At 56.2% G+C, this 57,671-nt stretch carries 51 protein-coding genes, 1 tRNA gene and 1 riboswitch (1 of these 53 running past the window's edge); of the genes, 25 read left to right on the top strand and 27 right to left on the bottom strand.

Translation table 11 applies throughout. The annotated features are described in order from the left end of the window. The first annotated feature begins 86 nt into the window (after window positions 1–86). Both EYR88_RS07135 and EYR88_RS07130 read left to right on the top strand, forming a co-directional pair. Window positions 87–2,000 carry an NHL domain-containing thioredoxin family protein gene (locus tag EYR88_RS07135; protein ID WP_207306471.1) on the top strand — a complete coding sequence of 638 codons (1,914 nt, stop codon included), beginning with the start codon at window positions 87–89 and terminating at the stop codon, window positions 1,998–2,000. A 134-nt stretch (window positions 2,001–2,134) separates the two neighbouring features. After that, window positions 2,135–3,385: an MFS transporter gene (locus tag EYR88_RS07130; protein WP_242632478.1), complete on the top strand. Its 1,251-nt coding sequence runs from the start codon at window positions 2,135–2,137 to the stop codon at window positions 3,383–3,385. Between the two features lie 7 nt (window positions 3,386–3,392). On the opposite strand, the gene EYR88_RS07125 is transcribed toward EYR88_RS07130, so the two are convergent. From EYR88_RS07125 to EYR88_RS07090, 8 genes are all read right to left on the bottom strand, one after another. Then, on the bottom strand, window positions 3,393–4,415 hold the full coding sequence (locus EYR88_RS07125; protein WP_131088965.1) for a hypothetical protein: 1,023 nt from the start codon (window positions 4,413–4,415) through the stop codon (window positions 3,393–3,395). A 63-nt stretch (window positions 4,416–4,478) separates the two neighbouring features. Then, window positions 4,479–6,023, bottom strand: coding sequence for a helicase HerA-like domain-containing protein (locus EYR88_RS07120; RefSeq protein ID WP_131088964.1), 1,545 nt, complete (start codon window positions 6,021–6,023; stop codon window positions 4,479–4,481). Window positions 6,024–6,041: 18 nt separating this feature from the next. Next, the gene (locus tag EYR88_RS07115; RefSeq protein WP_131088963.1) at window positions 6,042–6,809 is read right to left on the bottom strand and encodes an amino acid ABC transporter ATP-binding protein; all 768 of its coding nucleotides are present in this window, start codon (window positions 6,807–6,809) and stop codon (window positions 6,042–6,044) included. Further along, entirely contained in the window at window positions 6,796–7,461 is a 666-nt protein-coding gene (locus tag EYR88_RS07110) for an ABC transporter permease subunit (protein WP_131088962.1), read from the bottom strand. The genes EYR88_RS07115 and EYR88_RS07110 overlap by 14 nt, the downstream gene beginning before the upstream one ends. Before the next feature lie 82 nt (window positions 7,462–7,543). Then, entirely contained in the window at window positions 7,544–8,359 is an 816-nt protein-coding gene (locus EYR88_RS07105) for an amino acid ABC transporter substrate-binding protein (protein ID WP_131088961.1), read from the bottom strand. Window positions 8,360–8,447: 88 nt separating this feature from the next. Then, window positions 8,448–9,377: an AEC family transporter gene (locus tag EYR88_RS07100; protein WP_131089818.1), complete on the bottom strand. Its 930-nt coding sequence runs from the start codon at window positions 9,375–9,377 to the stop codon at window positions 8,448–8,450. A gap of 70 nt (window positions 9,378–9,447) precedes the next feature. After that, window positions 9,448–9,518, bottom strand: a tRNA-Gly gene (locus EYR88_RS07095). Window positions 9,519–9,614: 96 nt separating this feature from the next. Then, window positions 9,615–10,106 (bottom strand): SseB family protein, encoded by a 492-nt coding sequence (locus tag EYR88_RS07090; RefSeq protein ID WP_131088960.1) that lies wholly within the window; start codon window positions 10,104–10,106, stop codon window positions 9,615–9,617. 111 nt (window positions 10,107–10,217) lie between these two features. Here EYR88_RS07090 and EYR88_RS07085 point away from each other — a divergent pair, with 111 nt between their 5' ends. Both EYR88_RS07085 and EYR88_RS07080 read left to right on the top strand, forming a co-directional pair. Then, a complete protein-coding gene (locus EYR88_RS07085; protein WP_131088959.1) occupies window positions 10,218–11,924 on the top strand; it encodes a fumarate hydratase in 1,707 nt (568 codons plus the stop codon). A gap of 183 nt (window positions 11,925–12,107) precedes the next feature. After that, entirely contained in the window at window positions 12,108–12,449 is a 342-nt protein-coding gene (locus tag EYR88_RS07080) for a hypothetical protein (RefSeq protein ID WP_131088958.1), read from the top strand. Between the two features lie 23 nt (window positions 12,450–12,472). On the opposite strand, the gene EYR88_RS07075 is transcribed toward EYR88_RS07080, so the two are convergent. Then, a complete protein-coding gene (locus tag EYR88_RS07075) occupies window positions 12,473–13,342 on the bottom strand; it encodes a M15 family metallopeptidase (RefSeq protein ID WP_131088957.1) in 870 nt (289 codons plus the stop codon). Window positions 13,343–13,537: 195 nt separating this feature from the next. Between EYR88_RS07075 and dcd the strand changes: the two genes are divergently transcribed. Next, window positions 13,538–14,119, top strand: a complete 582-nt coding sequence (gene dcd, locus EYR88_RS07070) for a dCTP deaminase (RefSeq protein ID WP_131088956.1) — start codon at window positions 13,538–13,540, stop codon at window positions 14,117–14,119. A 62-nt stretch (window positions 14,120–14,181) separates the two neighbouring features. On the opposite strand, the gene EYR88_RS07065 is transcribed toward dcd, so the two are convergent. After that, window positions 14,182–15,504 (bottom strand): MFS transporter, encoded by a 1,323-nt coding sequence (locus EYR88_RS07065; RefSeq protein WP_131088955.1) that lies wholly within the window; start codon window positions 15,502–15,504, stop codon window positions 14,182–14,184. 225 nt (window positions 15,505–15,729) lie between these two features. On the opposite strand from EYR88_RS07065, the gene EYR88_RS07060 reads away from it, so the two are divergent. From EYR88_RS07060 to mnhG, 6 genes are read left to right on the top strand one after another with little or no spacing between them, the layout of a single operon-like run. Next, window positions 15,730–18,699, top strand: a complete 2,970-nt coding sequence (locus tag EYR88_RS07060) for a Na+/H+ antiporter subunit A (protein WP_131088954.1) — start codon at window positions 15,730–15,732, stop codon at window positions 18,697–18,699. Next, on the top strand, window positions 18,696–19,145 hold the full coding sequence (locus EYR88_RS07055) for a Na(+)/H(+) antiporter subunit C (protein WP_131088953.1): 450 nt from the start codon (window positions 18,696–18,698) through the stop codon (window positions 19,143–19,145). The genes EYR88_RS07060 and EYR88_RS07055 overlap by 4 nt, the downstream gene beginning before the upstream one ends. Then, complete coding sequence (locus EYR88_RS07050) at window positions 19,142–20,743, top strand: Na+/H+ antiporter subunit D (RefSeq protein WP_131088952.1); 1,602 nt, start codon at window positions 19,142–19,144, stop codon at window positions 20,741–20,743. Before EYR88_RS07055 ends, EYR88_RS07050 begins: the two co-directional genes overlap by 4 nt. Before the next feature lie 12 nt (window positions 20,744–20,755). Then, complete coding sequence (locus EYR88_RS07045; RefSeq protein ID WP_131088951.1) at window positions 20,756–21,388, top strand: Na+/H+ antiporter subunit E; 633 nt, start codon at window positions 20,756–20,758, stop codon at window positions 21,386–21,388. Then, complete coding sequence (locus tag EYR88_RS07040) at window positions 21,385–21,651, top strand: monovalent cation/H+ antiporter complex subunit F (RefSeq protein ID WP_131088950.1); 267 nt, start codon at window positions 21,385–21,387, stop codon at window positions 21,649–21,651. Before EYR88_RS07045 ends, EYR88_RS07040 begins: the two co-directional genes overlap by 4 nt. Beyond that, on the top strand, window positions 21,651–22,052 hold the full coding sequence (gene mnhG / locus EYR88_RS07035; RefSeq protein ID WP_131088949.1) for a monovalent cation/H(+) antiporter subunit G: 402 nt from the start codon (window positions 21,651–21,653) through the stop codon (window positions 22,050–22,052). The genes EYR88_RS07040 and mnhG overlap by 1 nt, the downstream gene beginning before the upstream one ends. 88 nt (window positions 22,053–22,140) lie before the next feature. On the opposite strand, the gene EYR88_RS07030 is transcribed toward mnhG, so the two are convergent. Beyond that, window positions 22,141–22,392 carry a DUF4235 domain-containing protein gene (locus EYR88_RS07030; RefSeq protein ID WP_131088948.1) on the bottom strand — a complete coding sequence of 84 codons (252 nt, stop codon included), beginning with the start codon at window positions 22,390–22,392 and terminating at the stop codon, window positions 22,141–22,143. A 74-nt stretch (window positions 22,393–22,466) separates the two neighbouring features. Continuing rightward, window positions 22,467–22,591: riboswitch (TPP riboswitch) on the top strand. A gap of 65 nt (window positions 22,592–22,656) precedes the next feature. On the opposite strand from EYR88_RS07030, the gene EYR88_RS07025 reads away from it, so the two are divergent. Then, window positions 22,657–23,277, top strand: coding sequence for an ECF transporter S component (locus EYR88_RS07025; RefSeq protein ID WP_131088947.1), 621 nt, complete (start codon window positions 22,657–22,659; stop codon window positions 23,275–23,277). Next, window positions 23,274–25,601 carry an ATP-binding cassette domain-containing protein gene (locus tag EYR88_RS07020; RefSeq protein ID WP_131088946.1) on the top strand — a complete coding sequence of 776 codons (2,328 nt, stop codon included), beginning with the start codon at window positions 23,274–23,276 and terminating at the stop codon, window positions 25,599–25,601. The genes EYR88_RS07025 and EYR88_RS07020 overlap by 4 nt, the downstream gene beginning before the upstream one ends. Here the strand turns inward: EYR88_RS07020 and EYR88_RS07015 are convergent. Next, complete coding sequence (locus EYR88_RS07015) at window positions 25,598–26,473, bottom strand: aminodeoxychorismate lyase (RefSeq protein ID WP_131088945.1); 876 nt, start codon at window positions 26,471–26,473, stop codon at window positions 25,598–25,600. The two genes, EYR88_RS07020 and EYR88_RS07015, sit on opposite strands and share 4 nt — an antisense overlap. Window positions 26,474–26,665: 192 nt before the next feature. Between EYR88_RS07015 and cls the strand changes: the two genes are divergently transcribed. Further along, window positions 26,666–28,138: a cardiolipin synthase gene (gene cls, locus EYR88_RS07010; RefSeq protein ID WP_207306470.1), complete on the top strand. Its 1,473-nt coding sequence runs from the start codon at window positions 26,666–26,668 to the stop codon at window positions 28,136–28,138. Here the strand turns inward: cls and EYR88_RS07005 are convergent. The 4 genes from EYR88_RS07005 to EYR88_RS06990 all read right to left on the bottom strand — a co-directional run bounded on the left by EYR88_RS07005 (window position 28,125) and on the right by EYR88_RS06990 (window position 31,859). Further along, window positions 28,125–30,140: a chorismate-binding protein gene (locus EYR88_RS07005; RefSeq protein ID WP_131088944.1), complete on the bottom strand. Its 2,016-nt coding sequence runs from the start codon at window positions 30,138–30,140 to the stop codon at window positions 28,125–28,127. The genes cls and EYR88_RS07005 overlap by 14 nt on opposite strands. Further along, entirely contained in the window at window positions 30,127–30,636 is a 510-nt protein-coding gene (locus EYR88_RS07000) for a low molecular weight protein-tyrosine-phosphatase (protein WP_060702393.1), read from the bottom strand. The genes EYR88_RS07005 and EYR88_RS07000 overlap by 14 nt, the downstream gene beginning before the upstream one ends. Window positions 30,637–30,726: 90 nt before the next feature. Then, window positions 30,727–31,350 (bottom strand): LysE family transporter, encoded by a 624-nt coding sequence (locus EYR88_RS06995; protein ID WP_022874312.1) that lies wholly within the window; start codon window positions 31,348–31,350, stop codon window positions 30,727–30,729. Further along, entirely contained in the window at window positions 31,347–31,859 is a 513-nt protein-coding gene (locus EYR88_RS06990) for a MarR family transcriptional regulator (RefSeq protein WP_022874311.1), read from the bottom strand. The genes EYR88_RS06995 and EYR88_RS06990 overlap by 4 nt, the downstream gene beginning before the upstream one ends. Before the next feature lie 217 nt (window positions 31,860–32,076). On the opposite strand from EYR88_RS06990, the gene EYR88_RS06985 reads away from it, so the two are divergent. The 7 genes from EYR88_RS06985 (at window position 32,077) to EYR88_RS06955 (ending at window position 43,986) form a co-directional block, all read left to right on the top strand. Next, a complete protein-coding gene (locus EYR88_RS06985; protein WP_242632477.1) occupies window positions 32,077–34,128 on the top strand; it encodes an MMPL family transporter in 2,052 nt (683 codons plus the stop codon). A gap of 288 nt (window positions 34,129–34,416) precedes the next feature. Continuing rightward, a complete protein-coding gene (locus EYR88_RS06980) occupies window positions 34,417–35,952 on the top strand; it encodes a DEAD/DEAH box helicase (RefSeq protein WP_131088942.1) in 1,536 nt (511 codons plus the stop codon). A 298-nt stretch (window positions 35,953–36,250) separates the two neighbouring features. Further along, window positions 36,251–39,370 carry a pullulanase-type alpha-1,6-glucosidase gene (gene pulA, locus EYR88_RS06975; RefSeq protein WP_242632476.1) on the top strand — a complete coding sequence of 1,040 codons (3,120 nt, stop codon included), beginning with the start codon at window positions 36,251–36,253 and terminating at the stop codon, window positions 39,368–39,370. A gap of 556 nt (window positions 39,371–39,926) precedes the next feature. Further along, complete coding sequence (dnaK, locus tag EYR88_RS06970; RefSeq protein ID WP_131088940.1) at window positions 39,927–41,780, top strand: molecular chaperone DnaK; 1,854 nt, start codon at window positions 39,927–39,929, stop codon at window positions 41,778–41,780. A 13-nt stretch (window positions 41,781–41,793) separates the two neighbouring features. After that, window positions 41,794–42,375: a nucleotide exchange factor GrpE gene (locus EYR88_RS06965; protein WP_131088939.1), complete on the top strand. Its 582-nt coding sequence runs from the start codon at window positions 41,794–41,796 to the stop codon at window positions 42,373–42,375. Between the two features lie 85 nt (window positions 42,376–42,460). Then, window positions 42,461–43,438, top strand: coding sequence for a DnaJ C-terminal domain-containing protein (locus EYR88_RS06960; RefSeq protein ID WP_131088938.1), 978 nt, complete (start codon window positions 42,461–42,463; stop codon window positions 43,436–43,438). A 119-nt stretch (window positions 43,439–43,557) separates the two neighbouring features. Then, entirely contained in the window at window positions 43,558–43,986 is a 429-nt protein-coding gene (locus EYR88_RS06955) for a MerR family transcriptional regulator (RefSeq protein WP_131088937.1), read from the top strand. Here EYR88_RS06955 and EYR88_RS06950 read toward each other — a convergent pair. Further along, window positions 43,983–44,609, bottom strand: a complete 627-nt coding sequence (locus EYR88_RS06950) for a GNAT family protein (protein ID WP_131088936.1) — start codon at window positions 44,607–44,609, stop codon at window positions 43,983–43,985. The genes EYR88_RS06955 and EYR88_RS06950 overlap by 4 nt on opposite strands. Before the next feature lie 51 nt (window positions 44,610–44,660). After that, entirely contained in the window at window positions 44,661–45,518 is an 858-nt protein-coding gene (gene trmB, locus EYR88_RS06945) for a tRNA (guanosine(46)-N7)-methyltransferase TrmB (RefSeq protein ID WP_131088935.1), read from the bottom strand. Between the two features lie 125 nt (window positions 45,519–45,643). On the opposite strand from trmB, the gene EYR88_RS06940 reads away from it, so the two are divergent. Further along, the gene (locus EYR88_RS06940; protein WP_131088934.1) at window positions 45,644–46,054 is read left to right on the top strand and encodes a YccF domain-containing protein; all 411 of its coding nucleotides are present in this window, start codon (window positions 45,644–45,646) and stop codon (window positions 46,052–46,054) included. A 71-nt stretch (window positions 46,055–46,125) separates the two neighbouring features. Here the strand turns inward: EYR88_RS06940 and EYR88_RS06935 are convergent, their stop codons facing one another. The 3 genes from EYR88_RS06935 to EYR88_RS06925 all read right to left on the bottom strand — a co-directional run bounded on the left by EYR88_RS06935 (window position 46,126) and on the right by EYR88_RS06925 (window position 48,565). Next, window positions 46,126–47,310, bottom strand: coding sequence for a TerC family protein (locus EYR88_RS06935; RefSeq protein WP_131088933.1), 1,185 nt, complete (start codon window positions 47,308–47,310; stop codon window positions 46,126–46,128). A gap of 262 nt (window positions 47,311–47,572) precedes the next feature. After that, window positions 47,573–48,040, bottom strand: coding sequence for a GNAT family N-acetyltransferase (locus EYR88_RS06930; protein ID WP_131088932.1), 468 nt, complete (start codon window positions 48,038–48,040; stop codon window positions 47,573–47,575). Between the two features lie 30 nt (window positions 48,041–48,070). Beyond that, complete coding sequence (locus EYR88_RS06925) at window positions 48,071–48,565, bottom strand: DinB family protein (RefSeq protein ID WP_131088931.1); 495 nt, start codon at window positions 48,563–48,565, stop codon at window positions 48,071–48,073. 114 nt (window positions 48,566–48,679) lie between these two features. On the opposite strand from EYR88_RS06925, the gene clpB reads away from it, so the two are divergent. Further along, window positions 48,680–51,268, top strand: a complete 2,589-nt coding sequence (gene clpB, locus EYR88_RS06920; RefSeq protein ID WP_131088930.1) for an ATP-dependent chaperone ClpB — start codon at window positions 48,680–48,682, stop codon at window positions 51,266–51,268. An 88-nt stretch (window positions 51,269–51,356) separates the two neighbouring features. Here the strand turns inward: clpB and EYR88_RS06915 are convergent, their stop codons facing one another. Beyond that, window positions 51,357–52,013 carry a septum formation family protein gene (locus EYR88_RS06915; RefSeq protein ID WP_131088929.1) on the bottom strand — a complete coding sequence of 219 codons (657 nt, stop codon included), beginning with the start codon at window positions 52,011–52,013 and terminating at the stop codon, window positions 51,357–51,359. Window positions 52,014–52,237: 224 nt separating this feature from the next. Here EYR88_RS06915 and EYR88_RS06910 point away from each other — a divergent pair, with 224 nt between their 5' ends. Next, a complete protein-coding gene (locus tag EYR88_RS06910; RefSeq protein ID WP_131088928.1) occupies window positions 52,238–52,456 on the top strand; it encodes a DUF3073 domain-containing protein in 219 nt (72 codons plus the stop codon). Between the two features lie 160 nt (window positions 52,457–52,616). Further along, complete coding sequence (locus EYR88_RS06905; RefSeq protein ID WP_315973787.1) at window positions 52,617–53,537, top strand: Sir2 family NAD-dependent protein deacetylase; 921 nt, start codon at window positions 52,617–52,619, stop codon at window positions 53,535–53,537. A gap of 81 nt (window positions 53,538–53,618) precedes the next feature. Here EYR88_RS06905 and purM read toward each other — a convergent pair whose 3' ends face one another. The 5 genes from purM to EYR88_RS06880 all read right to left on the bottom strand — a co-directional run. Next, the gene (gene purM / locus EYR88_RS06900) at window positions 53,619–54,758 is read right to left on the bottom strand and encodes a phosphoribosylformylglycinamidine cyclo-ligase (RefSeq protein ID WP_131088927.1); all 1,140 of its coding nucleotides are present in this window, start codon (window positions 54,756–54,758) and stop codon (window positions 53,619–53,621) included. A gap of 80 nt (window positions 54,759–54,838) precedes the next feature. Next, window positions 54,839–56,362: an amidophosphoribosyltransferase gene (gene purF, locus EYR88_RS06895; RefSeq protein ID WP_131088926.1), complete on the bottom strand. Its 1,524-nt coding sequence runs from the start codon at window positions 56,360–56,362 to the stop codon at window positions 54,839–54,841. A gap of 107 nt (window positions 56,363–56,469) precedes the next feature. Beyond that, entirely contained in the window at window positions 56,470–56,796 is a 327-nt protein-coding gene (locus EYR88_RS06890) for a hypothetical protein (RefSeq protein WP_131088925.1), read from the bottom strand. A 4-nt stretch (window positions 56,797–56,800) separates the two neighbouring features. Beyond that, complete coding sequence (locus EYR88_RS06885) at window positions 56,801–57,181, bottom strand: sterol carrier family protein (RefSeq protein ID WP_131088924.1); 381 nt, start codon at window positions 57,179–57,181, stop codon at window positions 56,801–56,803. 79 nt (window positions 57,182–57,260) lie between these two features. Beyond that, window positions 57,261–57,671: the 3' portion of an asparaginase gene (locus EYR88_RS06880; RefSeq protein ID WP_131088923.1), read on the bottom strand. 564 nt of this gene lie beyond the right edge of the window; only the last 411 of its 975 coding nucleotides appear in the window; its start codon lies off the right edge, out of view; it ends in the stop codon at window positions 57,261–57,263.

Here is a 57,671-nt window from a genome sequence, read left to right as displayed (position 1 = left end):
CAATGTTCCTTAACACCGTTTAGTACAGCACCGAGCCGTGGCTGATAATAAAGTTCTAACTGCCGAGCCGCGGCATTTGCGAAAGGATGACCATGAGCGCTACAGAATCCGTCCGCGCCAATTACAAGGTGCGCGCCAGTGAACTGGTAGGCCGCAACTGGCTGAATACCGGTGGTAAACAGCTGGACCTTGAAGCATTGCGCGGCAAGATCGTGCTCTTGGACTTCTGGAGCTTCTGCTGCATCAACTGCCTGCACGTACTTGACGAGCTTCGCCCGCTGGAGGAGAAGTACTCTGACGTGCTGGTGACCGTCGGTGTGCACTCGCCTAAGTTTGAGCACGAGGCTGACCCGGATGCCTTGGCTGCGGCCGTAGAGCGTTATGAAATCCATCACCCGATCCTTGATGATCCGGAGCTAACCACCTGGCAGGCCTACGGCGCACGCGCTTGGCCAACCTTGGTTGTACTGGATCCAGAGGGCTACATTGTGGCGCACTTGTCCGGTGAAGGTCACGCGCAGGGTCTGGGTTCGCTGGTTGAAGAACTGATCACCGAGCACGAGGCCAAGGGCACCTTGCACCGTGGCAACGGCCCCTACGTGGCACCAGAAGCTGTGGAAGGCGACCTGCGCTTCCCAGGCAAGGCCATCGCCTTGGCTAACGGAAACCTACTGATCGGCGATTCGGGCCACCACCGTTTGGTTGAGCTGGCCGATGATCTGTCCACCGTGGTGCGCACCATCGGCTCCGGTGTTCGAGGCTACGCCGATGGCGATGCGAACACCGCACAGTTCAACGAACTGCAGGGTCTGACCGCGCTGCCTCAAGAGCTGGCCGCCAAGGTCGGTTACGACGTGGTTGTGGCCGACACCGTGAACCACCGTTTGCGTTCGGTCAACCTAAGCACCGGCGTTGTAGGTACCTTGGCTGGCAATGGTGTGCAGCGCCTGCTGGATTCGGAAAATGCTCGTCAGGAAACCCAAGCAGTACAGCTGGGCACCGACGCGTTGAACATTTCGTTGTCCTCCCCGTGGGACGTGCTCTTCCACCCATCTGGCCAGATCATCATCGCGATGGCCGGAACTCACCAGATTTTTGCCTTTGATCCAGAAACCAATGCGGTGTCCATCTTCGCTGGAACCGGGCTGGAAGGCCTAAAGGATGGCAAAGCCGATGAAGCTTGGTTCGCCCAGTCTTCAGGCCTAGCCCTTGAGGGCGAAAACGTGTGGATCGCTGACTCGGAGACCAGCGCCCTGCGTTGGATTGAAGTTGAGAACGGGGAAGTTAAGAGCGTTAATACTGCTGTTGGCACCGGGTTGTTCGACTTCGGCTTCCGTGACGGCGAGGCTGAACAGGCACGCTTGCAGCACCCATTGGGTGTGGCAGTGCTACCTGATCGGTCCATTGCGATCGCTGACTCATACAACGGTGCGGTGCGCCGCTTTGATCCGGCCACCAAGACCGTTTCTACCTTGGCCAAGGGGCTGAAGGAACCAGCCGATGTGTTGGTTGATTCCTCGGTTGAGGGCGATCCAGTTTTGCTGGTTGTTGAAACCAATTCCCACCAGCTGGTGCGTGTGCCGATTCCTGCTGAAGCTTTGGTTGTTGATGAAGGCGCCAGCCAGACCCAGCGTCCGAAGACCAAGGTGCAGGCCGGCAAGCACGACATTGTTATTCGCTTTGCCGCTCCGAAGGGGCAGAAGCTGGATGACCGTTGGGGAGATCCAACTCAGTTGAAGATTTCTTCAAGCCCAGCAGAATTGTTGCTGGACGGTGGCGGAACCTCGGTGGGCTTGACCCGCACGTTGCAGCTGAACCCAGAAGTTGCTGACGGCGTTCTGCACATTACCGCTCGCGCTGCGGCCTGTGATGGTGAGCCAGGTGGCGAGATCCCAGATCACGCAGCCTGCCACCTTTACCAGCAGGACTGGGGAATCCCGGTTCTCTTGGATCCAGAAGGCGATGACGAATTGCTGTTGGATCTTCGTGGAGTGAACTAATCACACACCGACACAGCGTTGGTAAACATAGCTTCAAACCTCACAGCGAGGAATGCAGAGGAAACCTCAGCATTCCTCGCTGTGTCGCATTAGACTGAGGTTCGGGAGGCGCCGGAGAGATCCGGTAGAAGTTTATGGCGACGAAGATGTTCAGGGCTCTAGAAATACCCAACTATCGATTATGGATTATTGGGGCTCTAGTTTCCAACATCGGTACGTGGATGCAGCGGGTGGCCCAGGACTGGCTGGTGCTGACAGAACTGACCGACCACGATGCGGTAGCTACCGGCATCACTACCGGCCTGCAGTTTCTTCCCGTCCTTGTCCTGGCCCCTTACGCGGGTTTGATTGCTGATCGTTTTAATAAGCGTCACGTGCTCATGGTGACGCAAAGCTTTATGGGTTTATGTGCCCTGATCCTGGGTCTACTGGTTGTCACCGACTCGGCCCAGCTCTGGCAGGTCTACGTCTTGGCAGGATTATTGGGCATAGGTGCATCTTTTGATGCTCCGGCACGCCAAGCCTTTGTTTCTGAAGTGGTGCCCGGAAGCCACCTGGCTAATGCCGTCGCGCTGAATAGTGCCAACTTTAACCTGGCCCGCCTGGCCGGTCCGGGCATTGCAGGAGCGGTGATCGCACTAGTAGGCACCGGACCTGCCTTCCTGCTCAACGGTGCGTCATTCATCGCGGTGATCACCTCACTGGTCTTTATGCGCAAAGACGCGCTGCACCCCTCTACTCCGGTGGCACGGGGCAAAGGGCAAGTGCGAGAAGGATTCAGTTACGTCAAAAGCCGTAAGGATCTGCTGCTGATCTTCTTCCTCGCGTTCATCATCGGAACGTTTGGGCTGAACTTCCAGCTGACCAACGCGCTGATGGCTACCGAAGTCTACGGAGTTGGCGCAGGGGAGTACGGCATCCTTGGCAGCATCATGGCGGTGGGTACCTTTGGTGGTGCGCTGCTAGCTGCTCGGCGTTCAGCACCTCGCTGGCGTTACCTCATTGGCGGCGGAGTATTCTTCTCACTGGCCGCACTAGCAAGCGCGTGGATGCCAAACTATCTTCTGTTTGCCCTGATGCTGGTCCCGGTTGGGCTCGGAGCATTAACCTTCCTGAACAGTTGCAACACGATGGTGCAAATGTCGGTGCCATCCCAATACCGCGCCCGCGTCCTAGCTCTGTACTTGATGGTGGTCCAAGGTGGCACACCGATTGGTTCGCCGTTGGTGGGCTGGCTTGCTGAGCTTTTTGGAACTCAGATTGCGGTGTCCATCGGAGCGGTTCTGTCACTGGGCGCAAGCTTGCTAGCGCTGTTTACGTGGCAGAAGTACAAGACCAATGCGGTGCCACTACGTAGCCAATTCCGCGAAATGCTGGGTAGGTAGCCTGGGGCTACTGAGCGACTTGTTGACCGCCGGCTACTGGAACCACGGAGACCTCGGTGGTGCTGGTGGTCAGCTTCGCGGTAAAGGAATACGTGTCGTTGACGGTCTTCTTTTCCTTAGAGCCAGTGCGCAGATCTTGCTCGGTCAGAGTTAATGCTGCGGAGGTCTTCAGTGGCGAAAGAACCCAGGAACCGTTGTAGTAGCTGACCTTGATGGTCGGGTACTTGGTGATATCCCAATTGATCGTTGAGGAATCAACTCGTGCCGAAGTGTTGTACGAGAAGGGGCACCCGGAAGGCATAAGCACTTGCTGGCTGGTGCAATCATCGAGGTACTTCTTGACCTTGGAATTGATGGCCGAGATGAAAGCATCAGTTGGCTCGGTCTTTAGCGCGATCTCCACTGGATCTTCAGCAGGCGCAGTGACCACCACACCACGGGTGTCGGCAGCAAAATTCTTGGTGCTGAAGCTGGCGTCAAGAACGGAAGGGTAGAAGACCGGCAGGGTGCTAACACCGGCGTCCAATGGGATCTTCTGTTCGTTGACCGTGACCTCGTTGACGGTATTGGCCTTGATCTTCACGCTAGGAAGGGTTGAAGGTTCAAAGGCCCAATTATCAAAGAAGAGCCATGACTTACCGATGTGGCGCAAGGTGTAGGTGGACTGCTTATCAACACCATCAACCTTGTAGTGCGCGGTCACGGTGCGCAGTTCTTTGTTGCCCTTCACTGGCTGTGCCTTATCAGTGGAGAAGTCTGTTACGCCCTTTTGGGTACGCTTGAGCACTTCACCGTTCAGAGCTACCGCGTCACCCTTTGGCACGGTGGCCTGCATCAGGCCCAGAGCTTTAGCACCCTCGCCATTGGCGAGGTCCTGCTGAAGTTCTTTGACATCATGCGAGGGGGAGAACAGGGTGCGATTAGCAATAATCACGCCGGCAACAGCCAAAACGAGCACCGCCACCGCGGCTAGGGTCCATCGAAGGGCCAAGGCGGTGGCGGTGATCGGCGTGGAGTTAGGAGTCTTCATCAGTAGCTAGGCTATCTGGTATTGAGCTCCAAACTGTAACTGGCCGATTTTTAGCGTCGGGTATTACCAAAGGCGGCGGCGCTTACGGTTGCCGAACATTCCTCGCAGAAGCTCGCGACCAATCATGGTTGCGGCATCTACGGCCATGTCTCGCATCGGGTTTGGTTCTGCCTTTGGCTGGCGCTGCTGGCGTGGTGCTGATTCCTGCTGCGGTGCTGGTGCCGGCTGTTCTGGTGCAGCTTCTGGCGCCGGCGCAGGCTGCGCCTTGGCCTCAAGCATTTCACGAGCGGACTCACGGTCTACCGCGGTGGCATAACGTGCAGCCAGCGGTGAGGCCTTGAGATTCGAATCCAGTACCTCAGGGGAGGCTGGGCCAATATTTGATCCTGGCGAGGACATCTTGGTCCACGCGACTGGGGTCGGAGCGCCCTTTTCATCAAGAACGGTAATGACCGCTTCACCCACACCGGCTTGAGTCAACGCTTCTTGCAGATCCACTCCGTTGACCGGGAAGGTCTGGATGATCTTCTTCAGTGCGCTCTGGTCCTTGGCGGTGAATACACGTACCGCATGCTGGATTCGGTTACCGAGCTGGCCGAGCACCTCATCAGGCAAGTCGGTAGGGGACTGGGTAATGAAGAACAGTCCTACACCCTTGGAACGAATCAACCGAACAGTATTGATGATGGCGTCGGTGAAGGCCTTGGTTGCATCCTTGAACAACAGGTGAGCTTCATCAAGGAAGAACACCAGCTTTGGCTTGTCCAAGTCACCGGCTTCAGGCAAGTCCTCAAAGAGGTCAGCAAGAAGCCACATCAAGAAGGTGGAGAACAGCATTGGCTGCTGATTGACGCTGGGCAATTCCAGAACGTTGATGACGCCACCGTTTTCGCGTACCTGCAAGAAGTCTGAGGTATCAAATTCTGGCTGGCCAAAGAATTGGTCTAGGCCCTGCGACTGCATGATGGTGATGCCGCGAAGGATGACTGCAGCGGTGGCTTTTGACACGCCGCCGAGTTGCTCCAACGCTGATGCTCCCTCATCACTGACTAGGAAGCTAATCACCGACTTCACATCGTTCAGGTCATCAAGTGGGAGTTTGTTCGTATCGGCGTAGTGGAAGATCAGCTGCAAGCATTCTTCCTGAGTCTCGTTCAACTCCAAAACACGAGCAAACAAGATTGGACCAAAAGCATCAACGCTAGCGCGAACCGGAGTTCCGTGGGTTCCTTCGCCGAGGGATAGGAACTCAACCGGGTTGGCACGGGGAGCAAATTCTTTGCCCTGTTCGGCCAAGCGGGCAGTGAGCTTTTCGGAAGCTACAGCTTCCTGTGCCAAACCGCTGAGGTCACCCTTGATGTCTGCGAGGAATACCGGCACACCAGCTTTGCTCAACTGCTCAGCCATCAGCTGCAAGGTCACGGTCTTACCGGTACCGGTAGCACCTGCGACCAGTCCGTGGCGGTTGAGCATTTTCAGCGGCAACCTGATGGGAGCGGTGGGCTCGACCTTGCCATCAATGAGGGCTACACCGAGTTCAAGACCTTCCGAAGAGAAGTTATAGCCTTCGATAAGGCTGGTCAACAATGCATTTGTGTCTTGGGTCATACCTTTACCTTATGCTTTCTAGAACGGGTGCAAAAGACGTTGAACGAAGGCTTGTGTTCTGGGATTTGTCGGAGCAGACAAAACCTGAGCCGCCGGCCCGGTTTCAACAACCACTCCGCCATCCATAAAGACCACGGTGTCGGCCACGTCGCGGGCGAAGGCCAGCTCGTGGGTGACCAGAACCATCGACCAGCCCTCTTGGGCTAGTTCCTTGATGACGCTGAGAACCTCGCCGACGAGTTCTGGGTCCAGGGCGCTGGTTGGCTCATCAAAGAGCAACAGATCAGGCTGCTGCATTAGCGCGCGGACAATGCCTACGCGTTGCTGCTGACCGCCAGACAGAGAATTTGGGTACGCGTCGGCCTTGGCTCCGAGCCCTACACGATCCAGCAACTTGTGGGCCTCGGCCAATACCTGAGCTCGGGCGCGTTTTTGGACTTCGAGGGGTCCGATGGTGACGTTTTGCAGCACTGTCAGATGCGGGAAGAGGTGGTGGCCCTGGAAGACCATCGCCGAACGATCGCGCAGGATCTGAGCCGACTTGGGCTTGGTCTTGGGATCGAAGTCCACCTGCGGTCCACCGTTGAATCCGACGGTTCCTGCATCGGCGATTTCCAGTCCGTTCAGGCAACGCAGCGCGGTGGTCTTGCCGGACCCCGAAGGGCCGATCAGGGCCACCACTTCGCCGGAGTGCACGGAGAAGTCGATGCCCTTGAGCACCTGGTTCTCGCCGAAAGCCTTGTGCAGGCCGGTGACGCTGAGCAAGGTTGAGTTACTTGGTGACATACTTTTCCAGCCTTCCTTCAACAGAGTTCTGTAGTGCGGACAACGCCAGGCAGATGACCCAGTAGATCGCGGCCGCCTCGCAGTACAGGACCATGAACTCGTAGGTCGAGGCCGTGATTTCCTGGGCCTTGCGGAACATTTCGGTGACCAGAATGGTCGAAGCCAACGAGGTGTCCTTCACTAGCGAGATGAAGGAGTTGGACAATGGAGGGATGGCCACGCGGGTGGCCTGGGGCAGGATCAGCCGGAATAGGCTGCGCGTGCGAGACATGCCAAGCGTGTATCCGGCTTCCCACTGGCCAGTCGGAACCGAGAGGATCGCGGCACGGATGATTTCCGCGGCGTAGGCCCCGATATTCAGGCTGAAGGCGATGATCGCGCTGGGCCACGGGTCAATGGTGATGCCCAGGGTGGGCATGCCATAGAAGATGACGAACAACTGCACCAGCAGGGGAGTGCCGCGGACGATCGAGATGTAGACCCGGGCGATGCCCGAGAGCGCCGGGTTCTTGCTGATCCGCATCAGCGCCATGAGTAAAGCGATAACTAAGCCTAGGGCAAAGCTAATCAGTGCCAGCGGAATGCTTGCGGTGATTGCGCCCTTGGCCAAGGGCCAGAGCGAATCGATAAATAACTGCCAATTCGAATCCATGAGCTACCTTCGAGACAAATGAGACTGGCCCCACGACGTATACGTGTGGAGCCAGTCTACTGTTTCACTTGGGATGGTGCGGTTATTTGCTGACGTCTTCGCCGAAGTACTTCTTGGAGATCGAGGCGAGTTCGCCATCGGTGCGCAGCTCGTCCAGCGCGTCATCGATGGCTTCCTGCAGGTCTTCGGAGCCCTTGCGCAAGGTGACTGCGGATTCGCTCTTGTCCTCGGATTCGGCAGCGATCTTGATGCTGTCATCCGGGTTGGTCTTCTGGGCATCCAGGAAGGTCAGCTTGTCATTGACCGTGGCATCCACTCGGCCCTGCTTGAGCAGGGTGACCGACTGGGCCCATCCTTCAACCGGCTCGATGGTGGCACCGGCGGCCTTGGCTGCTTCATAGAAGCTGCTGGTCAGCGACTGCGCGGTCTTCTTGCCCTTGAGCGAATCGAAGGAGGTGATGTCGGTGTTATCGCTCTTGGTCACAACCACGCCTTCAGAGACGGTGTACGGCTTCGAGAACAGGTACTTCTTCTCGCGTTCAGGGTTGATGGCCACCTGGTTGGCGATAGCGTCGAAGCGTCCGGCATCCAAGCCAGCGAAGATCGCGTCCCACTGGGTTTCCTGGAACTTGACCTCTACACCCATCTTTTCACCGACGGCCTTGATCACTTCAACGTCGTAACCGGTCAGGTCATTGCCTTCGTGGAAGGAGAACGGACGGTAGGTGCCCTCGGTGCCCACGGTCAATACGCCAGCATCCTTGACCTTCTGCAACGCGGAACCGCCCTCGGTCGAGGCCGAAGCGGAGGAATCGCCCGAGCCGCCGGAAGAGCCGCAGGCGCTTAGGGATAGGGCAAGAATTGCGGCAGTTGCCAGCAGGGGTATGGTGCGCTTCATGATGACCTCGTTCAAGAATTGATGGGTAATGCTCTAGTCCTAACAACAGTCTAGAGACATCCGCTTATTCCGAAGGTCAAAAGTTACACTAAATTCCCAGCGCTACGGCCAATAGCATCATTAGTGGTATGGCGCAGATAGTAGTGATGAGCACGGTATCTTTGGCCACGATGACACCTTGGTCATAACGTGAGGCGCTAACAAATACGTTTTGTGCGGTAGGCAAACCAGCCATGATTACCGATGCCACCAGCAGTTCTCCACGAAGCCCAAATGCGAAATAGGCCAAGACCCAGGCCAAAGCCGGGTGCAGAATCAGTTTGGCAGCGGAGGCGATCAGTACATCGGCGCGTCGCCCGGACTTCTTCTCTAGTGGCTTGGACCCAACAAGGGAAATGCCAAAGGCCATGAGCATTGAGGGAATCGAAGCGCCAGCGATCAAATCGATCGGTTCAAGGACAATCGAGGGAACGTTGAAACCGGTCAGCGCCACCACCAGTCCAAGCATGGAACCAATGATCATCGGGTTCTTCACCGTTGTTAGCAGCAACGCCAGCGGGGTGGTGCGGTGACGCGAGGTACTGGCATCAAGCATGGCCAAGTTGATTGGCTGGTACAGCGCCAATTGGAACAAGATGATCGGAGCAGCGTAGGAAGCATCACCAAGAACGTACAAAGCGATGGGTAGACCGAGATTTGCTGAGTTCACAGTGGACGCTGACATCGCGGTGATGATTCGCTCCGAAGACGAACGCTTTAGCCACCGTGCGGTAACACCGTGGTAGGCCAGCGCGGTGAGCGCGGCAGAGATTGCAGCGATCCACAACAGCGGGCCAAGGACCGAACCAGGATCTGATTCAGCCAACGTGCTGAATAGCAGGGCGGGGCTAGCGACAAAGAAGGTCACGCGACTAAGCACGTGGCGTCCTTGATCTCCAAGTACTCCGGTGCGTCCTACGAGGTAACCTACGGCAATGACCACCCAAATGATGGAGAAGCCTTCGAGGACTCCGGTCATCATGCTCCTTGGTTTTGGCCAAATGAAACTAAAACGTCGGGGCACCTGGTGGTACCCCGACGTGAGTGCGAGCGGGCGACGGGAATCGAACCCGCGTATCGAGCTTGGGAAGCTAGCGCTCTACCATTGAGCTACGCCCGCAGGTGCACCGAGCGGCCTAATGACGGCTCGGGCATCAATCAGCATATCTCACGAATTCGACGGGACGTTACATCGCACGATTAACCGTGGGAAAAATTACGCTTGATCTTCGCTTTTTTGATTCAGCATCTGCTGCTGCAAAATGGCCACGCCATCTGCTGGAACTTCAAAGCTCAGTTCATCGCCTGGGTTGACCACAAAGCCAGTGTTATCCAGTGCGCGCACCACGGTGGCGCCCTGAACCTTCACACCAAACGGTGCCTGGTCGATGTAGGTAGATGGAATACGTTCCAAAGAAGTAAAGAGAGCCACCACGGCTTCACCGGTGGGGTTGGTCAGCAGCATTGGCTGAGCGTTTTTGTTCTCTTCGGTGACCTCTTCACGGGAGAGGAAGTACACCTCGGCACGCATAAAGGCAGCAATGACTGAACCGGAGAGTTCAGGCTTGTTCAGGCCAGCCTGCAACATCATTTCGAAGTGCGTTTTAGGCTTGGCCCGGTGCTGGTCCATTGGTGTTTCGATGATCGCGTGCGGGGCCTGTGCTGGATCCTGCCCGTCGTGCGCAGCTGGGGTGTTCTCGGTGCTCATGTACTACAGCATGTCGCGATAAAGCCTGCGGTGCAAACGGCGAATGCGGGAATTTGGGGCAAGAGGCATAAAATGGCAGATGAGCATCCACGATTGAATCAAGGACAGAGCATGCCTGAATTCCGTTATGAGGATCTTCTGCCAATTGGCGAAGATACAACCCCATACCGCAAGATTTCCTCCGAAGGCGTCGAGGTCGTCGCCGGTCCGGATGGGAAGAAATTCCTGAAGGTCGCCCCCGAGGCACTAGAGCAGTTGGCTGAAACCGCACTGCACGACATCTCGCACTACCTTCGCCCAGCCCACCTGCAGCAGCTGCGAAACATCCTCGACGATGAGGAAGCTAGCCCGAACGATAAGTTCGTTGCACTGGATTTGCTGAAGAACGCCAACATTGCTGCCGGCGGCATCCTGCCGATGTGCCAGGACACCGGTACCGCAATCGTTATGGGTAAGCGCGGCCAGCGTGTGCTCACCGAAGAGCAGGATGAAATCTCGCTCTCGCGTGGCATTTACAACGCCTACACCCGACTGAACCTGCGTTACTCGCAGCTGGCCCCGCTGACCACTTGGGAAGAGAAGTCCACTGGCAACAACCTGCCAGCACAGATCGACCTGTACGCCAATACCAAGGACGGGGCTGACACCAGCTACAAGTTCTTGTTCATGGCCAAGGGCGGTGGATCTGCTAACAAGTCCTTCCTGTACCAGGAGACCAAGGCCATCCTCAACGAGAACTCCATGTTGAAGTTCCTCGATGAGAAGCTGCGTTCGCTGGGCACCGCGGCTTGCCCTCCGTACCACCTGTCCATTGTTATCGGTGGAACTTCGGCCGAGATGGCGCTGAAGACCGCTAAGTACGGTTCGGCCAAGTACTTGGATTCCCTGCCAACGGAAGGCGCGATGACCGGTCGCGGGTTCCGCGATACCGAGCTGGAAGAAAAGGTCCTAGAGCTGACCCGTCACTTCGGCATCGGTGCCCAGTTCGGCGGCAAGTACTTCTGCCACGACGTGCGCATCGTTCGCTTGCCACGCCATGGTGCCTCCATGCCGGTAGCCATCGCAGTATCTTGCTCGGCTGACCGCCAGATGCTGGCCAAGGTTACCGAAGAAGGTCTCTTTGTTGAGCAGCTGGAAACCGATCCAGCCCGCTTCATGCCAGATGAGAACCACCCAGCGATTGCCGCTCACGACGATGAGACCGATGGCGTCTCGGGCACCGGTGGCAACTCGGTGGTAAAGATTGACCTGAACAAGCCAATGGCTGAGATCCTGGCTGAACTGACCAAGTACCCGGTCAAGACTCGTCTATCGCTGACCGGTCCGTTGGTGGTTGCTCGCGATATCGCGCACGCCAAGATCAAGGAACGTCTGGACGCTGGCGAAGAAATGCCGCAGTACCTCAAGGACCACCCGGTCTACTACGCAGGTCCTGCCAAGACTCCAGAAGGCATGGCTTCGGGCTCCTTCGGCCCGACCACCGCAGGGCGCATGGACTCCTACGTGGATCAGTTCCAAGCAGCCGGCGGCTCGATGGTCATGCTGGCAAAGGGCAACCGTTCCAAGCAGGTCACCGATGCGTGCAACAACCACGGTGGTTTCTACCTTGGATCCATTGGTGGACCAGCAGCACGTTTGGCGCAGGATTGCATCAAGAAGGTCGAAATTCTCGAATACGAGGAGCTCGGCATGGAAGCAATCTGGAAGATCGACGTTGAGGAATTCCCAGCGTTCATCGTCGTTGACGACAAGGGCGAAGATTTCTTTGCCGAGACCTTGAAGCCAACCTTCACCGGAATCCCGGTACGCGCTAAGTAGTTTTCGCAGCACCAGTCAAAGAGACCGTCAACAGAAAATGATCTGTTGGCGGTCTTTTTGCAACTCCTAGGCGATGCACAGGCGCAATTCTAGGCAAAGAGCACTAGGCGTGAGCGTGAATTCGGTAGAATTCATGAAGCCTCGCAGACCCCGAGGCACATCATCGGGATGAAGGGGAAAGCTTTGAGACGACTAACAGTCGTGAATCTGCTCCTTGGTATCCCCGGAATTATTTACTACTGGATGCTGTGCGTAGTGGTGGTTGGTAACCCGATCAGTTCTTGGGGTCGTTCAGTTCGCGACCTTCTGCAAGAGAGCTCGATTTTCCCGCTTCAAACGATGCTTGGCCCACCGTTGGCCATCGGAACCATCATCTGGATCTTTTCCAATGTGAACCTGATTTCGCGAAGGAAACGCACCGGAGCATGTCAGAAGAACAGCGGAAAAATCTTGCATTGGGCCATAGCGTTGGTCGCTTCGTTGGTCCCGTCACTGCTCTTTTTGGGCGTAGCGAGCTTCTTCTAGCCGAGAATTTTCAGGCGCAGCGACTATTCGCTGAAGCCAAAACCCCAATCGCGGTACGGCGGTAGGAAACGCAAAACGAGAAGGTCATCGTCTTTCATCACGCCGTAACCGGACTTCTTTGATTCTTCTGAAGAGTCAGTATCGGTAGGTGCTGAGCTGTCTTGCTCTTCATCTTCGGCAACCGCGGTTGCTTTGACCTTCTTGGACGCTGATGCCTCGCCAAGCATCGTGAAGTACTCTTCAAAGGTTTCAGCCCCTGATTGTGCCAATGCCTTGGCGTGCTCCTTACCGGTGTAGCGAACATGCCATGGCTCGTACTTGTAGCCGGTGATCTCTTCCTTGCCATCCGGGTACCGGATGATCAGCCCGTACTCCACCGCATGTTTGGCAATCCAGATACCTGCAGGAGTTTGCCCGAAGGCACTTTTTAGTTCAGCCTGGCTGTTGGTGTAACCAAGGTCCGCCGCCAACCCGAGCTGGTGTTCGCTGGTGCCAGGACGTGCCGAAATACGCTCGGCATAAGCGGTCCCATATTTGGTTTGGTACTGATTAAATAGCGCTGCTTGCCGTTCATAGGATCGGTAGGCACTCAGCAGATGGATGGAATGGCCGGCCGCGCGAGCATCCGTAATGAGTTGCTCCACGGCCTTAGCCGCTTCGGATCTCAACTGCATTCCAGTCCCGGCAACATTCACGAGCTTTGAGGGTGTGTAGTTCTCCGGTGAAAGCTTGGTGGTGGGATTGATCAACGCGAGCATGCTTGATGCGTCCGTAAGCTGCGAGCTTTCGATCGCGGGCAGATCCTTATCGGGCGCGGCCTGGGCAGCAGGAATTGCTGAGAACAGCAGAGTCGAGGCAAGCACGGTGCTTGTCACTGCAGAGGCGAGACGCATGATGAAGGAACCCTTTGAGATGAAGCGATGAGTGGGAAAACAAGTCCCCTCTACAACGATAGCCCGATTTCTTCTCTAGGCGAGGGGAAGTACATCACCTCATTAGTGAAGCAGAGACGACTTAGACGACTGAAAAATGTACTTATTTGCCCGCAGAGTTCATCCAATGGCACTTCACGCGATAAGTTTGTTCACGTGTTGTATTCAGATGGTGACATTCGCAGAGAAATAGCGTCCGGTGAGATTGGCCTTGAGCCCTTTGACTCGAACATGGTCCAGCCCGCATCCGTGGACGTTCGAATTGACCGGTTCTTCCGGTTATTCGACAACCACAAGTACGCGCATATTGATCCTTCAACGGAACAAGATGAACTGACCCGCCTGGTCGAGGTTGCCCCGGACGAGCCGTTTATCTTGCACCCCGGTGAGTTTGTGCTTGGCTCCACCTATGAAGTGGTGACCCTCGGACACTCAATTGCGGCACGTCTTGAAGGCAAGAGCTCACTGGGCCGCCTTGGACTGCTCACCCACTCCACTGCAGGCTTCATTGATCCGGGCTTCTCCGGACACGTGACGCTGGAACTCTCCAACATGGCTACCCTGCCGATCAAGCTCTGGCCAGGTTCAAAGATTGGCCAGCTCTGCTTCTTCAAGCTGACCTCCGCCACCGAGCACCCTTACGGTTCCGGACCCTACGGAAACCGTTACCAGGGACAGCGCGGACCAACGGCATCACGCAGCCACCTGAACTTCCACCGCACAAACATCGAAAGCTAAACACAATGAGGATCGCCCTTGAGCCGATCCTCATTGTGTTTGGTGGATCATTCCACGGCTGATTAATCCTTGACCTTGCGCGGTGCACGGATAGGCAACAGAAGCAGCAGGCCCAGGGCAAGCACCACTAGAATTCCCAAGATGCCATAGCGCTGGGCGCCGCCGGCAGCTACTAGGGGAGTAGCTATGGCAATAGACAGGCCAAACAGTGCCGGGGCTAAGAAGGAAACCGCCCGACCCGTCGTGGCGTAGAGGCCAAAGAGTTCTCCTTCGCGGCCTGCTGGAATTAGCCTTGCCAGGTAAGAACGTGAGGCCGCCTGAGCAGGACCCACAAACAAGCACAGCAGCAATCCGAAGATCCAGAAGCCGCTGGCGCTGGGGGAGAGGAATACTCCTGCACCGGCGATGAGCAACCCGATGAGGGAACCGCAGATGACCATCTTTGGCCCGAGCACGTCATCGAGTCGACCGCCCAACACCGCACCGGCCGCGGCAACGAGGTTGCCAACAATGGCGAAGATGATTACTTCTGAGGTGCTGAAGCCAAAGGTGCCCGCCGCGATGACGCCACCGAAGGTGAAGATGGCGGCGAGACCGTCACGGAAGACGGCTGAGGAGCAAAGGAAGAACAGTAAGTTGCGGTCACTGCTCCACAAGTTCTTGATCGTTGTTAACAAGACCTTGTAAGAATCCTTCAGTGGGATCTTCGCTGAAGTGGCTGCCGGTGCCTCGGGAATGATGAAAAACAGTGGCAGCGCAAACACGAGGCACCAAGCGGCAGAGAAGATGGCGATCAATCGAAGATTCAGTGATCCGTCGGTACTGGCACCTGGCCACTGAACTATAGGGTCCACAAATCCGAAAAGCACCAGAGCTAGAGCAAGAATGCCACCAACATAGCCCATGCCCCAACCGAATCCGGAGACCTTGCCGACGGTGGCCTTGGTTGAAATCTGGTTGAGTACGGCGTTGTAGTTCACTCCGGCAAACTCGCTGACCACTGACATCAGTGCAATCAGGATGGCGCCTAACCAAAGAAACTTGGGGTCTGGATAGACAAAGAAACAGGCCGCGCAGATAACAACAAGGATCAGCGTATTGACCACAATCCACAGTTTTCGTCGTCCTGCCGCATCGGCGCGCATTCCGGTGACTGGCACCAGCAATGCGATGGCCAAACCGCCGACCGTCAGCGCTTGAGACAACACCAGCGAAGCATGGTCCTTGTCGCCGAAGAGCTCACTGGTCAAGTAGACGGTAAAAACGAAGGTGATCATCACCGCGTTGATCGCTGCCTGACCCCAGTCCCAGCTAGCCCAAGCCCAGGTGTACTTGTTCAGCCACTTATCACTGGCTGGGGGCGAATCTGGTCGAATGATTGACATGCTCGAATCGTACCCGCAAGAACGGAACAGCGAGTGAACCAAAAATCGAAATCTTGATAATCCTGTGCAAAAGCTCAAAATCAGCTGATCGCGGAAACTGGCGAAAATATTCCTCTAAAGACAGATTGCGCGAAGGCTCGCGGAAACCGGCTGATAAAATTACTACTGCGGACTATTTTTGTGGTCAATGCACTCTGCCCAACCAACAGTCGACAGAGGAGACAAGTGCTAGTAATTCTCACTGCGCTGTTTGTGACCGCCCTTTTGTGCCCGCTCTTGTTCCGGGTACTTAAACGAAACGCCTTCTATGTGGTGGCCGCTGTCCCTGCAGTGGGATTTATTTGGTTGCTGACTCAGCTACCTGTTGTACTTGCCGCAGATAACTCTCTGGCCAACGGTGCACCTAATGCGCCGCCTTCACTGAAAATTGAGTGGATCTCCGGACTCAACATCGGGTTGAACTTCCGGATGGACTCCTTATCCGCCACCATCCTGCTGCTGATTCTTGGCGTGGGCGCACTGGTGTTGTTCTACTGTGCACGCTACTTCAAAAACGATGACCCACAAATTGGTGGATTCGCTGCGAAGATGGTTGCCTTCGCCGGAGCGATGACCGGCTTGGTCACGGCCGACGACGTCATCATCATGTTTATCTTCTGGGAAATCACCAGCGTTCTTTCCTATCTGCTCATCGGCTTCAACCAAGCCTTGATCTCAGCCCGCCGTTCGGCAATGACTGCACTGATCGTCACCACCTTGGGTGGTTTGATCATGCTGGCCGGTATCTTGATGATCGGCTCCGAAGCTGGCAGCTACCAGCTCTCCGAGATCTTGGCTTCCGCAGATCGCCTCGTTTCACTTGGTGCCTACACGGACGTAGCCATAGCCTTGATCATTGTTGGTGCCATCTCCAAATCCGCATTGGTTCCTTTCCACTTCTGGCTGCCCGGCGCCATGGCCGCACCAACACCGGTGTCCGCCTACTTGCACGCCGCCGCCATGGTTAAAGCCGGCGTTTATTTGATCGCGCGCTTGGCCCCGGGATTCTCCGAAACAAACCTCTGGGTACCAATGACCGTGGGCATCGGTGTGCTGACCATGCTCATTGGTGGCTTCCGTGCGCTTAAACAGCATGACCTTAAACTGATTCTTGCTTTTGGTACGGTCTCGCAGCTGGGCTTCATCATTGCCATTTTCGGTTTTGGAACACCGGAAGCCGCCTTCGCCGCACTGGCAATGACCTTGGCCCACGGCCTATTCAAAGCGACCTTGTTCCTCAGCGTGGGCATCATTGACCACAACACCGGTACTCGTGATATTCGAAAGCTCAGCGGACTGCGCCGGGCCATGCCGATTCTGAGTGTTACCGCCGGAATCGCTGCAGCATCCATGGCGGGCGTGCCGTTGACCTTTGGCTTTGTGGCCAAGGAAGCAATTTACGAATCCGCGCTGCACTTAGAACACGGCTGGGGCATCGTTGCTTTGATCGGCTTGGTGCTCGGCGCTGGTTTGACCATGGGTTATTCTCTTCGCTTCTTCTTCGGCGCGTTCGGGGTGAAAAAGCATTCGGTGCCGTACCTGACCTGCAAGGCCCCAACACTGATCTTCCTCGCACCATTGCTCCTGCTCTCAGCCATGACGCTGGCCCTTGGCCTGTACCCACAGCTGGTTGAGCCTTTGATGATCCACTGGTCAGCAGCGCAGGGTGGACCAGGCAAAATGCACCTGTTGGCATTTGCTGGACTGAACCCAGCCTTGGGACTCAGCGCAATTTCCATCAGCCTGGGTCTTGCCTTCTACTGGATTCGCCGCCGAACAGATACCGGTGCTGCTCCGAGGCGCATGATCATCTCCGCCGAAGATATCTACCGCATGTCACTCAACGGGCTGGACATGGTTGCCATTTGGATTACCGGTCGCACCCAACGTGGTTCGTTGTCCTTCTACCTCGGCGTGATTCTTGGCGTCGTCTTAGTAGTTCCGCTGGGGATTGCCCTGACAGTCTCGACTCCTTGGCCCGATCTCTGGGTTATTGCTGACCACCCTGCCCAGCTGCTCATCGGTGCGCTGATTATTGCAGGCGCCGTGGTGTCCGTGATTGCGCCAAAGCGTTTCATGGCAGTGCTGATGGTTTCGGTCACCGGCTACGGCATGGTCGCGATCTTTGCCTTGCAGGGGGCACCCGACTTGGCGCTGACCCAACTGTTGGTAGAAACCATCATTTTGGTCTCCTTCGTTTTGGCTCTGCGTGCCTTGCCAAAGCGACTGTGGGGTGGAGTTGCCAAGATCAAATGGGGACGCGCACTGCTGGCAATCGCCTTGGCCGTCATGGTGATCTACATTGCCATCGCCATGATGGGCGCCCGTGACCAAACCCGAATTTCACTTGAATGGCCAGAGCTGGCTTACCACGAGGGTTACGGAAAAAATATTGTCAACGTCGCCCTGGTTGACATGCGTGTCTGGGATACTTTCGGAGAAATCACCGTCCTCGCGGCGGCTGCAACCGGCGTCGCTTCATTGATCTTCGCCGGCCGTAGCTTCGGCTCACGGGTTCGTGCACACGAGGTGGAACCGGGCAGCATCGATTCGGGTTCCGAAGCCATGGGCAATAAGGAATCCAAAGATGTGGAACTGCGCATCGCCCGACGCTTTGCCACCAGCGGCAATCAAGACTGGCTGATGGCCGGAAGTACCCTCGTGGCCGAACGCCGGTCAATTATTTTTGAAGTGGTCACCCGGCTGATGTTCCACTCGGTGCTGATCCTCTCGGTCTACACGCTGCTCACCGGACATAACACTCCCGGTGGCGGTTTTGCCGGCGGTCTGATCGCAGGCCTTGCCTTGACCATCCGTTACCTAGCCGGCGGTCGCATTGAACTCTCTGAGTCACTCAGGATTGCCCCAGGCTTGCTTATCGGTGGCGGTATTGCACTAGCTGGACTGGCCGGAATTGTTCCGCTGTTGCTGGGCGACGAAATTTTCACCATGTATGCCGTGGAGTTCTGGTTCTTTGGAGATCAGAAGTTTGTTACTTCTACGATCTTCGATATCGGCGTGTATCTGGTGGTTTTGGGACTGGTACAGGACGTGCTGCGTTCACTGGGTAGCGAAATTGATTCACTCTCCGAAGGACGTAGCCCGGTGGACCGCCATGACTTTGTACAAGCCTCACAGACAGGAGTTGGCCGATGAGCGTGAACATCACCTTTCTCGTGATTACCGGTGTGCTGCTTGCCTGCGGTTTCTACCTAGTACTTGAACGAACCCTGACCCGTGTGTTGTTAGGCATCATGCTTTTGGGCAACGGCATCAACCTGCTGATCCTGACCACCGGTGGCCGGCGAGGCATTGCCCCGCTGTTCAAACCCGAAATTGCAGCCGAAGAATATTCAGACCCACTGCCGCAAGCATTAATCTTGACGGCAATCGTCATCACCTTCGCGGTGACAGCATTCTTGCTCGCCATGATCTATCGGTCGTGGACGCTGACCAGTGCCGATGAGCTGGCCGATGACACCGAAGATATTAAGGTGTCGCAGAAGACCGCCTACGACGAAGAGGAAGACTCGCCGGTGGCAGAGGATACGACCGAATTCGTTGACGAAGAAGGCCGACCAGTACGTGAGGGGGAAGAGTGAATTTTCTAGATCTAGCACCCCTGGCCGTAGTCCTTCCGATCATTGGCGCCGGTGCCGCGTTCCTGGCCCGCCGCCAGGTGCGCACCCAACGACTGATCACCATCGGCATCCTGTGCCTGACCTTGCTTTTGGAAGCAGGCATGGTGGCAGCCGTCTGGGGCGGGGAAAGTTATGCCATCCACATCGGTGGCTGGGAGTCACCCTTCGGCATCGCACTGATGGTTGATGGCTTCAGCTCCTTTATGTTGCTGATTTCCACCTTGGTGTCACTGGCAGTGTTGTTCTTCGCTACCAGTCAGGGTCTAGCCGACGGGGATGAACCCGGACCAGTCTCGGTATTCCACCCGGCCTACCTGATTCTACTGGCCGGTGTGTCTAACGCCTTCCTGGCAGCGGACCTCTTCAACCTCTATGTCGGATTCGAAATCCTGCTCACCGCCAGCTACGTGCTGCTCACCTTGGGTGCCACAGCTGAACGCATTCGCGCCGGTACTACTTACGTGGTGGTTTCGGTGGTTTCCTCGGTGGTCTTCTTGATGGCCATCGCCATGATCTACGCCGCCACCGGAACGGTGAATATGGCGGACCTCGCGGTGAAGCTGCCACAGTTGGATCAAGGCCCGCAGCTGATCTTGCATGTATTGCTGTTGATTGCCTTCGGCATCAAGGCCGCGGTGTTCCCGCTGTCCTTGTGGCTTCCCGACTCCTACCCAACCGCTCCGGCACCGGTGACCGCCGTGTTCGCAGGGTTGCTGACCAAGGTGGGCGTGTATGCCATCGTGCGTACCGAAACCTTACTGTTCCCCGGAGGCGAAGTACGCGCCGGACTGATGGTGGCCGCAGCGCTGACCATGGTGGTCGGTATTCTTGGTGCATTGGCCCAGACGGACATCAAACGTATGCTGTCCTTCACGCTGACCAGCCACATCGGTTACCTGATCTTTGGTGTTGCTATCGGCACCCCACTAGCCATCGCGGCAACCATCTACTACGTAGGTCACCACATTATTGTGCAGACCTCGTTGTTCATGGTGGCCGGCCTGATTGAACGTCGTGCAGGTAGCTCGAATGTCACCAAGCTCGGCTCGCTAGCCAAACTTTCCCCGGCGCTGTCGCTGCTCTTCTTTATCCCCGCGATCAACTTGGGCGGCATCCCACCGTTCTCCGGATTCCTGGGGAAGTTCGGATTGCTGCACGCCGCAGTACAGGATGCTGACCCATTGACCTGGATTGTTGTTGGCGCTGGTCTGCTCACTAGCTTGCTGACGCTGCTGGCCATCATCCGTGTTTGGGCCCGTGTGTTCTGGCGACGCGCTACCGATGCTGAAGTTCCAAACCAAGAACTAGTGGAACAGGCCGCCTCAGTAGCTATTGAGACTGCTGCTGGTGGAGCGCAAAATCCGGCATTGGGTCTGAAACTGGCCAAGGAGCTTGAAGCCGATTCTTTGCCGTGGGGAATGCGCTATTCCACCGCGTCACTCGTTGTAGCCGGCATTGCGTTGACCGTATTTGCTGGACCAATCTTCGAGTTCTGTGAACGGGTCGCAGCTGAGCTCATTGCTCGCGAACCATATATCAGTGCGATCTTGCCATTGTGATTAGAGGGGACGATGTCGACTAAAAACCTGAAGCACAGAGATCAGCGTATCCATGATGCGCTTGATACTTCTGGTGTCCGTCACCGGGCAACACTCAAACAGGAATGGCCGCTGCTGGCGTTGCTGATCTTTGTCTGGGCAGCCCTCTGGCAAGACTTCTCGCCGGCGAATCTGATCTTCGGTGTCATCGTTGCGCTGATAATTGTCACGCTCTTCCCGCTACCGCCGGTGGTCCTTTCGGGCCGTGTGAACGTCTGGTACTGCTTTGAACTGTTTATCTGGTTCATCGGTCAAGTATTTGTGGCAAGTTTCCAAGTGGCACGACTGGCGATCTTCCGGGGAAAGAAAACCCGCAGTGGAGTGATCGCCGTGGAGTTGCGTACCGACTCGGATTTGATTGTCACCGCGGTGGGACATGTACTGACGCTGATTCCTGGATCATTTGTTATCGACGTTGACCGGCGCTCATCAACGCTGTACTTGCACTACATCAACATCGAATCGAGATCCGACATGGAACGGGCCCGCGAAGCGGTGCGCGACATTGAACGTCGAGTGATCATGGCGATGGGTAGCCACGATGAATTTGAAGCAATCAAGCACGAATGCGGTCCAATTCTTGGTCGAGTAGGAGGCAAAAAATGATGACAATCGTGATGTGGATTTGCGGCATCATGCTGGGTCTAGCCACCGTTGCGTGCTTGATCCGCGTTGCCAAGGGCCCCTCGATTCTTGACCGAGTCTTAGCCTTGGACGTGATGCTGCTGATCATTTCCGTGGCGTTGTGCTTGGAAATGGTCTTCAACCGCCACACCGACTACCTGTTGTTTGTCGTTGTTGCGTGCACCTTGGGCTTCATTGGCTCGGTTACGGTGTCGCGGTACGTCTCGGATCAGAGGAACGCCTAATGGAATTGTTCCTCGATATTCTTGTCGCCGTCCTACTGATCACCGGCTGCCTCATGTCGCTGATTGCCGGTATCGGTCTGCTTTCATTCCCCGACATGCTCACTCGGATGCACGCCGCCACCAAACCGCAAGTACTTGGCTTTCTGCTGATCTTCACCGCGCTAGCAATTCACTTGCGTAGCTGGAGTGTGGTTCCAGTATTGTTCCTGGCTTGGGGGATGCAGCTACTGACCGCTCCCGTATCCGCACATATGATTGGGCGCGCTGGTTACCGAACCAAGCACGCTGCCAAACAATCTCTCTACGCCGATGAACTGAGGCAAGTAGTGGACACGGTATCTGACGCACCGGCCACCGCGTCTGTTGAAGTCTCCAGCGAAGAGTCGAAGGACTCAAAGTAAAACTGAGCAGTGAAAAACTGAGCAGTGTAAAACTGAACAAAACAAAAAGGAACGGCCCACCATTGGTGGGCCGTTCCTTGAGCATTAGCTACTTGCTGAACCGTGCGACAACCTTGTTGGTGCCACGGTCTGCCAAGACCTGGATGGTCGCTGCGACAATCGATGAGAAGATCGCGAATCCGAGCGCCTGACGGAATGAAGCCTCAGCAGCTTCTTCGCTACCCTTGCGGGGAGCCTTATTTCCGGTGACGCCCTTCCACAGCTGATCAACTAGCTTGCTGCCGAGCAAACCGGCGCCAATCGAAATTCCGGTGGTGGCAAGTTTCTGTACTGTGTTCATATTGCCCTCGCTTCAACGTCGTAACTTATCTTTCCTCTGCCCAGCATACCTGCGGTAAGGTGGGGGAGCAGTAATTTTTCCGACAGGGGAGCGTCAGACTTCAAAAAAGAAGTCGCCAAGACGCTGAGAGTGCGATAGATCGCAGACCCTCGAACCTGCTCCGGCTAGTACCGGCGAAGGAAGTCGAGCATCTCGGATGCGGACGGGTGTAGCACTATGCCATCAGTCCGTACATCTCCCCTCCTAAATATAGGAGGACCACCCATGAACCAAGTAGCAGCAAAACAGCGAACCAGCTGGCGCGTTGTCGACATCGTCGTAGCCTCAGTAATCGCCGTAGCCTCAGGAGTGATCTTCTGGGCTTGGAGCGCAGGCATGCCGCTGTTCTCGCTAGCTTTTGTTGCCTTCCCACCTGCCGCTGCACTGCTGACTGGCGTATGGCTCTTCCCAGCGGTACTCGGTGCCCTGATCATCCGCAAACCAGGTGCAGCAGTGTTCTGCGAATTACTGGCAGCCATTATCGAGGCATTGCTGGGATCTCACTACGGTCTGAGCGTCATCGTTTCCGGGCTGGTCCAGGGCCTTGGTGCTGAATTGGTCTTTGCCATCTTCCGCTACCGCAAGTGGAACCTGAGCGTTGCGCTCATTGCAGGTTTTTTCACCGGCATCTTCGCCGGTATTTCCGAAGCCTACATCCTGGCGTACTACGTGGAATACACCTCATCACTAAAGATCTTGCACGTGCTGATCACCGGCGTCTCTGGACTGATTATCGCTGGTCTGCTGTCTTGGCTGGCCACCCGTGGATTGGCTAAGACCGGTGCACTGAGCGCACTGGCTAGCCGCCGTGCTCACCTCGAGTCCGGGAAACTGGCCGCCAAATGAGTTCGCTGGCTAACCGTGGCGCTGACGCTCAAACTCGGCGGGGCGCCGAGATTTCTGCGCGTGGTTTTAGCTGGCAGCATGCCGAAAGAACAACTCCCGCCGTTTCCGATTTAGACCTTAATATTCAGGCCGGCCAGAAAGTACTTCTTGTTGGTCCTTCCGGTGCGGGAAAGTCGACCTTGCTACATGCTCTGGCGGGGTTGTTGGAAGTCGACGAGTCGCAGCAAATGCGTGGGGAGCTACTCATTGACGGGGCAGATGCCTTTGCTCGCCAACGCCCGGTTGGGCTGATGCAGCAAGACCCGGAGACCCAAGTGGTGCAGAGCCGGGTAGCTGATGATGTCGCCTTCGGTGCGGAGAATCTTGCTGTAGATCCCGAGGTGATCCGTGAGCGCATCCCAGAAGTATTGGACGCTGTAGGTCTAGGCATGCTCTCCTTTGACCACCGGACCCAAGAACTATCCGGAGGACAGAAACAGCGACTGGCTCTGGCCGGGATCTTGGCCATGCAGCCAGGATTGATGCTCCTTGATGAGCCGACCGCCAACGTGGACCCAGAGGGGATCGGTCCCTTGCGCGATGCCGTGCTTAATGCGGCACAGCTCAGCGGGGCCACCGTGCTGGTAGTTGAACACCGGTTGGAAGTCTGGGCCCAGCACATGGACCGCATCATCGTCCTTGAGCCAGGTGGCGGAGTAGCCCATGATCTGAGCCCGCAACAGCTCATGGAGGATCAGCAGCTTCGCGCTGAACTCGCTTCGGCCGGTCTGTGGGTTCCCGGCTACCTGCCACAAATCCAACAAGTGACACTCCAGCCGGGAGGAACCTTGCTGGAGGCCAAAGACTTGGTGTGCGCCCGAGCTGAGCAAGCACCGCGCACCCGCCCGGTTACCCTACAAGTCCGCGCAGGCACCGCAACGGTCATCCGTGGTGAAAACGGTGCAGGTAAATCCACCTTGGCACTCACCGTTGGTGGCTTGCTCGCTCCTGTCGCAGGACAGCTTGATGCAAGCGAGCAGCTAGCCAATGGTCTTGGCAGCTCACCGTTTAGCTGGAAAGCTGGTGCGCTGATTGGTCGGATCGGTTCAGTGTTCCAAGAACCTGAGCACCAATTTGTGGCGCAAACCGTCCGTGAAGAACTAGCTTTTGCTCCGTTAAGAGCCAAAGCCATTGGCGGGCGAGAACTGAAATACGAGCCGGAACAAGTTGAGCAGTTAGTGCAGTCACTGCTGGTGCGCTTGGGTCTGGAACATCTTGCTGACGCAAACCCATTCACGCTCTCCGGAGGAGAGAAACGTCGGCTATCCGTAGGCACCGTGTTAGCCGCTTCTCCAGACGTGTTGATCCTTGATGAACCAACCTTCGGACAGGATGCCAATACGTGGCGTGAATTAGCGCAGCTGCTGGTTGCTCAGTTGGAGCAGGACACCGCGATCATTGCGGTGACTCACGATGAACATTTGGCCAGCGTCTTGCAGGCTGAGCAGATTCATCTAGCTGCACTGCCAAGCGGCGACGTGGCCAAGCCTAAGGGACCGGTACTGGATGCTCCGGTGGGCGATAGCTGGCTAGCTAAGATCAACCCGTTAGCCAAGCTGGGCGCCGTGGCTACCGCAACGTTGCCTTTGATCAGTACATTGGATGCAGTCTCGGCTTTGGTGATCGTTGTTGCCAGCGTTGTGTTGTTCCCACTGGCCGGTCTCAGTCCGCTGAAGTTCCTCAAACGGGCGTGGCCGCTGCTACTGGCAGGGCTTTTTGCTGCGTGGGGTATTGCACTGGTTGGCCAAGATAGTGGCGCAGTCTATGCGCAGCTTGGACTGTTCAGTATTACCGAGGGTTCGCTGCAGGGCGGTATTGCCACCGGGCTGCGGGCCTTCGCCTTGGCGATTCCATGCATCTTGTTGTTGGCCACCACCAACCCGAGTGATCTGGGCGGGGCACTGTCTCAACAGCTTAAGGTCCCGCATCGTTTTGTGCTCGGCGCATTAGCCGGAATGCGATTGCTGGGACTGATGATTGAGGAATTTACGACGTTGACCTTGGCCCGTCGGGCTCGTGGTGTCGGAAACTTCGGCACCCTCGCTGAGCGGATTGGCGCGAAACTTGGTCAGAGCCTGGCCTTGCTGGTTCAGGCCATTCGCCGTGCCGGTCGTTTGGCAACCACCATGGAAGCTAAAGGCTTTGGTACGGCCAAACGGACCTGGATCCGCACGGCCACCTTCACCCGGACCGACGCCGCGGTACTTATCGCCGGCATCGTCCTGGGTGCTGCAGCTGTAGGTGCGGCCCTGTGGGCCGGCACCTACAACCTTGTGTGGAGTTAGCGAATTGCGTCGCTGAGGGCGCTGAGTTCTTCATGGAGCTCAGCGTCTAGACGCAATGGCTTGGCATCCAAGGTGCGCACCGGAGTGAGCAGACGGATCGAGGAAACCAACCAGACACCATCAGCCTGGTAGAGATCTTCTGGACGCAACGGGCCGTAACCCAGTTCCCAACCGTCTTGAGCAGCCGCATCAAAGATTGCACTCTGTGTGGTGCCCGGCAGGATACCCGTTTCTAGCATGGGGGTCAGCAGACGCTTGGTCTCACCATCGCGCTGGGCAACCAACACCGTTGAGGTGGGAGCTTCCAGCACGATACCGTCGGCCGAAGTGAAAATAACCTCATGGGCGCCGTGCTTGCGTGCATAACGTAGGGCTGCCATGTTGATCGAGTAGGACAGGGTCTTCGCGCCCATCATCAACCATGGTGCACGTTCGGCAAGCTTGGAATCGTAGCCACGATCAAGCAAGAGTACGTCGACTCCTGATTCGCGCTGCTCTTTGCCTAGGGTCGGGGCAGGAGTGACAGTCACCCAACAGATTGCTGGATCTTCATCATGCTCACCACGAGCTGCGATCAGTTTGACCACAGCTTCCTCTGCGCCGCCGGTGGCGTCAAAGTCAGCCACGGCCGTATCAACTGCGGCATACCAGGTGCGTGCATCGGGAATGATCAGGTCTGATAGTTCAGCCGAGCTGGCCAGACGAGCAAGGTGCGCTTCAAATTTGCGAACCGCTTGGTTGGTGTAGAGCATCGATTCGAAGATGCCGTCTCCACGGGTGACTCCCTGCACGGTGACTGGAAGTTGTGGTGCGGAAATATCGGCCAAGTAGCCTGCCGGATAGGCCGGATCCAAGAATACTAGAGAACTCATACCTACAGATTATCGAACCCATAGCCCATGTGTGACCTTTGAGCTCACGGATGTTCAGACTTCTTAGTGAATCTTAGATAAGCTAAGCGGAGGAATTTGAGCTGTATTACGCAGATCAGAGCCGGAAATCGCGACGATCATCGTGCGTAACGAAGGGGTGTACCAGCAGTGTTACCGAGTAATGAAGTACTTATGCAGATCGGTAGCGTGCTGTGGAGCATCCTTGTAGCCATCGAATTGGTGGTCCGTTACTTCATGATCGGTATCGTTCCGGGCAACCGACGCCCCACCACGGCGATGGCTTGGCTCTTGGGAATCTTCTTCCTTCCGGTGGTTGGACTTTTGGCCTACTGGCTTTTTGCTAACCCGCGGCTCTCGCGTAGTCGGTTAGAAAAGCAGCAGCGTGCCCACGAGCAAATCATTGACGCCACCAAGCACATGGAGTTGCCTGAAGAATTTCACTCCCAAGAAGAGTGGGTTGAATCTGCGGTCAGCCTGAACCGTAACTTAGGTGCTATGCCCCTAGAAGGTGGCAACAGTGTTGAGGTTATTTCTGACTACCGTTACTCGATGGAGTCGATGCGTCATGAAATCGACAAAGCAACACGCTACATCCACATTCAGTTCTACATCATGGGCGACGACGAAGAATATGTTGGCCCAGTCCTTGAAGCACTAGAACGCGCGGCACAACGTGGTGTGCACGTGCGCCTGCTCTTTGACCACCTAGGTACCTTGCGAGTTAAGGGCTATGGCGAGTTGAAAAAACGTCTAAAAAAGTCAGGGATCAACTGGCGTCCCATGCTTCCCATTGACTTGATTGGTCGGCGCTGGCGCCGCCCAGACTTGCGTAACCACCGCAAGATTTTGGTCATTGATGGCGAGGTCGGTTTCACCGGGAGCCAGAACCTGATTGAACCGGGTTACAAGCGTAAGTCTTCGCATAAGGTCGGACGCGAGTGGGTCGAAATGATGCTGCGCGTTGAAGGTCCTTTGGTTCGCAGCTTGGACGTGACCTTTGCTATTGACTGGTGGCAGGAAGAAAACGACCAAGAAGTCCTGATGGACATGAACGAGGCCAGGCACCCGTTGGCCTACGAAGAACGTCCCGGGTCAACCTTGGCGCAGCTACTTCCAAGCGGTCCGGGCTTCGGCAAGGAAAATAACCTACGCCTGTTTAATACGCTGATCTACTCGGCCTCCGAGCGCTTGGAAATCACCAGCCCGTACTTTGTGCCAGATGATTCCATGCTCTACGCAATTACTACTGCAGCCCAGCGCGGGGTAGAAGTTGAACTTTTTGTCTGTGAAGAAGGCGACCAGTTCCTGGTTCACCACGCGCAGCAGTCCTACTACCAGCAACTTCTCGAAGCTGGTGTACGTATTCACTGCTACCCAGCGCCGATGGTTCTGCACACCAAGTGCTTCACTGTTGATGACGAAGTGGCGGTCGTCGGATCCTCAAATATGGATATGCGTTCCTTCAGCCTGAACATGGAAATTTCCGTGATGCTCTTGGGCAAGGAGATGGTCAACGCGGTCAACGAAGTACAGAATCACTACCGCGAGATTTCTACGGAAATCACTTTGGGGCAGTGGCGCCGTCGTCCACGAATGCAGCGCTGGATAGACAACGTAGCCCGCCTCACCGCTACGTTGCAGTAGGCTGCGGGAAGCTGGCGCCGAGGGCTTGAAGGACACCACGGGATTTGGTGATGACCTCTTCCCACTCTTCTTGTGGAACTGAGTCTGCGGTAATTGCTCCGCCCAGCCCCAAAGATAATCGCCACGACGCATCAGGCAAACGGTCACAAACCAGTGTGCGGATAACTACGGAGAAGTCGGCAGCACCGTCGGCTCCGAAATAGCCCACCGCCCCGGAGTACAGGCCGCGGGCACGGTGCTCTTCGAGCTCATCAAGGATGTTCATCGTGGACAGCTTTGGGGCACCGGTCATTGATCCCGGTGGGAAGGCTTCGCGCAAGGCCCCAGCCGCCAGTTCTGGCTGACTCAGGGTGGCGTCGATGGTGGAGACCATTTGATGCACCGTTGCGTAGCTTTCCACAGAGCACAACCGTGTCACCTTGACGGATCCGGGCACTGCGTAATGTGAGAGATCATTGCGCAGAAGATCAACAATCATGATGTTTTCTGCGCGGTCTTTTGGATGCGTTGCTAGATCATGTTTGAGTGCCAGGTCTGAGACTTCGGTGACGCCGCGTGGTCGTGTGCCCTTGATGGGTTCAGCACGTAGCTGCCCATCGTTAGACAGAGCCAAAAAACGTTCTGGAGAGATACTTGCGACTTCAAGGTCAGCTAACTTCAAGTAGTGAGCAAAGGGCGCCGGGCTGCTAAGGCGCATCCTGCAATAGGCTTCGAACGGATCAAAGTCTTGGGCAACGGCGGTCAACTCGGTGGTCAGGCAGACTTCGTAAGTGTTGCCCTCATAGATTTCGTGTTGCGCAGCGAGGATTTTGGTTTGGTAACCGGCTGCGGTGTCAGCACATACAAATTCAGGTATCGGTAGTGTTTTGCTCCGGCGATCTTGCGGTGGATTGCCAAGAAGGATGGACAGCTGCGCGGAAGGTTTGCTGGCACTGTGTAAATGCATCTGGGAGCTCAGATGATCAATGACCATGATGGTGTCCGGAGCGAAAAATTGCGCGTCGGGACGCGTTTGTCCCGGAGAGATTTCTGCGCTGATATTTGAGGCTGCGACTTCGCGCTTGAGCTCATAGCCGAGGTAGCCCACCCATAGTGGCAGTGGGTAGTCGGTGTGCAACTGGTTTTTTGAGGGCCAGAGGGAGCCTAGTGAGTCAAAGAAATTTTGACCGAGTTGAAGGCGCGCCCCGCCCACGGTGATGTAGGCTCCTGATTCGTTGGCCCCGAGGATTGGCGGTTGAGCACTGGTTGCAAAAGCGAGGATGGAATAGCGGTTGCGCCCCAGCGGATCATCAAGGTGCTGGCTGGTGGATTCCAAAAGAGCAGCGTGGGGTAACTGGGCTGTGAGCTGTTCAAAAAGTGCAGCCACATCAACTGGTGCCTGATAACTTTGGCGCAATGTAGGCAGGTTGGAGCCCTGAGCCGTACCGCCAAAAAGTTCCTTGATCGCTTCGGGCAAGAAATGGCTGGCGCCCAAAAGCGAGTTGAGCGGATCAGCAACTTCGGAAGTATCAATGAACAGCAGCGCATGATCAGCAGGTGAGTGAGTCTGAAGATAAACAGATTCTTGCTCTGCCCACGTAGACCAGTACGGGCGGTAGGTTTGACCGTCCCGGGCTAAAGCGCGTTCGCGGCGAAAATCTTCCGGTGCTGCAAGCCAGATGCCGAAGTTTATGATTTCGCGGGCTTGGTCGTTGAGTGCTCCGACGCCTTCAATGATGAGAATGTCGGCGGCCGTGAACTCGTGGTGCTCTCCAAGGCGATCGTTTGCCCAATCCCAGGTGGAGTAGGTGACTGTTTCTCCTGCGGCTAAGGCGGGTAGTAGGTCGTTGTACATCCGCCGGGCATCGGCGAGGCCGTGCCACCCATGGTAGAGGTCTTCAAGGCGCAGGATATTTACAGAAGAGAACTCTGAAAGGTGCTGCGCTAGTGATGATGCGAAGGTGCTTTTGCCTGAACCGGAGCGTCCATCAATGGCAATGAAAGTTGGTCTAGCGGTTTCCACGAGAAGCGATATTACTCCGCACGTAATCTACAAGGGCTGGCAGGGAAGCAGAAATAAGTTTCCAGGTTTCACGGAAGTCGCCGGCATCGCCATACCAGGGGTCGTAAACGCCCTGGCGGTCATGCGGCGAGCTGGCGGCCTGCGGATCAAAGGAGCGGAACATGCGCAGCTGAGGTCGTTGCGACGGGTCGAGCTCCGCCAACTCTGGTACCAGTTCTTCGAAGTGGTCGGTGTCCATGGCCAGGACGAGGTCCATATCGGCCAATTCATCGGCGTCGATTTGGGCAGCGACATGTTCTGAGGCGTCCAGTCCATGGCTGTGCAGGATGCTGGCGGCGCGCTCGTCGATGGGGTTGCCGACTTCGCCGTCGGTGATGGCCCGCGAGAGCACTTGAACTTCGTTGACATCGGCATTAACCAAGGCGTCTTTGAGCATGTACTCGGCCATAGGCGAACGGCAGATATTCCCCGTGCACACGATCATTATCCGGAACATGGCATCAGTCTATGGGCACAAGCGCTCTGGTGCGATAGCTACGCGCCCGAAAGTCGGGCATAAATCGGTAACGTTTCAGGGTTGATGCCGCTAGTGCAGGAACAGCAGCAGAAGAGCGACAAGGATGAACAGGACCCCGAAGAGGATGTTCAGCATCTTTGCGCCGCGGTAGGTGGCGGTGAAGCGCTGGAAAGTGCGTGCGGTTCCGGCAAAGAAGAAGTACATCACCAGGATGTCCACGGCGATGACCGTTCCGATGTACAACGCGTATTGACCCAGCAGCGGTTGATCTGCGTTGATGAATTGCGGGGTGAAAGCCAAGAAGAACACGATGGCCTTGGGATTGAGCAAGTTGACCAGGATCCCGCGGTTGAGCATCACGCGTCGGGTCAGCTGCCGCCCCGAGGTGGTTCCATCGGAGGCCACTTCCGGTTTGGACAGCAGCATTCGGATTCCCAGATACACCAGGTAGGCCGCTCCGGCATATCGGATGATGGCAAAGAGCGCTGGGCTATTGGCTACCAGGATTCCAACGCCGGCGGCGACAATCACTACATGGATGAGCAAGGCGATTTGCTGTCCGAGGATGCCCCAGATGGAGGCACGCCAGCCTTGGCGCATCGAATTGTTCATGGTGTTGATGGCGCCAGCACCGGGAGTGAAGCTGATGATGATGCAGGCGCTGAGCAGGGAAAACCACAGTGAAAGAGTCACCGGTTAATGCTAGTGCCCGCTGGCGGGTTCGAGGGATTCGCGGGACTTTGCGTTACGGCTTCTTGACGGGCAGCGTCGACCCCGGCGATGGCATCGTTCATGAAGCGGGTAACGATCTGGAGTTCTTGGTCGTTGTAGGTGCCGATGACTTCCATCATTTTCATGCCCAGCGGCATGAACATTTGGCGTCCCTTGAGCCGGGCCTTGTCGGTTGGAGAGATCCGGATGACTCGTCGATCCTGGTCGGAGCGCAACCGTTCAATCATGCCCAGGCGTGCGAGGCGGTCCAGCATCGCAGTGGTGGCGGGGGAACTCAATTGCAGTTCATGGCTCAGGTCCTTGGGGGACGGCAGTGCTCCGCGTTGCTGGTACTTCATGATGATGGACAGGGCGTTCATGTCCGTTCGGTGGGTGCCGAATTGCGCTCCCGTGGATTCAACATAGCGGTCGGTTGCCTGGCTGAATTCCTGTAGGAGCACCACCAGCTGCTGGTAGTCGCTTGCAGTCATAGCCGCAATCCTAAACCGTTTTGGCCCGTGTCCAGAAAAAATAGTTCGATGGTGGAACTATCTAGGGTAATGTTGGATTCACATCGAGGATCGATGCGCAGAGCGCGACTATGAATGAGGAAACGCGAAAGTGCCACAACAAACCCAGCTAGCAAACGGCTCGTCCACTACCAGAAAAAGAAAAAGCATAGGTATAAGAGCTGGAATCTACGCTGTCTTGATTCTGCTATGGCTCGGCGTGGCTGGACTTGGCGGACCCACTTTCGGGAAGCTTTCCGAAGTCCAGACCAATGACCAGACCTCTTTCCTTCCGGCCAGCGCAGAAGCCACCCGGGCCCTTGAATGGCAGAACAAATTCCAAACTTCTGAAGCGATCCCCGCCGTCGTGGTCCTAACCGGCACGGGGAAACTCGAGGCTTCTGCCGTCACTGCGCTCGCCGAAAAGCTTGCCGGCTTCACATACCTCGAAGGGGATGTGGTTGGACCGTTTATTTCCAAGGACGGGCAAGCTGCTGAACTGCTCGTACCAATCTCCGGCGAGACCGAAGCCAAAGAAGGCGTCGAGGAACTGCGCTCCCTGATCGCCGCGGAAAAGCCCGAAGGCACCACTGCCTACGTGACGGGACCGGCAGGGTTCAGCGCGGACTTGGCTGAGGCCTTCGGCGGCATCGACGGTGTGCTGCTGGGCGTGGCACTGGCAGCGGTGCTGGTTATCCTGCTGCTGGTCTATCGCTCGTTGTTGCTGCCCATCACGGTGCTGATGACCTCGATGGTTGCCCTCTGCGCCGCGATTCTGAGCGTCTATTTCATGGCCTCGGAAGGCTGGATCCGGTTGGATGGCCAGGCCCAAGGCATCCTTTCCATTCTGGTGATTGGCGCGGCCACGGATTACTCGTTGCTCTTTGTCGCACGGCACAAGGAAGCCTTGGTCTCCGGCGCTGACAAGTGGCAGGCAGTGTCCACGGCGTTCAAGAGCTCGCTGGAGCCGATTGTCGCGTCGGGTGGCACCGTCACCGTGGGCCTGCTATGCCTGCTCTTCTCGGATTTGAACTCCAACAAGGCTCTGGGGCCCATCGGCGCTTCGGGCATCATCTTCTCGATTATTGCCGCACTGACCTTCTTGCCAGCAGTACTGGGGCTCTTGGGCAGGGCCGCCTACTGGCCATTTGCTCCCAAGCCTCAAAGCGCTCCCCAAGACCCGGGGATCCCGGCGGGCCTGTGGGGCAGGATCGCTGGATTTGTCGCCCGGCATCCACGGCCGATTTGGATGATCACTGTTGTCGTCTTGGCCGCGGGAGTGCTGGGTGTCACCGGGCTCAAGGCCCACGGAGTGCCTCAAAGCGAACTGGTGGTTGGCGGTTCCGAAGCCCGGGATGGCCAGGTAGCGCTGGGCGAGCATTTCCCGGGAGGAACTGGCTCCCCGGCAACGGTGATTGTTGATCAAGCAGATGCCCAGGCAACCCTGGACAAGGCTCTTGATGTGACGGGCGTTGACTCAGCGTACCTGCAGGCCGAAAATGGCGGCCCTGCACTTGCCGAGCGCGGAATTGAGCCGTATGAGGTCCAGGGGCGGAACCTCATTTCTGTGACCCTGGCCGATGCCGCCGACTCCGATGAGGCCAAGCAAACTATCGTTGCGCTGCGCGATGCAGTGCACCAGGTCAATTCGCAAGCGCTGGTTGGCGGCACCACCGCCACGCAGCTCGATACCAATGCAACGGCGCAGGCGGACCTCTACAAGATCATCCCCACGACTCTGGGCGCGATCTTTGTGATTCTGATGCTGCTCTTGCGCTCGGTGCTCGCGCCATTGCTCTTGATGATCACCACGGTGCTCTCCTATGGAACGGCCATGGGTGTTAGCGCGTTGGTCTTCAATAATGTCTTCAACTATGTTGGCGCGGATCCTTCGGTGCCGTTGTTCGGCTTTGTATTCCTGGTAGCGCTGGGCGTGGATTACAACATTTTCCTCATGACTAGAGTGCGCGAGGAGTCCTTGAAGATCGGCACCTATGAAGGCATGCGCCGCGGGCTGCAGGTCACCGGCGGCGTGATCACATCTGCAGGTGTTGTCCTTGCAGCAACCTTCGCCGCACTAGGGGTTGTACCCATCATGTTCCTGGGACAACTGGGGTTCATTGTTGCCTTCGGCGTGCTTCTTGACACTTTTATTGTCCGCAGCCTGCTAGTGCCAGCACTGGTGGAGGAGATTGGGCCAAAGGTCTGGTGGCCCTCCAAATTGGCACGCAAAATTGGCGCCAGCAAGTAGCGGGAACGTGGTGAAAGTCTCCGGCATATCAAGGGCAAGGCGGGGATGGTCACAGGCCAATCAGGTTCAAGCACTGTAGAGTGGATACTTGTGCACCTCCGGATTTGACCGGATGCATGCGTCGACAGTTTAGATTTCCCCTCCAGCTGATTCCCCGGAATGATTCCGTGCGGATTCACCGGTGGTTGCAGGCCAGAACGATGGCCCTGCGCGGTGCGGACTTCCTCCTGGCTCGGCGAGACCCAGCGCCACGGCTCGTGGCGTGCGAATCAGAGAGAAAGCTTGAATATGTCCGTAACTTTTAGCGCCCTGGGCGTGCCCGGAAACCTTGCCAAAGTCCTTTCCGAGAGCGGAATCGAAACCCCCTTCCCGATTCAGGAAGCCACCTTGCCATCCACATTGGCTGGCGGAGATGTTCTTGGCCGCGGACAGACCGGTTCCGGCAAGACCTTGGCTTTCTCGTTGCCACTGGTCGCTCGCTTGGCACAGCGTCCCCAGCGCCGCAAGGCCCGCTTCCCCCGCGCATTGATCATGGCGCCAACCCGTGAATTGGCAACCCAGATCGCGAAGACTGTCGATCCCCTGGCGAAGGCTAGCGGCCTGCGCACCACCGTCATCTACGGCGGCGTGGCTCAGAGCCGTCAGGAAAAGGCCATGAATGAGGGCGTTGACATTGTCATCGCTTGCCCAGGTCGTCTTGATGACCTGATCAAGCAGAAGATCGTTGACCTTTCCCAGCTTGAAATCTCCGTACTGGACGAAGCTGACCACATGGCAGATATGGGCTTCTTGCCTGTAGTTCGCCGCATCATGGACCGTATGCCAACCGGCATCCAGCACATGCTGTTCTCTGCTACTTTGGACAACGGCGTGGACAAGGTCGTCAAGCGTTACCTGAGCAACCCAACCATTCACTCGGTGGATGCGCCTCAGGCTGCTGTGAACACCATGGAGCACCACGTTTTTGTTATCGGCAACGATGACAAGAAAGAACTGATCCGTATTCTGGCTCAGGGCACCGCACGCCGCATCATGTTCATGCGCACCAAGCACCACGCAAAGAAGATGGCTCTTGCACTCTCCAAGGCTGGCGTTCCAGCGGTGGACCTGCACGGCAACCTCTCGCAGAATGCCCGTGACCGCAACCTGGCAGCCTTTGCTTCCGGCGAAGCTAAGGTTCTTGTAGCTACCGACGTTGCCGCCCGTGGCGTCCACGTTGATGGTGTGGAACTGGTTGTTCACGTTGATCCACCAGCAGAGCACAAGGCTTACACCCACCGCTCGGGCCGTACCGCCCGTGCAGGTTCGGATGGAACCGTAGTTACCATTTGCACCCCTGATCAGCAGGGCGACGTTGCTTCGTTGCTGAAGCAGGCTGGCCTGAAGGTACCTTTCGAAAAGGTCAACCTGAACTCGCCAGTTGTTGCCAAGGTTGTTGGCGAAGTTGCTGAGCACGTTGCCTACGTTGCTCCAGCACAGCAGACCCGTAACCCAGCTAAGAAGAAGCCAGCTGGCGAATCTTCGAACGCTCGTGGTGGCCGCGGTGGCGGACGCAATGTTCGCGGTGGCGAAGGTCAGTCCCGCGGTGGCGAACGTCGTCGCTCGGATCGTGACGGCGCATCGAGCCAGTCTGAGCGTCCAGCACGCGAAGCACGTGGTGGCAACGCTGATCGTCCAGCACGTTCAGCTCGCGGTGCAAACACAGAGCGTCCATCGAACGCTTCACGCGGATCGCGTGCTGGTGGTCGCAACGCTTCAGCACCGACCGGTGGCCGTTCACGCGGACCACGTCGCGCTTCGAGCCCGACCACTAGCGGTCGCTAAAACTAAATAGTCATCACGAAGCCCTGGACAGCAAAAGCTGTCCAGGGCTTCGTGTTTTAAGCGCTCAAAAAGTGGCAATCAAGATGGGCGATGTCCCTCGTCTTGAGGTTCTACTGCAAGCGTTTTCTATGGAAAAAGATGGAAAACTTCCATAAAGATTGCCAGTTGACCTCCTTATTGATGTAAATGTTGAAAACGCTTGCACTCTGTGAATACTGCTAAGTAGTGTGGTCTGAATCACTGGCCTGCCACTTGTTGTGGCGCGCCATCAGCACTGTCGAATTCAATGGAGCATTTCGTGAACAGCACTAGCGCTACTTTCTCTGCGCGCCAACATCATTCACCCCCGCAGTACCCAAAGCGCACATGGCGCCGCTGGCTGACTGCTTTGACTGCCACTCCGGTACTGGTGCTGGCGCCGGTCTCACCGTTGGCTCTGGTGGCCGCTTCGGCTAACGGACCCACAGTCACCTTGGTTGGCAGTTTTCAAGATGAACTGGGTTGCGGTACCGAATGGGAAGCAAGCTGTGCAGCAACAGCGATGACTGATGCTGACGGGGACGGAACGTACGAGTTCGCCACCGACAAGATCCCCACTGGAACCTACGAGTTCAAGGTGGCACACAATGGTGGTTGGGATGAGAACTATGGGTTGGGCGGAGCCCTTGGAGGCGGAAACTACAGTCTTTCGGTCAAGTCGGGCGACTCGGTAACCTTCAGCTACGATTCAACAACTCATCTAGTGCAGGTTGATGGCACTAGTGCGACGATTGCCGGGGTTGGGCAATCCAAAGCGCAGTGGATCTCTGCCGATACGATTGCCATCCCGCGAGACTTAGGTAGCGGGGAAAGCTATGCTCTCTACGCTTCGAAAGATGCCAAGCTGAGGTTGGACGGGGAGGAAATTTCCGGAGCGAAACCGATTGAACTCAAAGGAGTTATCAGCGGGCTCACCGAAGCGCAGCGCAAGAAATTCCCACACCTAGCCGACTACCGCGCACTGCGCGTGAACATGTCGCGGGAAGTTACTGCAGCCGTCTTGCGCTCACAATTGGCCTTGGCGCGTTGGGATGTTCAAGACGGAGCCAAGAAGCTCACCGCATTCACCGCACTGCAAACCTCCGGTGCCATTGATGATCTCTATGCGACGGCACTTCAAAAAGTAGAACTTGGCGTGAGCTTCACCGGCAAACGACCAACCTTCAGGCTTTGGGCACCCACTGCCCATGAAACGACGCTGTTGATCACCGACCAAAACGAGAAGACAACCCGGCATCAAGCCAGCTACGACGCAGCTAGTGGAGCATGGACCGTCAACGGTAAGCCACAGATGGCGGAAGCCAAATACCGGTGGGAAGTACGGGTCTTTGTTCCCGAGACCGGCAAGATCGAGACCAATATTGTCACCGACCCTTACTCGGTTGCCTTAACGACGAACTCCACTCAGTCCGTGGCAGTGAACTTGGAAGATCCTAAGCATCAGCCCAAGCAGTGGCGCAAAGCCGAAGCAAATGATGTTCAGAAAGATGTGGACCGCAGCATCTACGAGCTTCAAATCCGTGACTTCTCAGTCTCCGACTCATCGGTGACAGAAAATCTTCGGGGTCGTTTTGGAGCCTTTGGTGCCAACGGTGCAGGAAGCAAGCAACTTCAAGAACTGTCGGACGCAGGTTTGACCACTGTGCACCTGCTGCCAAGTTTTGATATCGCGACAATCCAAGAGGATGAAAAGCAGCGAACTGAAACTGACTGCAAGTTGCAGTCCTTGCCTGCCGCCTCAAGTGAACAGCAAGAATGCGTCACCGCTCATGCAGGCGAAGATGGATTCAACTGGGGATATGATCCTTTCCACTTCATGGCACCGGAGGGATCCTACGCGACTAATCCCGAAGGAGCGCAGCGTGTAGAAGAGTTCCGTGGCATGGTTGGATCCCTGCACAGCATGGGACTGGAAGTTGTGTTGGACCAGGTCTTTAACCACACCGCGGCCTCTGGTCAGGCAGAGAAGAGTGTGTTCGACAAAATCGTGCCCGGATACTATCACCGACTGGACGCCGCCGGCAACGTAGAAACCTCGACCTGTTGTGAAAATCTAGCGACGGAACATGCGGCCGCACAGAAGCTCATGGTTGATTCACTGGTGCTGTGGGCCAAGGACTACAAGGTTGACGGTTTCCGCTTTGACCTCATGGGGCATCATTCACGCGAAACCATGGAGGCTGCGCGCAGTGCATTAGATGAACTCTCACCTACACGCGATGGTGTGGATGGAAAGTCCATCTACCTCTACGGCGAGGGCTGGAACTTTGGGGAAGTAGCCAACAACGCCCGGTTCTATCAAGCCACCCAAGGTCAACTCAACGGTACCGGCATCGGTACCTTTAACGACCGGCTGCGCGACGCGGTCCACGGTGGCAGTCCGGTGGATTCATCATCAACCTTCCGTCAGGGCTTCGGTACCGGACTGGGCACAGACCCTAACGGGAACGAGGTTAATGGAAGTACCGAAGAAGCGCTCAAAGATCTAAGCCATGAAACGGACCTGGTGCGTTTGGGCTTGGCTGGCAATCTTGCCGGATTCGAATTCCTCGCTGCCGATGGCAAGGTGCACCGTGGTGACGAATTGGATTACCGCGGATCTGCTGCTGGTTATGCCTCGCAACCTGGAGAAGTAATCAACTATGTTGATGCGCACGACAACGAGACACTCTACGATCTCACCGTGCTCAAGCTGCCTCTCGAAACTTCCATGGAGGATCGTGTGCGAATGAATACGTTGTCCCAAGCTGCGGTGATGTATTCGCAGGCTGTTCCTTTCTGGCATGCCGGAACAGAACTGTTGCGCTCAAAATCTCTAGACCGAAATAGCTATGACTCGGGGGACTGGTTTAACCGAATCGACTTCTCCGGCCAGGAAAATACGTTCGGTTCTGGTCTACCTCCCAAGGCTGATAACGGTGAGAAATGGGATCTGATGGCACCGCTGTTGGAAGATCCTGAGCTCAAGCCAGATGCCAAAGCGATGTCCCAAGCTGAAGGTGCAGCTCTTGACCTCTTGCGTACCCGCAATGAAGTTGGCCTCTTGAGGTTAGGAACTGCCGAGCTGATTGAGCAGAAGGTTAGCTTCCCGCTCAGCGGTCCAAAGGCGGATCCGGGAATTATCGTGATGCGCATTGACGATACCGTGGGTGCAGATGCGGACAGCAAGCATGATGGGGCCTTGGTCGTTTTTAACGCTTCTCCTGAAGAGAAAACACAAACCCTTAAGGACCTCGTTGGGCGCGAGTATTCGCTTGCCTCTGCACTGGAAGATGGAAGCGATCAGCGAGTAAAGTCGACTTCCTTCAAGAGCGAGAGTGGCGAACTTTCGATTCCTGCGCGCACCGCCGCGGTGCTCGTGGAAGCTGAAAGCGACTAAAAGTCTTGGGTTAGTTATTTGATCAGCCGATCGCTTGCTCAGCTCTTGCGAAGCTCAATTCAAATAACTACATAGCTGGCCACGCTCATAGCGAACAACCCACCCTCGCCTCGGCAAGGGTGGGTTGTTCGTTGCCAAAGACAAAGTAGGAAATTGATCCCACGAAGCGGAAGTAAGGGAATGCAACCCGCGGTGGATTTGGTCCTCGGACTAACTGTGCTGGGCGCCTATGAAAGTCACATAACGTTGTGATTGCCCAAGCCAGCTGGATAATTCTGTAGCCCATCACGACAACTTGGGATTCAGGAAGAAGTCTTTGATTCATCGCATCTAGGGCAGTTAGTGGCGTCCGCGTAGCTGGGAGAGAAATTTTTTTGCGGTAGGGGAATTATTCGCTCACCTCACCCGTTGAACAGAGCAGAACGCAAAGTTGAGTGAGGTTGGCTCAAGTTGATTTGACAGTCGAAAACGGCTGAGTAAACTTGAGTCCAGAACGCTCAATGAGGATAAACGTCCTCAGCGTTAGTACTTTCAACCAAGGCAAAGGAGAGCCATTATGTCGCGTGCTGTAGGTATTGACCTAGGAACCACCAACTCCGTAGTTTCCGTACTCGAAGGTGGTGAGCCAACCGTTATCGCTAACGCGGAAGGCAACCGCACTACCCCGTCAATCGTTGCTTTCTCGAAGAGCGGCGAAGTTCTGGTTGGCGACATCGCCAAGCGCCAGGCCGTCAACAACATCGACCGCACCATCGCGTCGGTCAAGCGTCACATGGGTACCGACTGGACCATCGACGTAGACGACAAGAAGTACACCGCGCAGGAAATTTCCGCTCGTACCTTGATGAAGCTGAAGAACGACGCTGAGTCGTACTTGGGCGAAAAGGTCACCGACGCAGTGATCACCGTTCCTGCCTACTTCAACGACGCTGAGCGTCAGGCAACCAAGGAAGCCGGCGAGATCGCTGGCATGAACGTACTGCGTATCGTCAACGAGCCAACCGCAGCTGCACTGGCTTACGGCCTGGAAAAGGGCAACGAAGACGAACTCATCTTGGTCTTCGACCTGGGTGGCGGTACCTTCGACGTTTCCCTGCTTGAGGTTGGCAAGGATGACGACGGCTTCTCCACCATTCAGGTTCGCTCCACCGCTGGTGACAACCGCTTGGGTGGCGATGACTGGGATCAGCGCATCGTAGATTGGCTGCTGGCTCAGGCTAAGGCCAAGGGTGCAGATTTGTCCAAGGACAAGATTGCCCTGCAGCGTCTGAAGGAATCTGCTGAGCAGGCCAAGAAGGAACTCTCCTCGGCTACCAGCACCAACATCTCCCTGCAGTACCTTTCGGTTACCCCAGAAGGCCCAGTGCACCTGGACGAGCACCTTTCGCGTGCTAAGTTCCAGGACCTCACCAAGGACCTGCTGGAGCGCACCCGTAAGCCATTCAACGACGTTATCGCTGAAGCAGGCGTTAAGGTTTCGGACATCGCCCACGTAATCCTCGTTGGTGGTTCCACCCGTATGCCAGCCGTTGCTGAACTGGTCAAGGACCTGGCCGGCAAGGAAGCTAACAAGGGCGTAAACCCTGATGAGGTTGTCGCCGTTGGTGCAGCTTTGCAGGCAGGCGTACTGAAGGGCGAGCGCAAGGACGTTCTGCTAATCGACGTCACCCCACTGTCCCTGGGTATTGAAACCAAGGGCGGCGTGATGACCAAGCTGATCGAGCGCAACACCGCAATCCCAACCAAGCGTTCGGAAACCTTTACCACCGCTGAAGACAACCAGCCTTCGGTATCGATCCAGGTCTTCCAGGGCGAGCGCGAGTTCACCCGTGACAACAAGGCTCTGGGCACCTTCGAGCTGACCGGTATCGCACCAGCACCACGCGGTATCCCACAGGTTGAGGTCACCTTCGACATCGACGCCAACGGCATCGTGCACGTATCCGCTAAGGACAAGGGAACCGGCACCGAGCAGTCGATGACCATCACCGGTGGTTCCTCACTGTCCAAGGAAGACATCGAGCGCATGGTTCAGGAAGCTGAAGCACACGCCGAGGAGGACAAGGCTCGCCGCGAGGCAGCTGAGACCCGTAACGCTGCTGAGCAGGCTGCCTACTCGGTAGACAAGCTGATCAAGGACAACGAAGACAAGCTGCCAGAAGAGGTCAAGACCGAGGTCCAGGCCGACGTTGACGCACTGAAGGCTGCCCTTGAGAAGCAGGATAACGACGACGAGGTCAAGGCCGCGTTCGAGAAGCTGCAGGCATCGCAGACCAAGCTGGGCGAGGCTATCTACGCCAACGCTTCGGCTGAGGGTGCTGAGGCAACTGCAGGCGAGCAGGCTCCAAACGCTGATGAAGACATCGTCGACGCCGAGGTAATCGACGAAGACGAAGCCGACAAGAAGTAGGGAGTTGGGGAATATGTCCGAGGCAAAAGACCAGAACGAAAACTTCGACGCTGAGTCGGAGAACCAGCCAGAGGCCGCAAGCGAGCAGCCAACCGCTGACGCCCTGGGTCAGGCCGAGGCGATCCTGAACGAGGCTGGTGCTGGCGTGGACGAGTCGGCCGAGTCGCAGGAAGCTGCTAGCGCCGGTGAGGCCGAGCTACGCAACGACCTGCTTCGGTTGCAGGCTGAATACGTCAACTACCGTCGACGTGTTGAACGTGACCGTGCCGTGGCCCGCGAAAACGCTGTCCAGTCGGTGCTGACCACCATCCTTCCGGTACTCGATGAAATCGATGCAGCCCGGGCGCATGGGGATCTGACCGACGGACCGTTCGCTGCGATCGCCAACAAGCTGGATACCATTTTGGTTCAGCATGGCCTGGAGCGCATCAACGAGGCCGGTGTGGAATTCGACCCGAACATCCACGAAGCACTGCTTCGCCAGGCTGTTCCGGAAATTCCAGCCGACCATGTGGGTCAGGTGTTGCGTAACGGTTACCGCAAGGGAACCACCGTCCTGCGCGCAGCGCAGGTATTGGTCGCAACCGGCGAATAGCCACGAATAACACAATTGAAACTGCCCACTGCCGAGACTTCGTCAGTGGGCAGTTTCGAATTGGCATTGAAAGGATGGGGCCCTGATGGCAAGTCAGGACTGGATCGAAAAAGACTTCTACGCCATTTTGGGCGTCGCCAAGGACGCCAATGAGGCGGACATTAAAAAGGCGTACCGCAAACTTGCACGCAAGTACCACCCTGATACCAATCAGGGCGACGTGACCGCTGAACAGAAATTCAAAGACATTTCCGAAGCGCACTCGGTGCTTGCCGATAAAGAACAGCGTGAGCAGTACGACGCCATTCGCGCTATGGGTGGCGGAGCACGCTTCTCAGCTGGCGGCGCAGGTGGCGCACCGGGTGGTGGCCAAGCCGGCTTTGACGACATCTTCTCCAACCTCTTTGGTGGCGGAGGCGGGGCACGAACCCGTGGCGGACAGCCGGACTTCTCCGACCTCTTTGGTGGGGGAGGATTTGGTGGTGGCGGCGGTGGCTTCGGACAAAGCGCACCACCACGAAAGGGAGCGGACCGCACCGCGAACACCTCGATTTCCTTCTCCGGATCCATCAAGGGAACGACCATTGGGCTACGTGAGCAGAACGGCGAAGTCATCGATGTGCGCATCCCCGCGGGCATCAAGGACGGACAGTCCGTTCGCGTACGCGGCAAGGGCCAGCCAGGAGCTGCCGGCAACGGTGACCTGCTAGTCAAGGTCAAGGTTGCGGAACACCCTTTCTTCAAGCGCGAAGAAAATAATATCCGTGTCCACGTGCCGGTCACTTTTGACGAAGCGGTACTCGGCGCCAAGATCCATGTGCCAACCTTGGATGGCGACACCGTGGCGATGAAGGTACCAGCAGGATCGAACTCCGGTCGTACCTTGCGGCTGAAGGGCCGCGGCGTGAAGACGTCAAAGGCCACTGGTGACCTGCTGATCATCTTGGATGTAGTGATTCCGCAGAACCTGTCGGACGCTGCAAAGAAGGCAGTCGAGGACTTCGCTGCTGCAACACAGGACGCAGATCCCCGAGAGGACCTGGCCGCTAAGGCCAAGCTCTAAAACAGGGAAGTCCGCTTTCCTTCCTGCCGTGCCCTCGAAGTGGCACGGCAGGAAAGATAGACTCGGTGACTAGAGACTTAGGAGCAAATAAGCCATGGATGAAAGGTGGTTGAACCAACGTGAACGGTGAGTACCTGCGACCTGTATTCGTCATTTCCGTCGCCGCCCAACTGGCAGATATGCATCCGCAGACGTTGCGCCAGTACGACCGCATCGGTTTAGTCTCGCCCAGTCGACAGTCCGGCAAGCAGCGTCGCTATTCGCAGCGTGACGTTTCCTTGCTGCGCCAAGTTCAAACACTGAGCAAGGACGGGGTCTCCCTAGAGGGGATCAAGCGAATCCTGGATCTGCAAGATCAGGTTGCCTACCTGCAAACTGAAGTGAATGATCTGCGCAATGAACTAAGCGCCGTGCGCCGTGGCCAAACACGCATCTTTGCCGCCGGTACTTCCGGGGGTGACGTCGTTTCCTTGGCTCGTGGCATGCGCCCAGAACGTCGTGAACCGACCGTAACGTTGTTTACCACCCGCCGGGCTATCGGCCGCTAGAGTCGCCCGTGGCGTTCTAGACGCGCCTGAAGATTGGTGCGCACCGCTGGCCATTCGTGCGGCAATATCGAGAAAATCACGGTGTCGCGCAAGGTCCCAGTTGTTGGATCATATTTGTGATTGCGCAGCACACCGTCCTGCTTTGCACCAAGGCGCGTTATGGCGGCTCGAGAAGCAGCATTGTGCCAGTGGGTGCAGAATGCTACAGAGTAACAATCTAATTCTTCAAAGGCACGCTGCAGTAGCAAGTACTTTGCCGCCGGGTTAATTCCGCTTCCCTGAGCAGCGACCGACAAGTAGGTTGCACCGATTTCAACGCGCCTATTTGGCTGGTCAATGTTTAGATAAGTGGTGGCACCCACCGCTTTACCTGTTGCGACGTCAATGATGGCAAAGGGCGCCATAACCCCAGCATCCTGTAGCGCCAAACGATTCTTAATATCGTCAACCATCTGTTGGGCTGACGGAATGGACGTGTACCAAATCTTGTCCAGCGCGCCGGCGGTGACCACCTCGGCTAAGTCGTCGGCGTGATCCACGGAAAGCTGTTCCAGGCGTACCCCGGCGTATTCCATCGTGGGAGTCTGCGCGTACGTATTGGTTTCGGATGCAAAGGTGGCCATGGAATCCATCCTATGGATTCCATGGCCACCAAACACTTCTTGTCGTTGATATTAACCGACGCGGGTGTAAGCCAAATCGAAAACGAGACGTCCAGCCTTCAGCGCTTTGCCTTCAAAGCTGGTGAGGATGCGACGTTCAAAGCGCGGAGCCCAGCCACCTTGTTCATCAAGGAATTCTGGCTCAGGGTCAAAGCCTTCCATGCCGTCGCGGCGGACCTTGGTCAGGTTGCTCTCAACACCCGCGAGGTTGCCTGGATGCTGATTCTCAAAGTCTGCATGGGCTTCCAAGACTTCGCGCATTTGCTCCGCGTAGTTGGACCAGTCGGTAGCCAATCGCAGGGTTCCACCTGGCTTGAGCACACGCGACACCTTGTCCAGGAAGGACTGCTTGATCAAGCGGCGCTTGTGGTGGCGAGGCTTGTGCCAAGGGTCAGAGAAGAAGATCCAGATTTCATCGGCGCTATTCTCATCAAGCATCACGTCCAAAACTTCCGGAGCGTTGGCCTGAACTGCGCGGACGTTGCTGATCTCGAAGGATTCAACCTTCAGCATTAGTTGTGCAAGTCCCGGACGGTAAACCTCAACTGCGAGGTAGTTACGCTCAGGATCATCCTTGGCAGCATTAGCGATGCATTCTCCAAGGCCGGTACCGATCTCCACGATGAGTGGAGCGCTACGGCCAAAGGCCTGCTCAGGGTCTAGCTTAAAATCATCGGCAACCGAGGTGTCGGCAATCTTGCGCGGCGGATCAATGACGTACTGCTCGGCATTGCGTTCCCATGCGCTGGCACGACGGCCTTGCAAACGGTTGCCACGACGCACAAACGACACTGGTTCTGCGCGGAAGAGATTTGGGTCCTTGGGGGCAGTTCCTTCGGCAGGGCGCTGCTGATCGCTCGATTCGCTCATGATGATTAATCCTAGCGGAGCAACGGGGTCGGTTGCTTGCCAGAAAGTGGGGGATTGGACACCCTAGGGGAAAATCCGGGGGATCACCCATAGTGCAACGGCCAGCTAGGGAAGAAGATATACCTATGACTGATTTAGTGCGCGGTATTCTCAACATTATTTGGCTGGTGTTCGGCGGGCTTTGGCTTGCGCTGGGCTACGTCTTGGCCGGCATTATTTGCTGCTTACTGATCGTAACCATTCCCTTTGGCATCGCTTCGTTCCGGATCGCAGGGTATGCGTTGTGGCCGTTCGGCCGCACTGCCATCGATCGCGGTCCGGTCGGTGCCTTCTCCACTTTGGGCAATATTATTTGGGTACTCGTTGCGGGTATCTGGATTGCTATTGGGCACATCGTTACTGCGATCCCGATGTTTGTTTCCATCGTTGGTATTCCTCTGGGCATCGCGAACCTGAAGATGATCCCCATCTCCTTGATGCCACTGGGCAAGGTCATCGTGCCTTCCGATTACTACATCGCTGGCATCCGCCGTTAGGCACTCCTGCAAAGATTTGGCCACCACCTCCGACTGGAGATGGTGGCCAATTCTTTGGGCGCAAGCAGAAGCTAGCTATTTAGATAGTGTTCGTGTTGCTGATGCGCTTCGGCAACTTCTTCGCGAATCTTCTCGACGTCTTTGGCCTTGTCCCGGTATTTCTTGGCCATCGACTTCACGTAGGCTTCCTCTTCAAGCAAGGCCTGGTAGATGCGTTCACGTTCGTTTGGATCCGAGGTGTAGGTCAGATCTGTGTAGCTACTGGCGTGACGTCCTAGGTTGCCAATAGCAGTCTGAGCCTTCCCGGCCTTGCTGAACAGGGATGCAAGTACGGTAATGAGCAAGGCACCAATGATTACGGTCAAGGACAATCCGGTACTAATTTCGATGACTTGAACGTGTTCACCGTCGTTGATGAATGACAGATTGTTTTCGTGCAGTGCGTGCAGGATCAGCTTGACGCCGATGAAGGCCAGGATCGCTGCGAGACCGTAGGACAGGTAGATCAGTCGATCAAGCAACCCGTCAAGAAGGAAGTACAACTGGCGCAGTCCCATAAGTGAGAATGCTGTCGCGGTAAAGACGATGTAGACATTCTGGGTTAGGCCGAAGATGGCCGGGATCGAATCCAGAGCGAACAGAATGTCGGTTCCACCGATGGCCACCATGACCAGGAGCATCGGGGTCAGTACTTTTTTGCCGTCAATCTTGGTGAAAAGTTTGTCACCGTCGTAGCTATCGGTGGTGTGGAACAGCTTCTTGGCGATACGGATGATGAAGTTATTGGCTTCATCAGATTCATCATCTTTCTTCAGCAAATTGCCTGCAGTTAGCAGCAAGATCAAGCCAAAGAGATAGAAGACCCAGGCGAACTGGTTGATCAGGGCTGCGCCAACAAAGATGAAGCCGGTGCGGGCAATCAGCGAAAAGACGATGCCAAAGAGCAATACTTTTTGCTGGTCTTCACGGGGGACTCGGAAGCTAGCGATGATGATCAGGAATACAAAGAGGTTATCTACCGACAGTGCTTTTTCGGTGATGTAACCAGCGAAGTACTCGGTGCCCATATCGATGCCGCCGAAGATCAGTACAAAGACTCCGAAGAGCAGGGCAATGCCAACATAAATGCTGGACCAGATCGCTGCTTCTCGCAGGTTCGGAACGTGGGCCTTGCGTATGTGGAAGAAATAATCGAAGGCCAACAGGCCGAGAATGAGCACCACAGTGAGGGTCCAAATTAGGGCAGATACTTCCATGGAAGGTCCTACTTTCGTAAGGCGCGTTTAGACGATTTTGAGTAAGTCTCTTCGCCTGCTTAGAGCTGGCCGTAAAACCCGGTAGACCTATGAAGGTCCACGTATTGACGGGTGAAACGCTTATGAATACTCCCTTACGTATTTCAAGCCTAACGTGTTTTGTCAGTGGCTGGGAAGACCCGCAGTGCAGATGAAGATGTGATTAGTGACATACATGGTTCGTGTTCGCGCGTTCTGAGTGAGCGTGGATCATGTGGCCATCCTAGAGCGTTTTGCGCATCTTGACGCTGGTGGTTTCGAATCCTAAGGATTCATAGAGGCCGCGTGCAGCATGATTGAACCCAAAGACGCTTAGCCCAAGAGTCTTTGCGCCTTGGGCGAGAGCGTAGGCTTCCGCTAGTTCCATAGCTTCCCGGCCAAAGCCTTTGCCTTGGTATTCGGGATCCACCATGATGTCCCACAGCCACCAATAGGCTGGATCTTCGGAGGTGTCTCGACCAATCCAGAGGTACCCGACATCGCCAAATTCATCATGATCCAGAATGAAGACCGCGTTGGAATCGGTGGGAAGGGAATCCGGAAATGATCCTGCCATGGTTCGTTCGGCATTGTCCTGCGCTTTAGCCGGACTTGTACCTGCAGTGATGAGATCTGCGACGTATTCGCTGGTACTGCGCTTGAGCCATGATGAGAATTTTTGGGCGGGGATGGGGATGAGGGTTAGTGACATCTTCGCTGCGTTTCCGTTGGTTGGGGAGTGCTACTGGCGTGCATCGATGATTTGTTCACGCACGATATCTGCGTGCCCGCAGTGCTGAGCGAGTTCACGAAGTACGTGGAGCTGAATCCAGCGTAGCGGTAGTGGCCCTCGTCGGTTTCCTGGGAAGATCTCGTCCCCACTCGTGCCCTGTACTACTTTGCGAGAGTGTTCGATGGCCTGAGTGTAGTCACGTTGCACTGATTCAATGCTGTCCGTGGGTAGGAGGTCAAAGGTCTCATCTGGGCTATCGGGGATTCCCAGTTGCTTGCGTGAGGTCCCAGCGGCAGCTTCGCCGAACCAAACGCGTTCAACGAAGGTGGCGTGCTTGAGCAATCCAAGTAACGTCGTCTTGGAATTCACTAGCTGCATACGTACTTCAGACTCCGTGAGAGTTTCCAAACTGTCGTGCAGCATCTGCCGGTGCTGATCAATGAAAACCTGAATCATTGAGTCGTGATTCGAGCTGTACACCTCGGGGGTATCGGGATTGGTCATGATTCATCCTAAGGCTCTTGCAACGTGTTTCTGGTTGGAATAAAGTCACCTACAATAGAGTTGAGTTAAGTACACTCAAGTTTATGGGTTCACCCAAAGAGAGAAAGGACGAGCGTGGACACCAAACTCACCACTAAGAGCCAGGAGGCTCTCTCAGCTTCCGGTATGAATGCCTCCACCGCAGGCAATGCGCAGATTGAACCAGCGCACTTGCTCAAGGCACTTCTGGATCAGCGAGACTCCGTCGCTGTTGCCCTGCTGAAAACGGCTGGGCTTGATGTTGATGCTCTGTCAGTGAAGGCTAGCGCCACTATTAGTGCGCTGCCATCAAGCTCGGGTAGCTCAGTGGCCCAGGCCCAGTTCTCACGTCAGCTCTTGCAGGTAGTCAGCAACGCCCAGGAAACCGCGACCGAAATGGGCGACACCTACGTTTCTACCGAGCACCTGCTCATCGCACTGGCCTCGGATCAAACCAAGGCCGGCGAAACCATGCGTGACTTCGGTGCTACCCGCGAGCTCTTGGTGGGAACCTTGCCTACCATTCGTGGGGACCGCAAGGTTGATAATCCAAACCCCGAAGCCACTTTCCAATCTTTGGAAAAGTTTGGCACTGACATGACAGCTATGGCGCGCTCCGGCAAGCTAGATCCTGTCATTGGCCGTGACCGTGAAATTCGTCGGCTTGTCCAGGTGCTTTCTCGCAGGACCAAAAACAACCCTGTGCTCATCGGTGAGCCCGGTGTTGGTAAGACTGCAGTGGTTGAGGGGCTAGCTCAGCGCATGATTGCCGGAGACGTTCCCGAGTCCCTGCGAGGCAAGACCCTGATCTCCCTTGATCTGGGTGCTATGGTGGCCGGTGCTAAGTACCGTGGTGAATTTGAAGAGCGCTTGAAGTCTGTTCTTGAAGAGATCAAATCTTCAGACGGGCAGATCGTGACGTTCATCGATGAGATCCATACCGTTGTTGGTGCTGGCGCTTCTGAAGGCGCCATGGACGCCGGAAATATGCTCAAGCCAATGCTCGCCCGTGGTGAACTGCGCCTGATCGGTGCCACCACCTTGGACGAGTACCGCGAGAACATCGAGAAGGACCCAGCCCTGGAACGACGCTTTGCTCAGGTGTACGTTGGAGAGCCGAGCGTAGATGACACCATTGCCATCCTGCGCGGACTCAAAGAACGCTACGAAGCGCACCACAAGGTGTCCATTGCTGACTCCGCACTCGTGGCAGCCTCATCGCTATCCAACCGGTACATCTCAGGGCGTCAGCTTCCAGATAAGGCCATTGACCTCGTTGACGAAGCAGCCAGCCGACTGCGCATGGAGATTGACTCAGCACCAGAGGAAATCGATGAACTGCGCCGTGAAGTGGACCGACTGACCATGGAAGAACTGGCCCTATCCGACCAGAGTGATCCAGCATCAATCGAGCGCTTGGAGGCACTACGCAAAGACATGGCCGACAAGAAGGAAACTCTTGACGCACTGAACTCTCAGTGGGAGTCGGAGAAGGCCGGACTAAACCGCGTAGGTGATCTCAAGGTCAAACTTGATGAGCTACGTGGCCAGGCAGAAAAGGCGCAGCGCGAAGGTGACTTGGAGAAGGCCTCACGTCTTCTCTACGGAGAGATTCCAGCTCTCCAGAAGCAATTGGATGCTGCTGCGCTCGCCGAGGCGAACCGCTCAACCCAAGATAGCATGGTCGCTGACGAGGTCACTGCCGATGACATCGCCGAAGTCATTTCAGCGTGGACAGGAATTCCAGCGGGTCGAATGCTTCAGGGTGAAAGCCAGAAGTTGCTGGATATGGAACAGATCCTTGGCCAGCGGTTGATGGGGCAGAAGCAAGCTGTTAGCGCCGTCTCGGATGCAGTACGCCGGACTCGTGCTGGTATTGCCGATCCCAACCGGCCTACAGGATCCTTCCTGTTCCTTGGGCCAACCGGTGTTGGTAAGACTGAGCTGGCTAAGTCCTTGGCAGACTTCCTCTTTGATGACCCGCGTGCGATGGTTCGAATCGACATGTCTGAGTACTCGGAGAAGCATGCAGTCTCACGCCTCGTTGGTGCCCCTCCGGGATACGTTGGGTATGAAGAAGGCGGGCAGCTCACCGAAGCAGTGCGTCGGCGCCCATACTCGGTGATCTTGCTTGATGAGGTTGAGAAGGCGCATCCAGAGGTATTCGACATTCTGCTTCAGGTGCTCGACGATGGCCGGCTGACTGACGGGCAGGGCCGGACAGTGGACTTCAGGAATACCATCCTGATTCTCACTTCCAACCTTGGTTCGCAGTTCCTGGTTGATCCAAGCATGGAAGAGGCGGAGAAAAAGAGCGCGGTCATGAACGTCGTCAATGCGTCGTTCAAGCCGGAGTTCTTGAACCGCTTGGATGAGGTCATCCTGTTTGATCCACTGAGCCTGGAGGAGTTGGGCAACATTGTGAAGCTGCAGATTGAGCTTCTTTCGCAGCGCCTTGCCGAACGTCGTCTGAGCCTAGAGGTTGATCAGGCTGCCAGTGGATGGCTGGCCCTGACCGGATACGATCCTGCCTATGGTGCGCGTCCTTTGCGTCGCTTGGTTCAGCGTGAAATCGGGGACCGGTTGGCTAAGGAAATCTTGGCTGGCAATGTACAAGATGGTGACACCGTTGAAGTGCTTCTTGACCAAGAGGCGGATCAGCTCAAGGTGTTGAAGAAGAGCTAATAACAAAAAAGTAGGGGCATGAACAGAATCATTCTGTTCATGCCCCTACTCACTTTTTGCTCAAGACTATTGCGCAAGAAATATTTACTTAGCTTTCGGTGGTCTCTTCGGCCTTCGAATCCTCATCCTCGGAAGATTCATCCGTGGACTTTTCGTCTTCAGAATTCTCGGTCGATTCTTCAGGCAAGAGCGAAGTGCGTACGTTGCCTTCGGAGACGCTCAAGAAGCAAGAGACCGTCCGGTCGCCCTGGCCCCAGGTGCTTTCAGAAGGGCGGGAGAAGTGATAAGTCCACGTGGAGTCCAAGCCAGCGCTGGGATCAATGGAGACAGATTTGCACATATCTTCTGACTGGGTCAGTAGCTCGTTGGCGCCAGGGTAGTCGGTGCCGGAAACTTCAAAGGAACCGATCATCTGAGCGTTGTGCGCTGAATTGCAGGTCACGACAGTTTGCGTGTCCAACGGAGAATCGAATTCGCGAAGGCAATCTCCGAGTTCTAGCTGAGCTGGAGGCATTTCGGTTGCAATGATCCCGTCGAGCCCAGGGGATTCGTTGCGTTCCACGTTGTTCGCAATGGGCGAAGCTGGGGGATCTATGATGCGTAACACCACAAAGACCACGGCAGCGGCCAGCGCCAAAACGGCGATGATCATTAGTGCCCATTGGCCACCGCGTCGCTTAGGCTTCTGAGTTTCGGGCTGCAATGGGGGCAATGCCGCCTGCGGCTCCGGCAGATTCTTTTCCACCACCTGCTGGGCTCCTTCATTGTCGGGTCCTGCGAACGTTCATCAGCTCAATACATAGTCGTTGGACTAATTGACAGTCTAGCGGTATCGGAGAGTGTTGCGTTCAATGCTCGCCGGTGAATCATGTTAACCTTTAAATACGAAAGAACTGATCACATATTCGGGGGCCTTCATCTTTTAAGGTGGACCACCTTCCGACTCTACTGAAAAGAGGGGGTCACGCCATGGGGCGCGGCCGTCAAAAGGCTAAAGCACAGCGTCAGGCGCGAGACATTAAGTACTACTCTCCGTCCACTGACCTTTCGGCACTAGAACGCGAGTTGGGCGTTCAGTCCGATCATCATGCTCAAAAAATTGAGCGTAATGATTCATCGTATGAAGAAGATTATTCGGATTACGACGATCTGACTAAGAAGTACTCACGAGACGACGATGAGGATTAATCTCCTTATCTGAGACCGGGAGTTCTTGACTCTCAGTGCCACACCCAAAGCACCAAGTGGTACAGCTCTTCAGTACATTTACGACAAGCCGCAGGGACTAAGCTAAATTAGCTAGTAGTCGCTGCGGCCTTTGTCGTGTCTAACAAACTTGAGGTGGAACGTGAGTAGCAAAGAAGAGCTATCAATCCAGATGGCGCACCACTCTGCCATACGCTCGATGCAGCGAATTGTGGAGGAGCAAGCTCCACCAACACCCGAAGCCGAAGCGCTTGAGGGTGTGAAACAAATCCTCGCTGCGGGCAACGTGCTAGTTGTTACCGGTGCCGGGGTTTCCACTGACTCGGGCATTCCAGACTACCGGGGCCCTAACGGATCGCTACAGCGTCACCGTCCGATGACTTATCAGGAATTCCGCTACCGTCCTGAAGCACGCCAACGCTACTGGGCGCGCGGCTACGTAGGCTGGCGCCACATGGATAAGGCTGAACCAAACCAGATTCACCGGCGCTTGGTGCAGTGGGAACGTGAAGGCAAGATTAGCGGAATCATCACCCAGAACGTGGATGGCCTGCACCAGCAAGCGGGATCCCAACGCGTGATCCCGGTGCATGGAGATCTCTCGACTGTGCGTTGTCTAAACTGCGGATTTAGCGAGAACCGTAGGGACTTCGACGTACGACTGGAAGCGGCCAACAAGGGTTACATAGAAGCGGTAGAAATTGATCCCGCCGCGGTGAATCCCGATGGCGATGTGGAGCTACCGCAATACCTCATCGACCAGTTTGTGATGGTTCGTTGCCTGAATTGCGATTCCTATGCGCTCAAACCAGACGTTGTCTACTTCGGGGAAAGCGTCCCAGCTGAACGCAAAGAACTCATGACCGCGTTGGAAGAAGAATCCAGCTCCTTGCTTGTGCTGGGGTCCTCCCTGGCAGTGATGAGCGGCTACAAAGTATTGCTGAACTTCGTCAAACGTGAACTGCCCGTAGCGCTGATCACCAATGGCCATGTGCGCGGAGAACAAAAAGCTACCTGGCGTTGGCGGATCCCCTTGGACCAGGCTCTGAGCCAACTGGACTAGGGCTGCCCGAACCTAAGCCGAAATAAACGAAGCGCCGCACTGACAATCAGTGCGGCGCTTCGTTGTAGGTAACTGTGCTGGCTACTTGGCGTAGGCTCCGGTCAGCAGCACTGCGCCACCGTCAACACCCTTAGCACCTTGGACGAAGTCCAAGCCTGCGTCAGCTGCCGACGGATCAATGTTTTCAACCTGACCCATAACCCATGCGCCCATACCTGACTTGTTCAGCAGCTGTACAGCACGGTCTGCCACGGCCTGATCAACGATGGCTACCATGCCAACGCCCAAGTTCAGGGTGCGCTCCAGATCTGGCTGTGGCACGTTGCCCAGAGTCGCGATGGTGGAGAAGACAGCTGGCAAAGCCCAGGTGGAGCGATCCACACGAGCCATCAAGCCCTGTGGCAGCACACGAGCGAGGTTGGCAGCAAGGCCGCCACCGGTCACGTGGCTGAAGCCATGCACACCGAAGTCCTCGCCGTTGTTCAGATCATCAATCAGATCCAAGCAGGCGGTGGTGTAAATGCGGGTTGGAACAAGCAGTTCTTCACCCAGGGTCTTACCGAACTCGGCAACCTCGCGGTCCAGTTCCCACTTAGCGTGGGCAATAACCCGACGCACCAGCGAGTAACCGTTGGAGTGAATACCTGAAGAGGCCATGCCGATAACAACGTCGCCGGCCAGAACACGTTCTGGGCCGAGCAGCTGATCAGCTTCGATAACACCGGTGGCAGCGCCGGCAACATCGTATTCGTCTTCCGCCAGCAGGCCTGGGTGCTCAGCGGTTTCGCCGCCGACCAATGCGGTGCCAGCGAGCTTGCAACCCTCGGCAATACCGCGAACGATGTCCGCGATGCGCTCTGGGACAACCTTGCCGGTGGCAATGTAGTCGGTCATGAATAGTGGCTTGGCACCTACGACGACGATGTCGTCAACTACCATGCCGACCAGGTCCTGGCCGATGGTGTCGTGGATGTCCAGCTTCTGGGCGATAGCCACCTTGGTGCCCACACCATCGGTGGAGGTAGCTAGGTAAGGCTTTTTGTAACCGGTCAAGAAGGAGACATCAAAAAGCCCGGCGAAACCGCCAACGCCTCCGACGACACCCGAGGTGTGGGTAGCCTTGATCGCACCCTTCATCAACTCAACGGCACGGTCACCGGCCTCAACGTCAACGCCGGCACCGGCATAGGTGATGGAAGTTGGCTGATCATTGCCGCTCATGGCAGAGGTTTCCTATTCTGTCGTGAGCACCGGTTCTCCGGTGCCGCTTGCAACGAGATGTGTGGGGAGGTCCCGGGTACTTAGCTGATGTTTTCGAATTCGGAATCTGGGCCGGGCTCGCAACCAGGCTGGTTAGCACGCTCAAGCAGATTCTTTCCCCGACGTTCTTCCTGCGGAAGCGCGATCGGGTAGTCACCGGTGAAGCACGCGGTGCACAGACGCTCGCGTGGCTGCATGGTGGCTTCGATCATGCCGTCTTCAGAGATATAGGCCAGCGAGTCAGCACCAATGGAGGTAGCGATCTGATCCACTGCTGCACCATTGGCAATCAGTTCTGCGCGGGAGGCGAAATCGATGCCGTAGAAGCAAGGCCACTTCACCGGAGGCGAAGAAATCTTCACATGCACCTCGGAAGCTCCAGCTTCACGCAGCATACGAACTACCGCACGCTGGGTGTTGCCACGAACGATCGAGTCATCCACTACCACCACGCGCTTACCGCGCAAGACGGTTTCCAAGGCGTTGAGCTTTAGCTTGATGCCCAGCTGGCGAAGGGTCTGCGAAGGCTGAATGAAGGTACGGCCAACGTAGGCGTTCTTCACAAAACCATGGGTGAATGGAATGCCAGATTCTTCGGCGTAACCAATGGCTGCGGGGGTACCAGATTCCGGGACTGGGATCACGATATCTGCATCCGCGCTGTTTTCGCGGGCCAGCTGGCGACCCATTTCTACGCGGGACTCGTAGACCGAACGTCCAGCGATGGAAGCGTCAGGGCGGGCGAGGTAAACGTACTCAAAAACGCAACCCTTGGGGGTAGCCTCGGCAAAGCGGGTGGAGCGAACACCATTCTCATCGATGGCGATCATTTCGCCTGGCTCGATTTCGCGGATGAACGAGGCACCTACGGTAGCCAAGGCTGGCTGCTCGGAGGCAACAACCCAACCGCGGTTCAATCGGCCCAATACCAGTGGGCGTACACCGTGTGGATCGCGAGCTGCGTAGAGGGTGTCTTCGTTCATGAAGACAAAGCAGAAGGCGCCTTCGATTTTAGGCAGTAGTTCCAGCGCGGTTTCTTCCAGCGACTGTCCCTCGGTCCCGGACAAAAGAGCGGTGACCAAAGCGGTGTCGGTGGTATTGCCCTGAGCGATTTCGCCGCGGACCTTGCCACCATCTGCCTGCTGCTTGGCAACAACCATGTCAGCCAAGTCAGCGGAGTTAGTCAGGTTACCGTTGTGCGCCAAAGCAACTGTGCCGGTCTGGGTTGGACCCAAAGTTGGCTGGGCGTTAGCCCAGTGGCTGGCGCCGGTGGTGGAGTAACGGCAGTGGCCAACAGCCAGCTGTCCGCTCATGGAGTTCAAGGTGTTCTCGTCGAATACCTGCGAGACCAGGCCCATGTCCTTGTAGACATTGATGCGTGCACCGTCGCTGGTCGCAATGCCAGCTGACTCCTGCCCGCGGTGTTGCAATGCATACAGACCGTAATAGGTCAGCTTTGCAACCTCTTCGCCCGGAGCCCAAACGCCGAAAACGCCGCATTCGTCCTGCGGCCCCTTCTCGCCTGGAAGCAGGTCGTGATTTAAGAATCCGTCGCCACGCGCCATGTCAGTTATTCTCTCATGTTCTGGTTTGGTCGACACCGACCGTTTGTGTGTGGTTGGTGGCGGCCAGGTGCGCGGCCGCCCGCTCTTCAGTGGAAGGGAAAAGCTGCCTAGCCTTGTTGTCCCCTGGAGTCAGTGTCCTCGGCCAGAGGAACTGCCAGATGCTTAGTGGATTTTTTTGACGTGAAGCGATCAATGATCACGTACACCAATGCTCCGATACCTGCACCGAGTCCAGCACCGAACATCGCGAAGAATCCGGAGGCTGAAGCGCGGGTGTACTCCTGCGAAGGTTCGCCGAGCAAACCTGTGACCAGACCGATTAGCGCACCAAGTACGACAAAGGTCAAGATGAATGGCCAGAATTTGGGCGCCGAGTGAATTTGCACTTCGACACTTTGCTCTGCAGATCTCGGGGTAGCGGGGTGTTGCTCCATACCCTTAAGGGTACTCAATAAGTGGTAGGTGCGCGGACAAGTCTGCCCTAAGTCCAGAGGCGTGCAACTGGCCAGTTTGCTGTGCTTCACTCCAATACGTTCGCCCGGTAGCTAACAAAAGCCAGAGTTCAGCAGGCATTTCGACTACATTGGGCGGTGTTCCACGGGTGTGCCTGGGCCCTGCTATGCACTGAGTCACACCGAAGGGTGGTACGCGTACTTCAACGGAATTTCCCTCGGCACGAGAGGCTAATTCTTCCAGCAGGTAGCGAACCGCCATAGCGAGGACAGGACGGGATATTTTTGCTTGTCCTGGCTCGGTTTGAGCCCACTCGCGCACTGCCGAGCGTCCAGCGGTTTCATCAACGCGACGCTTGATTGCCATGACCTATCTCATCTCTTTGTTTCGATGACGTAAAACTGTCATATTTGCCGGGGGAGTCGTCCCGGGTGGAAGTTGATCACTAAAAATCGGTCCCAGCTAACTGTAGATCAGCTGCTTGGGCACCAACTGTGGTGGCCGGCGGCTGAAGTTGCTGGTGCAATTTGCGATAGCTATTTTCATCGATGGCCGAGAACTTGTGCAGTAATGACAGAGCCAACAGATCGGTTCCTCGCGAAGAGCCATCAAGCATTTTTATCGCCACGGTGACCCCGTTGGGAGCGGTCATGGCCAGCACTCCTTCGGCACCTAACTTAGCGATGACACCAGCGTGTTTGATGACTTCGGTATTTGCTTGTCCTTCGCCCCTCACCGCCCAGGGATGGTGGAGCATGGCAGTAACGGCTCGTTGAGCATCTGGATCTGAAGTAGCGAGCAAGTGATGGAAACCGCGGGCCAGACTGAGCAGGGACATTTGCACTGCTGGGGCGCC

It is taken from the genome of Arthrobacter sp. S41 (genome assembly GCF_004320535.1).
Taxonomy (GTDB): domain Bacteria; phylum Actinomycetota; class Actinomycetes; order Actinomycetales; family Micrococcaceae; genus Glutamicibacter.
Note: the sequence above shows the minus strand (reverse complement) of the source record. Positions and strands in the feature narration are given on the sequence as shown.

What these genes read in the sequence shown, in the direction of transcription:
- EYR88_RS07020 (WP_131088946.1), top strand. Translation starts at nt 23,274, where the DNA reads ATGAGTTCGCTGGCTAACCGTGGCGCTGACGCTCAAACTCGGCGGGGC.
- EYR88_RS07040 (WP_131088950.1), top strand. Translation starts at nt 21,385, where the DNA reads ATGATGACAATCGTGATGTGGATTTGCGGCATCATGCTGGGTCTAGCC.
- EYR88_RS07135 (WP_207306471.1), top strand. Translation starts at nt 87, where the DNA reads ATGACCATGAGCGCTACAGAATCCGTCCGCGCCAATTACAAGGTGCGC.
- EYR88_RS06890 (WP_131088925.1), bottom strand. Translation starts at nt 56,796, where the DNA reads ATGGAGCAACACCCCGCTACCCCGAGATCTGCAGAGCAAAGTGTCGAA.
- trmB (WP_131088935.1), bottom strand. Translation starts at nt 45,518, where the DNA reads ATGAGCGAATCGAGCGATCAGCAGCGCCCTGCCGAAGGAACTGCCCCC.
- EYR88_RS06990 (WP_022874311.1), bottom strand. Translation starts at nt 31,859, where the DNA reads ATGACTGCAAGCGACTACCAGCAGCTGGTGGTGCTCCTACAGGAATTC.
- purM (WP_131088927.1), bottom strand. Translation starts at nt 54,758, where the DNA reads ATGAGCGGCAATGATCAGCCAACTTCCATCACCTATGCCGGTGCCGGC.
- EYR88_RS06950 (WP_131088936.1), bottom strand. Translation starts at nt 44,609, where the DNA reads ATGGCCACCTTTGCATCCGAAACCAATACGTACGCGCAGACTCCCACG.
- EYR88_RS07055 (WP_131088953.1), top strand. Translation starts at nt 18,696, where the DNA reads ATGAGCGTGAACATCACCTTTCTCGTGATTACCGGTGTGCTGCTTGCC.
- EYR88_RS07065 (WP_131088955.1), bottom strand. Translation starts at nt 15,504, where the DNA reads ATGTCAATCATTCGACCAGATTCGCCCCCAGCCAGTGATAAGTGGCTG.
- EYR88_RS07105 (WP_131088961.1), bottom strand. Translation starts at nt 8,359, where the DNA reads ATGAAGCGCACCATACCCCTGCTGGCAACTGCCGCAATTCTTGCCCTA.
- EYR88_RS07000 (WP_060702393.1), bottom strand. Translation starts at nt 30,636, where the DNA reads ATGTTCCGGATAATGATCGTGTGCACGGGGAATATCTGCCGTTCGCCT.
- EYR88_RS07100 (WP_131089818.1), bottom strand. Translation starts at nt 9,377, where the DNA reads ATGACCGGAGTCCTCGAAGGCTTCTCCATCATTTGGGTGGTCATTGCC.
- EYR88_RS07125 (WP_131088965.1), bottom strand. Translation starts at nt 4,415, where the DNA reads ATGAAGACTCCTAACTCCACGCCGATCACCGCCACCGCCTTGGCCCTT.
- EYR88_RS06885 (WP_131088924.1), bottom strand. Translation starts at nt 57,181, where the DNA reads ATGGCAATCAAGCGTCGCGTTGATGAAACCGCTGGACGCTCGGCAGTG.
- EYR88_RS06980 (WP_131088942.1), top strand. Translation starts at nt 34,417, where the DNA reads ATGTCCGTAACTTTTAGCGCCCTGGGCGTGCCCGGAAACCTTGCCAAA.
- EYR88_RS06925 (WP_131088931.1), bottom strand. Translation starts at nt 48,565, where the DNA reads ATGACCAATCCCGATACCCCCGAGGTGTACAGCTCGAATCACGACTCA.
- EYR88_RS06935 (WP_131088933.1), bottom strand. Translation starts at nt 47,310, where the DNA reads ATGGAAGTATCTGCCCTAATTTGGACCCTCACTGTGGTGCTCATTCTC.
- EYR88_RS06965 (WP_131088939.1), top strand. Translation starts at nt 41,794, where the DNA reads ATGTCCGAGGCAAAAGACCAGAACGAAAACTTCGACGCTGAGTCGGAG.
- EYR88_RS07085 (WP_131088959.1), top strand. Translation starts at nt 10,218, where the DNA reads ATGCCTGAATTCCGTTATGAGGATCTTCTGCCAATTGGCGAAGATACA.
- mnhG (WP_131088949.1), top strand. Translation starts at nt 21,651, where the DNA reads ATGGAATTGTTCCTCGATATTCTTGTCGCCGTCCTACTGATCACCGGC.
- EYR88_RS07045 (WP_131088951.1), top strand. Translation starts at nt 20,756, where the DNA reads ATGTCGACTAAAAACCTGAAGCACAGAGATCAGCGTATCCATGATGCG.
- dnaK (WP_131088940.1), top strand. Translation starts at nt 39,927, where the DNA reads ATGTCGCGTGCTGTAGGTATTGACCTAGGAACCACCAACTCCGTAGTT.
- EYR88_RS07030 (WP_131088948.1), bottom strand. Translation starts at nt 22,392, where the DNA reads ATGAACACAGTACAGAAACTTGCCACCACCGGAATTTCGATTGGCGCC.
- purF (WP_131088926.1), bottom strand. Translation starts at nt 56,362, where the DNA reads ATGGCGCGTGGCGACGGATTCTTAAATCACGACCTGCTTCCAGGCGAG.
- EYR88_RS07025 (WP_131088947.1), top strand. Translation starts at nt 22,657, where the DNA reads ATGAACCAAGTAGCAGCAAAACAGCGAACCAGCTGGCGCGTTGTCGAC.
- EYR88_RS06940 (WP_131088934.1), top strand. Translation starts at nt 45,644, where the DNA reads ATGACTGATTTAGTGCGCGGTATTCTCAACATTATTTGGCTGGTGTTC.
- EYR88_RS07075 (WP_131088957.1), bottom strand. Translation starts at nt 13,342, where the DNA reads ATGCGTCTCGCCTCTGCAGTGACAAGCACCGTGCTTGCCTCGACTCTG.
- EYR88_RS07110 (WP_131088962.1), bottom strand. Translation starts at nt 7,461, where the DNA reads ATGGATTCGAATTGGCAGTTATTTATCGATTCGCTCTGGCCCTTGGCC.
- EYR88_RS06910 (WP_131088928.1), top strand. Translation starts at nt 52,238, where the DNA reads ATGGGGCGCGGCCGTCAAAAGGCTAAAGCACAGCGTCAGGCGCGAGAC.
- EYR88_RS06960 (WP_131088938.1), top strand. Translation starts at nt 42,461, where the DNA reads ATGGCAAGTCAGGACTGGATCGAAAAAGACTTCTACGCCATTTTGGGC.
- EYR88_RS07130 (WP_242632478.1), top strand. Translation starts at nt 2,135, where the DNA reads ATGGCGACGAAGATGTTCAGGGCTCTAGAAATACCCAACTATCGATTA.
- EYR88_RS07115 (WP_131088963.1), bottom strand. Translation starts at nt 6,809, where the DNA reads ATGTCACCAAGTAACTCAACCTTGCTCAGCGTCACCGGCCTGCACAAG.
- cls (WP_207306470.1), top strand. Translation starts at nt 26,666, where the DNA reads ATGCAGATCGGTAGCGTGCTGTGGAGCATCCTTGTAGCCATCGAATTG.
- EYR88_RS07090 (WP_131088960.1), bottom strand. Translation starts at nt 10,106, where the DNA reads ATGAGCACCGAGAACACCCCAGCTGCGCACGACGGGCAGGATCCAGCA.
- EYR88_RS07015 (WP_131088945.1), bottom strand. Translation starts at nt 26,473, where the DNA reads ATGAGTTCTCTAGTATTCTTGGATCCGGCCTATCCGGCAGGCTACTTG.
- EYR88_RS07120 (WP_131088964.1), bottom strand. Translation starts at nt 6,023, where the DNA reads ATGACCCAAGACACAAATGCATTGTTGACCAGCCTTATCGAAGGCTAT.
- EYR88_RS06930 (WP_131088932.1), bottom strand. Translation starts at nt 48,040, where the DNA reads ATGTCACTAACCCTCATCCCCATCCCCGCCCAAAAATTCTCATCATGG.